The following is a 57,671-nucleotide window of genomic DNA, read 5'->3' as shown; positions in this document are numbered from 1 at the left end:
GTCGGCGGTTCGACCGGCAACGACGCTTATACGCATGGCGGCAAGCACGAGATGTTCGTCGTTCTGAAGGGGACAGTCGAGCTGACGCTGGCAGACGAGCGTTTCGTCATGAACGAGGGCGACAGCATCGAGTATGCAACCTCCACGCCGCATCGCACGGTGAACATCGGCAAGACGCCGGCGCAGGTGCTCTGGATCATCGCGCCCCCGACCAGCGGCGCGGCGGAACTCAATCAATACACGCCCGGACAAGGCTCGCAGCCGGGCGGACCGAATTGATGCGGGTGCACGTAAATGGGAGATAAAACATGAAGAAGATCGGACAGGTGACCGCGCTCGGGCTGCTGATGATCACGACCGCAGCGCTTGCACAGAGCAAGCCCGTGGCGGGCGAGGTGGCCGAAGGCTCGCTGAAGGACAAGACGCTTACCTTCGTCTCGTATGGAGGCATTTATCAGGATGGTCAGATCGCTGCGCTAAAAGAATTCGTCGACAAGTCCGGTGTGACGCTGCTCAGCGACGGGCCGACCGAAATCTCGAAACTGCAGGCGCAGGTCGAATCCGGCAATGTGACCTGGGACGTTGTCGACACCGGCGATTTCCCGCCCTACGTCTATTGCGGCAAGCTGTTCCAGAAGCTGGACTTCTCGAAGATCGATACGTCCAACATTCCGGAGGGCCAGATCAGCGAATGCAGTGTGCCGGCCATGAACTATGGCGTGGTGCTGATGTACAACACCGAAAAGTACAAGGATAATCCGCCCAAGAGCTGGGGGGATTTCTTCGACATCGAGAAGTTCCCAGGGTCGCGCGCCCTGGAGGGCAGCGGCGATCTGTCCGGTGGTATGGTCGAGCAGGCGCTGCTCGCGGCCGGCGGGTCAGTGGAAAACATGACGGTGGCCGATATCGACAAGGCTATCGAGAAGGTGAAGTCGCTCGGTCCGGACACGATCTTCTGGAAGACCGGCGCCGATTCCCAGCAGCTCGCCGAATCCGGCGAAGCCGATATGATCGCAATGTGGACCGGACGTGCCATGACCGCGGTAAAGAACGGCGCGGCGTACACGCCGGCGTGGCAGGACTGGCTGGTCGTGATGGACCAGATGACCATTCCGATGGGCGTCAAGGACCCCGAAGCGGCGCATGCGCTGATCAACGCCTATGTCGGCAAGAGCGCGCAGGAGACGCTTGCAAAAACCACCTCGTATACCCCGATCCACAAGGACGCGAAGCCAGAAGTGGACGAGGTCACCGCAGCGTTCATGACCAACACGCCGGATAAGCTGAAGCTTGGCTATCAGCAGAACATCAAGTTCTGGGTGGAGAACTTCGAGGTGGCGAACGAAAAGTGGAACGCGTTGATGGCAGGCAACTAGGTTCGCCGCCGTGACAGCGGGAGCAACTGACAGCCGGACCGCTGTTCCGGCTGTCGTGGCAGACGACCGGCGGCGCTGGTTTCGGGGACAGGCCTTCTGGCTTGTCGCGCCGGCGCTGTTGCTGCTCGTTGTCTGCCTGGGCCTGCCGCTCGCCATCGTGACCTTGCGCAGCTTTTCCGAGCCCCAATGGGGATTGCAGAACTATGCCTGGTTTTTCGGCGCACCGGTCAACCTGACCGTACTTCAGCGGACCTTCGCGATCTCCGCCTGGGTGACGTTGGTATGTCTCATTGCAGGCTATCCCTATGCCTACCTGATGACTGCGGTCGGACCCAAGATGCGGCTCATCCTCATCCTCTGCGTGCTGGTGCCGTTCTGGGTGAGCGGCGTGGTGCGCACGCTGGCATGGGTCATCCTTTTGCAGGATTCCGGTGTGATCAACTCCGTCATCCGGGCTGCCGGCCTCGGTCCGGTCAAGCTGATCCGCACGCAGACGGGCGTGGTGATCGGCATGGCGCAGGTGCTGTTGCCGTTCATGATCCTGCCGCTCTATTCGGTGATGAAGACGATCGACCTGCGGCTCATGCAGGCGGCGCGAAGCCTCGGCGCGAGCCCGGCGCGCGCCTTTGCCCAGGTCTATCTGCCGCTCTCGCTTCCGGGCGTCTACGCGGGCGCCATCATCGTGTTTATTCTTGCGCTCGGCTTCTACATCACCCCCGCACTGCTCGGCGGTCCGCGTTCGACCATGCTTTCGACCCTGATTCAGAACCAGGTGCTCAGCCTGCTCAACTGGGGGCGCGGCGGTGCGATGGGCGTGGTGTTGTTGATAGCGACCTTCGTCCTGCTCGCGCTCGCAGCACCGCTGACGCGCCAACCACACAAGACGGGCTCGAGACGCTGATGAAACAGCCCAGTCGAATCCTGCTCGGTCTGTTCTGCCTGCTCGTCGCGGTCTGGCTGGTCGCACCGACAATCGTCGTCGTGCCGATGTCTTTCAACGACAAGAAGTCGCTGGCCTTTCCGCCATCCGGCTTTTCCTGGCAGTGGTACCAGAACTTTTTCACCAACCCCGAATGGTCAGCGAGCCTGGTCGGCTCGCTCAAGGTTGCCGTCGTCACGGCGGTGTTCGCCACCGTCATCGGCACGCTGGCGGCATTCGGCCTCGATCGCATGAAAAGCCGCGTCAGCGGCGTGCTTCGCGCACTGCTGATCACGCCAATGGTCGTGCCGGGAGTGGTGCTCGCGGTTGGAATCTACGCGGTCTATCTCGATACGCAGTTGGTCGGCACCATGACCGGCTTCGTGCTGGCCCACACGATGCTCGCCGTCCCTTTCGTCATCATCGCCGTCTCCGCCAGCCTGGAAGTCTTCGACAAACGGCTGGAGACTGCTGCGGCCAGCCTCGGCGCGACCCGCCTGACGGCGTTCAGGACGGTGACGTTTCCGCTGATTGTGCCGGGCATCCTGTCGGGCCTGCTGTTTGCGTTCGTAACCTCATTCGACGAGATCATCGTCGCGCTGTTCATCACCAGCCCTTACCTGAAGACACTGCCGGTCCAGATCTTCTCCAGCATCACCCGGGACGCCGACCCCACCGTTGCGGCGGTGGGCACGCTGCTCTTCATCACGACGTCGCTGGTGATCGGGGCGGGGCTGCTCATCGGTTCGAGACAGGGAAAACGTTGACATGGCCTCACCATCGACCCGCGGCGCAGCCATCGATCTCAAATCCGTCAGCAAACACTATGGCAGCTTCGTCGCTCTCGACAAAGTCTCGCTGCACATCGAGCCGGGGGAATTCATGACGCTGCTCGGGCCCAGCGGTTCGGGCAAGACGACCACGCTCAACGTCATCGCTGGCTTCACCGAGGTCAGTTCGGGTTCGCTTGATGTCGGCGGCAAGAGCGTCATCGGCGTACCGGCGCACAAACGCAACATCGGCGTCGTCTTTCAGCACTACGCGCTGTTTCCGCACATGACGGTGAGCAGGAATGTCGCATATCCGCTGACCTTGCGCGGCATCGCCAATCCCGATCGCGAGGCTCGGGTGCGCAAGGCCCTGGACATGGTGAAGATGGCGGATTTCGGCCACCGCTTCCCCAGCGAGCTCTCCGGCGGGCAGCAGCAGCGCGTCGCGCTGGCCCGCGCCATCGTCTTCGACCCGCCGCTGCTACTGATGGACGAGCCGCTCGGCGCGCTCGACAAGAAGTTGCGTGAATGGCTGCAGCTCGAGATCAAGCGGATCCACCGGGAACTGGGCACCACCTTCGTTTACGTCACGCACGACCAGGAGGAGGCCCTGGTCCTCTCCGACCGCATCGCCGTGTTCAACCAGGGACGCATCGAGCAGATCGGCACCGGTCGTCAACTCTACGACGAGCCCGAGACCTTGTTCGTCGGAAAGTTCGTCGGCGACTCGACGATACTGCGTGGTGCGGCCTCGGCCTCCGGCGACGAGACCGCCATCGATATAGCCGGACGGAAAGTAGCCACCGCCAAGCGCCTTACCGACGGCGCCATACCCGTGATGCTGCTGCGACCGGAGAAGCTGAGCCTCGCCAGACGTGGGAAGGGCGGACAGGATCGAAACACCCTGCCCGGGCGCATCGGCGAGGCCATCTATCTCGGATCGGGCTCCAAATACGAGGTCGTGCTGGCCGACGCCTCCAAGGCGATCGTGCGCTCGACGCTGGACGCCGAAACCTTTGCCATCGGCGACGAGGTCGACCTCGTATTCGCGGCCAGCGACGCGAAGCTGCTGGCGGACGACGAAAACGCCGATTTCACCCTGACCTGAATGCTTCTGGAAATCGCAACAATGGACGTGAAAAAGAACGGCGACGTTTCATTCTGGTATGCCGACATCGGCGGCGTGCCCGGCTATCGCCCGCCGTTGCAGGGCGATATCGTGGCCGACGTTTGCATCGTCGGGGCCGGCTACACCGGCCTTTGGACCGCCTATTACCTGAAGCAGGCGGCCCCGCACCTCGACATTGTCGTCGTCGAAAAGGAGTTCGCCGGGTTCGGCGCTTCGGGACGCAATGGCGGCTGGTTGTCCGGCGGATTCTCATGGTCGCGCGAAAAATATGAGCAGGCATCGTCGCGCGCTGGAGTCGTCGCCATGCAGGCGGCGATGACGGGTACGGTGAACGAGGTCATTTCGGTCGCGGAAACCGAAGGCATCGACGCCGACATCCGCCGTACCGACGAATTGCTGGTCGCAACCAACGAGGCGCAGGAGCAGCGCGCCAAGGCGATGTATGCCGATGCCAGATCCTGGGAGCTGACCGACGAACGCGTGGGGTATATCGATGCTCCGGAGACGCGCCGGCGCATAGCGGTACACAACGCGCGCGGCGCCTTCGTCATCAAGAAAGTTGCACGGGTTCAGCCCGCAAAGCTGGTGCAGGGGCTCGCCAAGGCTGTGGAGCGCCTAGGTGTTCCGATCTACGAACAGACGACCGTGGTGTCGATCGAAAAAGGCAAGGTCGCAACCAACCGAGGCGTGGTGCGCGCCGAAAAGATCGTGCGGGCGACCGAGGGCTTCACCGCGGGAATTGCCGGCCACGAAAGACTCTGGTTGGCGCTCAACAGCGCCATCGTGGTGACCGAGCCGTTATCCGAAAAGCTGTGGAGCGAAATCGGCTGGGATGGCTACGAGGTGCTCGGCGACGCTGCGCACACATACTGCTACGCGCAGCGCACCCGGGAGGGGCGCATTGCCATGGGCGGGCGCGGGGTGCCCTATCGGTTCGGCTCGAAGACCGACGTTCGAGGCGTCACCCAGCAGGCGACGATCGACAAGCTGCACAAGATCCTGACGACGCTTTTGCCGCAGACCAGGGGACTCAAGCTCGACCATGCATGGTGTGGAACGCTGGGCGTGCCGCGCGACTGGTGCACGACGGTGGGCTTTGACAGGCAGGCCGGAATAGGGTGGGCAGGCGGCTATGTGGGCCTCGGCGTGTCCACCTCGAACCTCTCGGGACGCACACTGAGGGATCTGCTGCTGGGCAACGATACCGAGCTGACGCGGCTTCCCTGGGTCAATCGAACCGTGCGCAAATGGGAGCCGGAGCCGCTGCGCTGGCTGGGTGTCCATTCCATGTATCAGCTCTATCGAATTGCCGACGAGCGGGAAGCAAAGGGGCTGCCGCGCACATCGCGGCTGGCGGCCCTGGCCGATCGCATCACCGGGCATTGAACCGCATCACCTCTAGGACTTCAGCATGATCGACTTCCAGACCTTCGGCCACCTTGCGCATATCGACCTCGGTGAGCCCCAGCCGAAACCCACCTCGGTGGAGGGCGATCCGCGGGAAGCGGCCAACACCCTCTGGACTTCGGGTGATGGCAAGATCGAAATCGGTGTCTGGGAATGTTCGCAGGGCCGGTTCACCGCGCGCCGGGACACGAATTCCGAGATTTGCCACATCGTCTCCGGCCGCGTGACGTTGCATGGTCGCGACGGCGCGGCCAAGGATGTCGGACCCGGCGAATTGCTTGTCCTGCCGCTTGGCTGGGAGGGCGAATGGACCATCCACGAGAAAACGCGCAAGCTTTACATCCTGCATTCGGTCTGACCGCAGCGGCGGTTGCCGCTGGACTAAAACCCCTCGACCAGCACGATCTCGCCATCGGCCACCTTCTGGCGGATCGCGGCGGCGCGCTGGTATTCGGGCGAGTGGTAGCAATCGTGCGCCGCAGCCAATGATGGAAACTCGATGATCACGTTGCGGTCGCGGCCCGGCCCCTCGGCCTTTTCATGCGCGCCGCCACGGGCCAGGAATTTCACATCGAAACGGTCGAAAGCCAGTTTGGCGGCGGCGACGTAGTCCTTGTAGCCTTCCGCATCGCGCACATCGACGCGGGCGATCCAATATCCCTTGGGCATGTTTTTTCTCCGAAGCTCCCTGGGCGTTAGGCCGAGCGCATTTCATCGAGGATCGCTTCCGCGACCGCCCGCCTATCGGCGGCGCCGACGATCGGCCGGCCGACGACGAGATGGCTGGAGCCGTTGCGGATCGCCTGCGCCGGCGTCACCACGCGTTTCTGGTCGCCATGGTCGCTGCCCTTGGGCCGTATTCCCGGCGTGACGACGGCCATGTTGGGTCCGACGATCCGGCGCACCGCTTCGGCTTCCTCGGCCGAGCAGACGATACCACCCATGCCGGCATGCAGGGCCTGCTCGGAGCGCCTCAGCACCAGCGTATGCGGGTCATATTCATAGCCGGCGTCGATCACGTCCTGCTCGTCCATCGAGGTCAGCACGGTGACGCCAAGCAGGCAGAGATCGCTGCCCCTGGCAGCCTCGACCGCTGCCTTCATCGTCTTCGGATAGGCGTGCAGCGTCAGCATGGTCATGCCCATCCTGACGATGGCCTCGACGCCCTTGGCCACCGTGTTGTCGATGTCGAGCAGCTTCATGTCGAGGAAGATTCTGGTGCCGCCGCTGGCAAGCTCGCGGGCGAAATCGAGGCCGCCGGCGAAAGCGAGCTGATAGCCGATCTTGTAGAATGAGACGACCCCGTCGAGCTCGCGCACCGCCTTCTCGGCTTCCTTCAGCGTCGGCACGTCGAGGCCGACGATCAGCCTGTCTCGCATAGTGTCTTCGGCGTGGATCAAGTCTCGATCCGCGTGGACAGCATGCGCGAGGTTTCGATCAGCGTGCGGCATAGGTGCTCCATCGATCTGTGCAGTCTCTCGTCCCTGAAATTCCCGTCCTCGTCGAAGGCGCTGCCGCCTTCCGGCACCGAGCACTCCGGTGTCACCACCTCCATCTGGCAGCGCACCAGCACGGCGCGCAGATGGTTGATGCAGCGTACTCCGGCGAAGTGTCCCTTGGAAGACGAACAAAGGCCGGCGGGCTTGCCGGTGAAAGGCCTGAGCAACCGGCCGCCATCCTTGCGCACCCGGCTCACCCAGTCGATGGTATTCTTGAGCAGCGGCGGGATGGAGCCGTTATATTCGGGCGTCGCAATCAGCAGCCCGTCATGGGCGGCGATCTGCCGGGCAAGGTTGATGGCGTTTTCGGGAATGCCTTTTTCGTTTTCCAGGTCCTCGTCCAGGATCGGCAGCGGATAGTCGGCAAGCGAGATGCGGGTCACCTCGGCACCCTGCATGGCAAGTTCCTTCTGCGCCAAATCGGCGGTCCTGCCGCTGTAGGCGCCGGTGCGAATCGAGCCCGCGAAGACGAGAATTTTCGGGATCACCGCCATTGGCTACCTTTGTCAGCGGACAGGTATAGGCCAAGCACGCCTCAAATCCCAAATACTGATCAATGCGCCCCGCGCCGGTAAATCCAAAGCTGCGTCGGCGGGATGTTGCGAATGACGAAATGGAAATGCTCGACCGTGTAGTCGCCGCGGCCGGGCGGGATCGGCGACAGCGGGCCGTAGGTCAGCTGCACGACCGGGCGGCCTGTCGGAATGCGGTCGAGAAGGCTTTCGATATAGGCGATGCGTTGGGCGACCGGGAAATTGAGCAATGGCACGCCGGAGATGACTGAATCGAACTTCAGGCCGCCCTTGTCGCCGAGCGTCGCATCGAGATTGAATGCGTCGCCCTCGATGACGTTGATATCAGGATAGAGCTGGCGCAGATGGCGCACGAAATCGGTGGAATATTCGACCGCATAGAGATTTTCAGGCTTAACGCCCTGGGCGAGGATGGCTCGGGTGATGACGCCGGTACCGGGTCCGACTTCGAGCACCGGCAGGCCCGATTTCGGGTTGACGACAGAGGCCATCTTGCGGGCGGTGATGGAACTGGTCGGCACGATCGAACCGACCGCTTTCGGCTTGTCGATCCAGCCCTTGAAGAACTTCAGTTCGTCGTCGAACTTTTCCGCCAGCGCCTTTCGCAATCCGGGACCATGTGCCATGCAAGTTCTCCTGAACGCTCCTCCCGAGACGCTACTTAGCAGCTACGGGGTCCAAGGCAAGGCGGATGCCGGTATAAGATGTTGATGACGCTTGGGAAGCTTCCGCTAATTGTACTCTATACCCGATTGGCAAGAATAGGCATCAGCGCTCGCCGAAGGTTTCGAAAAAGTCCTTCATGCGGGCGAAAAACCCGCTCGACTGAGGCGAATTATCCTTCGAGGATAGCTGCTCGAACTCCTCCAGCAGTTCGCGCTGGCGGCGGGAGAGGTTTTGCGGCGTCTCGACAGCGGTCTGGATATAGAGGTCGCCGACGTTGTGCTGGCGCAGCACCGGCATGCCCTTGCCCTTGAGGCGGAACTGGCGGCCGTTCTGGGTGCCTTCCGGCACCTTCACTTTCGTCTGGGTGCCGTCCAGCGTCGCCACCTCGAAGGAGCCGCCAAGGGCGGCGGTCGTCATCGAGATCGGCACCTTGCAGTAAAGATCGGCGCCGTCGCGCTGGAAGAATTCGTGCGGCTTGACCGCCAGGAAAATATAGAGATCGCCTGACGGGCCGCCGCGCAGGCCGGCTTCACCCTCATTGGCAAGGCGGATGCGGGTGCCGTCCTCGATGCCGGCCGGGATGTTGACCGACAACGAGCGCTCCTCGGTGACGCGGCCCTGGCCGGCGCATTTCGGGCACGGCTCCTTGATGGTCTGGCCACGCCCCTGGCATTGCGGGCAGGTGCGCTCGATCGAAAAGAATCCTTGCGTGGCGCGCACCTTGCCGTGGCCGTTGCACATCGAGCAGGTGACGGGCTGGGTGCCGGGCTTGGCGCCGCTGCCGGAGCACTCCGTGCAGGAGATCGAGGCCGGAACGTGAATCTGCGCGGTCTTGCCGGTGAATGCCTCCTCCAGCGTGATTTCCATGTTGTAGCGCAGGTCGGCGCCGCGCTCGCGCCCGCCGGACGAGCGACGCTGGCGCCCGCCCATCATGTCGCCGAAAATGTCCTCGAAGATGTCGGCAAAGCCGCCGGCGCCGAAGCCTTGCGCGCCGCCATTCATGCCGCCCTGTTCGAAGGCGGCGTGACCGAAGCGGTCGTAGGCCGCGCGTTTCTGCGGGTCCTTCAGCGTCTCGTAGGCCTCGTTGATTTCCTTGAACTTGTGCTCGCAGGAATGATCGCCGGGATTGCGGTCGGGATGGAACTGCATGGCGAGCTTGCGGAACGCGCTCTTGAGCTCCTTCTCGTCGGCCCCCTTTTGCACGCCCAGCGTTTCGTAGAAATCAGCTTTCATTTTTTCCTGCAGTCCGGATATTCAACGTCTTGAAGCCCTGTTGCGTCGTTTGCCGGCACGCTGTTCCGATTTAGGTGCGAAGGGGCCGGGATGCCAGTGTCGACGCGAGGTTGCCCGCATTTTTTCGGCTAAGGCCGCACTTTTTCGTCCAGAGTTGCAAAAAAGCCCGGCTTTGCGCCGGGCTTTTCCGCTTTATCTGCCGTCAGCCGCTCAGGCCGACTTCTTCTTGTCGTCGTCCTCGTCGATTTCCTCGAAGTCGGCATCGACCACATCGCTGTCCTTGGCGGCGTCCGCCTTGGCGTCAGCCTCCGCGGCTTCCTTCTGCGAAGCCTCGTACATGGCCTGGCCGAGCTTCATCGAAGTTTCGGCGAGCGCCTGCGTCTTGGCCTCGATCTCGGCCGCGTCGTCGCCTTCGGCAGCGGTTTTCAGCGCCGCGATCGCATCGGCGATCGCCGTGCGGTCAGCCTCGGAAACCTTCTCGCCATATTCCTTCAGCGACTTCTCCGAGGAATGCACCAGCGCCTCGGCTTGGTTGCGGGCCTCGACCAGCGCACGCCGCTTCTTGTCGGTCTCGGCATTGGCTTCGGCGTCCTTCACCATCTTCTCGATGTCGGCGTCCGAAAGGCCGCCGGATGCCTGGATGCGGATCTGGTGCTCCTTGCCGGTGCCCTTGTCCTTGGCCGAGACGTTGACGATGCCGTTGGCATCGATGTCGAAAGTGACCTCGATCTGCGGCACGCCACGTGGCGCCGGTGGAATCCCGACCAGGTCGAACTGGCCGAGCGCCTTGTTGTCGGCGGCCATTTCACGTTCGCCCTGGAAGACGCGGATGGTCACGGCCGACTGCGAATCCTCGGCCGTCGAGAACACCTGGCTCTTCTTGGTCGGGATCGTCGTGTTGCGCTCGATCAGGCGCGTGAACACGCCACCCAGCGTCTCGATGCCGAGCGACAGCGGCGTCACGTCGAGCAAGAGCACGTCCTTGACGTCGCCCTGCAGCACGCCCGCCTGGATGGCGGCGCCCAATGCGACGACCTCATCCGGATTGACGCCCTTGTGCGGCTCCTTGCCGAAGAACTGCTTCACGATCTCCTGGATCTTGGGCATGCGGGTCATGCCGCCGACCAGGACGACCTCGTCGATTTCGCCAGCCTTCAGGCTGGCATCCTTGAGCGCCGCCTTGCAGGGCTCGATGGTGCGCTGGACGAGATCCTCGACCAGGCTCTCGAATTTCGCCCGCGTCAGCTTCAGCGTCAGATGCTTGGGGCCGGTGGCATCGGCGGTGATGAAGGGCAGGTTGATCTCGGTCTGCGTGGTGGACGACAGCTCGATCTTAGCCTTTTCGGCCGCTTCCTTGAGGCGCTGAAGGGCGAGCTTGTCGCTCCTCAGGTCGATGCCCTGTTCCTTCTTGAACTCAGCTGCCAGATATTCGACCAGACGCATGTCGAAATCCTCGCCGCCGAGGAATGTGTCGCCATTGGTCGACTTCACCTCGAAGACGCCGTCGCCGATTTCGAGCACCGAAATGTCGAACGTGCCGCCGCCAAGGTCATAGACGGCAATGGTCTTGCCTTCCTTCTTGTCGAGGCCGTAGGCAAGTGCGGCCGCAGTCGGCTCGTTGATGATGCGCAGCACTTCGAGGCCGGCGATCTTGCCGGCGTCCTTGGTGGCCTGGCGCTGCGCGTCGTTGAAATAGGCCGGAACGGTGATGACCGCCTTCTCGACCTTCTCGCCGAGATAGGCTTCCGCCGTTTCCTTCATCTTCTGGAGGATCATCGCCGAGATCTGGCTGGGCGACTGCTTCTTCCCGCCGGCCTCGACCCAGGCGTCGCCATTGTCGCCCTTGACGATCTTGTAGGGGACAAGCTTCTTGTCCTTGTCCGTCACCGGATCGTCATAGCGGCGGCCGATCAGGCGCTTGACCGCGAAGATGGTGTTTTCAGGATTGGTGACCGCCTGGCGCTTGGCCGGCTGGCCGACGAGGCGCTCGCCATCGCTGTTGATGGCGACGATGGAAGGGGTGGTGCGCGCGCCTTCCGCATTCTCGATGACCTTCGACTCCTTGCCGTCCATGATGGCGACGCAGGAGTTTGTAGTTCCCAGATCGATACCGATTACTTTTGCCATTTTTCTAGTCTCTCCGCTAAGCAGGCTCTCAGGACCCGTACAGGCGTTCCGACGAAAGCCCCTGTTCACAAGAAATCCCGTTCCGGCAACCGGCATTCCGGCGCCGAACGGCTTGGCGCGTATATAAGAACAGGCTGCGCGGCGCGCAAGCATTCTGCGCAACGCGTCCAACATCCTTTGCCTCAGCCGCCCGGCGGGGGGCGTCCTCTGGCCGTGGCTCGAAGGGCCCAGGCCGTCCAGCGCTTCCCATGAACCTTTCCGCGCCCGTCCGCGACTGACGCTCAGGTGCCGCGTGGTGCGGCCCCGGAAAGGAAAGCCCCATGACTGGAAACTCAGAGATTCCATGGTCGCCGGGAACAACGGGAGCTCGGCGCGACCACCGCTTTCGGGACGGGGCCGATACGCCAGGCTTTCCGCTGCTTCCGTTGACCCTGCGTAAGAGCCAGCGTATCGTGACTATGAGGAAAGCAGACAATTCGATCAGGGAAAAACGTGCCGGAACGTCGCGCCTTGCCCTGATTTGCGCGGCAACGCCGGATGTTTCTCCCGTCGCCCGCGGGGGGAATTCCATGCCTTGCGAACACGGCTCGTTCGTGCGCTATCGTGCTGGCCGCTTGCGCCGTACGATGCAATTAACCAGTGAATTCCTGGCAACCAGTAGATTCTTGGCAACCGGCGGCTTCCTGACGCTGGCGCTCGCCACCAGCCTGTGGCTGGGTGCCGCCGCCCAGGCGCAGGAAACGCAGATCATCTATCCAGGCTCCATGGCGGTGACCGGATTTTCCGGCACCATCATTCCAAATTTCGAAGAGGGCCTGCCGCCCGGCGTCGATCCGGTCGACGAAACCTTTATCGACACGACGCGCGCAACCTTGCGCGTTTTCGACGTTTCAAGGCTCGGCGGGCCGGCCTCCGGCCAGCTCGTCTTCACGCCGCCGCCCTTCGAAGTGACGGCCGGGCAGATCGGCCAGGTGTTCGGCATCACCTATGACGACGGCGTCCGCGACGGCGTTCCCTCAGGCATTCCGAACCTCTACGCCGGCGCCACCTCGCTGCACGGCATCCGTATCGTCACATCGGACGAAGATGCGGACGGTCGCCCAGAGCGCCAGCGTCGCGGTGCTGCCGGCGCCACCTTCATGGACGGTCAGTTCGGCACCGAGAACGGCGGCGGGCCGGGCACGATCTGGAAGATCGACGGCATCACCGGACAGGTGAGCAAGTTCGCCGACATCGACACCAACAGCGGTCCCGGCGTCGGCGACGTCTCTTTCGACAATATTCGCCGCCAGTTCTTCGCCAGTGACCTCGACACCGGTCTCATCCACCGCATCGACGCCAATGGCGCGCCGGTCGACACGTTCGACCACGGCGTTGCCGGGCGCCCGGCGCATGGGCTCGCCCCGCTTGCCGACGATGGCTCGGTGATGGACATAGAGGGCGAGGTCTTCGACAGCGAAGATCCCGACAGCTGGGGCTACACGCAGGACGAGCGCCGGGTCTGGTCCGTCGCCTATCATGGTGGCCGCCTCTATTATTCGGTCGGTGAAAAGGCCGAGATCTGGTCGGTTGGCGTTGCCAGCGACGGCAGCTTTGCCGACGACCCGCGCTGGGAGCTGACGGTCAAGGCCGGCAAGGACCATGCCGTCACCGACATCGCTTTCGATATCAGCGGCTTCATGTACCTGGCCCAGCGCGGCTCGGTGGAAAACCGCTACGACTACAGTCAGTTCGCCGATTCCGGCAAGGGCGAGGTCATCCGCTACTGGCGCGAAAACCCGGACGATCAGGCGACGGAATCGGTCTGGGTGGAAATGCCGCAGGAATATGCCGTCGGCTTCCCCCAGGACAACCGGCAGTCGGCCGGCGGCCTCGACCTGCAGTATGGCTATGACGCCGAGGGCAATCTCGACGCGAGTGTCTGCACCGACACGCTGGTCAAGTCAGGCGACAAATTGCGTGACAATCCAGCACTCGCCGAACAGCTCGCCGGTGGCGGGCCGCTGGCCGTCCACGGTGTGCAGATCACGCCGACGGCGCTGGTCAAGCCGGCCAACGTGCCGCCCTTCGGCTCGTGGTTCGTCGACTTCGACGGCTATTTCGAAGACCTCGAGGTTGAAGGCCATGTCGGCGACGTCGAGGTCTGGCACCCCTGCGAAGGCCGTGCCGGCTACTATGAGCAGATACCGGGCGGCGGTTACCTGCCACCTTTCTATCCGCCCTACTTTCCGCCCCCCGGTGGCGTGCCTCCTTGCCTCGATATCGAGGATGTCAGGTATTTCTGCACGCCTTCCGGCCTTGAGGCCGAACTCTATCTCCACGACCCTGCCGGCTTCGGCGGCGATTCGATCAAGACTCTGTCCAGGACACCGGGCGTCGCGGTGACTTCACCCCTGTCGCACGCTCCAGGCGCGCCCCACACGATCGGCATCACCGGTCATTATCCTGGCGAGACGGTCGACGTCGGGCTCTGCTTCTACAGGCAGTCCGACCGCGACAAGGGCGGCTACTTCCCTTGCTGCAAGATGACCGTGCCGCTCAGAACCCCAACCGTCAGCTGCGAACGTTGAGGAGCGGGAAGATGAGCATTTCAGCACATTCCCCGCTCGCCCCGAGCAATCAATCAACCAGCAACCAAACAACCGGCAGCCAATCAATCGGCGATCGGCCAACCGTCAACGTTCAGGCAAGGGTCCGGATTCAGGCAACGGTCCGGGAGACGATCCTGAAACCCCTGTCACTCGCCAGGCGCGGCGCGCGCTGGCTGATGGCGGCCGGTATCGCGGTCGCCATGCTGAACCCGGTGCCAGGCTTCGCCCAGGATATTGTTCCGGCTCAGGCCAGCCAGACCGACCTCGACAAGCCCGCCGATTCCGGTTCGCTCGAAACCGCCAATCCGGATTTCAGGTTCGACCTCGACGACCCCCGTATCATCAATCCGCGGCCGGGCCGGGTCGCGCCTTTCTTCACCAAGAAAGGCAGACAACGAGGCTGCGACTATATCGTATATTCCCTGAGCTTCGGCCTGCGCGGCAGCCCGCAAGCTTTTGCCAACCCGGGCCTCGCGGCGGCGCTGGAAAAGGCTAGGATCGACTTCAAGGACCAGCTTCCGCATGGCCTGCGGATCGTCGGCGTGCATGTGTCCGGCGACGGCACGGATGCATCTGGCGGACCGCTGCCCGGGGCCTCGATCAGTACGTCGGCAAATCCGAACGATACGGCCGATGTTTCCGATTTCCGGATTTCCGCCAGTGATCTCGACGGCGTCGGCGCTCCCAACGAGCGCGTCATCACCTTCCAGATCACGGCCAAGATCGACCATGCGGCATTTCCCTCGCCGGCGATCGTCGACAATCAGGGTTTGATCAAGGTGACGGTCGGACCCGGCACCGGGACCATCATCCCGTCGCAGGATCCGGGTAAGCCGGACGACGGCAATTTCCTCACCGGCGAAAAGACCTCGATCAAGATCGACGTCACCAAATGCGACCCGCCGCCCCCACCTCCCGGCAAGGAATGCTTCAAGGTGGAACGCGGCACGGTCGACTGCGTGCCCGGCGGCGGCGCTTTCATCTACCACATGCCGGTCGGCGCCGAGATGGCCGGCAAGTGGGTGCAGCTTTCGACGACGACACCCGGCATCACCATCATCCCCGACACGCAGTTGGTGCCGGAGGGCGGCGGCGTGCTCGACTGGAAGATCGTCGGTGCCTCACCCGGAGACGTCATCCGCCTCGTCGTCACCGGCATCGAAACCTATGCCGGCCCGGAAGAGGGCTGGGGCTTGTGCTGCACGCAGACGATCGAAATCGTCATTCCGCGCGACCAGAGGTGCCCGCCCAAGGACAGGGAGCCAGACCTCAAGGTTGAAAAACGCGCCGACGTGATGCGTTGCACGATGGGCGGCGGCTGCAACTTCACCATCAGGGTCACCAATGTCGGCGACGGGCCGTATCACGGCAAGATCGTTCTTGACGAAGTGACCTTGCCGGCCGGCTCCACCCTCGATTCAGGCCCGAATGCGCCCTGGGCCTGTGCGCCGGCGGCCACCCCGATGACGTGCACCCATCCGGTGACCACGCTCAACCCGGGTGCCTCCGTCGACCTCGAGCTCGGCTTCAAGCCGGCTGGAGGTTGGCAAGGCCGCGTCTTGCGCAACTGCGCCGCCTATAATTATGGAGCCAGTGGCAAGCCGCTGTTCGGCAGCCAGCAAAACGACCGCGGCTGCGCCTCGATCCCGATCTGCCGTCGTGGCGACCGCGACTGTCGGCCGCCGGTGGAAAGGAAGGTCGATCTGATCCTGAAGAAACGTGCCCGCACCGAGGCGTGCACGACCGATGGTGTCTGCACCTTCGTGATCGACATCATCAACAACGGCAGCGTCTCCCATGACGGGCCGCTGACGGTCATCGACACCTATCCGGGCGGCGCGCCGGCGTCCTCGACCTTTGGTCCGACCCCGCCCTGGACATGCGGACCGAACGGCCCCGGCCAGTTCCGCTGCGACAATGCCGGTATCGTGCTGTTGCCGGGCGCCTCGACGCCGATCTTCGTCAAGGCGGTGATGCCGGCCGGCTACCGGCCGGACACGGTCGAGAACTGCGCCGAGGTGAAGGCCATCCCCGGTGAGGGCGACCTCACCAACAATCGGGCCTGCGCCAAGCAACGCATCCGTCATCCCAATGGCGGCAAGCCGGCCGTGCGCATCACCAAAGTGTGCAGCGGTTCGCTGGCCGGTGCTGCGGCCGTTACCTGCCGCATCACCGTCATCAGCACGGGCACCACTGCTCCCACCGGTCCGGTGCGGGTCAACGATACCGCCACGCTGGTGGTTGGCGGCGCGCCTGTCCAGATCCAGACCGTCACCCCTGACGGCGCGGAATGGGCTTGCGGACCGGTTCCGGCCAATACGCTGTCGTGCCAGATTCCCGGCGCCGTCATGACTCCCGGAACCAGCCGCCACTTCGACGTGACGGTTGCCGCCAATGGCGCGTTCGAGAACTGCGCACGCGGCTCTTACGGCCCGGCGCCTGGAGACGATATCGTCTATCCGATCGGCCGGGCCTGCGCCAAGGGCGGCGGCACCTCGACCATCCGTGTCGAGAAGACCGGCGATGCAGAGTGCCGGGTCGGTCAACCCTGCGCGTTCGAGGTCACCATCGCGAACGATGGGACGAGCGCCTTTTCCGGTCCGGTTCGCATCGGGGATGCGATCGGCCTGGACGGCCTCGGACGGCTGGAAGGCGTTGCGATCACCTCGATCGAGCCCCCCTTCGGTTGCGCGCCGGAGCCGGCGACCCTGCCTCTATCCTGCATCGCCAACCTGACGCTCGCCGCAGGGGAAAGCCACGTTCACCGTGTGACCGTGATCATCCCCTACGGCCGCTTGGCCAATCTGCAGGACACCGTCAGTGGCCAGAACTGCGTCGGCGTGCTGTCTCCCGACACGCCGGTGCGAGGCGCGGGCGACGTGCTCTCCCGCGACCTGACCGACGTGCAGGGCGATCGCGGCAAGGCCTATGCCTGCCATCCCTTCACCATCAAGCGTGAGGTGAAGAAGGAGTGCTCGCGGGGCTTTGTCATGAACGATGCCGGCAGCTGCGTCTGCCCGCCAGGCACAATTTTCCGCAACGGCCAGTGCTCGTCCGGTGGCGGCACGGTCATCATACCGAAACCGAAGGACCCGCAGCGCTGCGTGCTGCTCAAGGGCCAGATCCGTACACAGGACGGCGATTGCATCTGCCCGAGAGGAACGGAACTGAGGGGCGACGCCTGCCGGCCGATCCGGAAAAAGCCGCCCGTAGTGGAGCAGTGCAAGCTGCTGCGCGGTCAGATCCGCACCAAGAACGGCGACTGCATCTGCCCAAGGGGGACGGAACTGAAGGGCAGGGCCTGCGTGCCGATCGCCAAAAAGCCGACTGTGGAACAGTGCACCATTCGCGGTCAAGTCCACAACAAGCGCGGCGCCTGTGTCTGCCCGCGCGGGACCGAGGTGATCAGAGGCGCATGCCGCCGGCCGCCGGTGGAGTGCGCGCCCGGCTCACGGCTGATCAACGGCCAGTGCCAGCCGATCATCAAACGGCGCTGCCCGGCCGGGACAGTCGGGCAGTACCCGAACTGCACCCCGATCCGCAGGACGCCGACGCTGCAGATCAACCCGAACCTGTTGCTGAACCCGGACATCTTGCAGAGGCCTATGCCGAGGCGCAGGCCTCAAGTTCCCCAGTAGGAGGATCCGGCGCGAAACAGCCGTGATCTTTTGCACCCAACGCCCAGACCCCGCCGGAGCAATCCGGCGGGGTCTTTCATTGGCCGGAACGTGTTTCAGCGGCTGCGTGAACCTTACAGCGGCGAGCGGCGACAAACTCCTGAAGGAACATTTCAGGAGAGAGAAAATGTCTTCAGCCAAGCATGTTTTCCGCAACACGGCGGCGACCGTGGCCCTGCTCGCGGCTGCGTTCGCCACCACGCCGGCCTTCGCCAAGCAGGCGAACATCAAGTCAATGTCGTTCCACACCGAAAGCGCCAACACGACGATCCATGTCGGCTCGAGCGACAAGCAAAAATGGGACACGCTGAAAAGCGGCAATGTCCAGTTCTGGGGCCACATGAAGCTCAACACGCGGTGGCCAGGCTATGTTCAGGACGTCGGCGTGGCGCTCGGCGTTTGCGGGCCAGGCCAGTGCGGCGCGTTTCCGCCGATCTGGAGCGCGTCGCCTGTCAGCCGCGACTACGATCACCAGCAGAATTTCTCCTTCGATCCCTCCATCATACCGCAGTCTTCGGACACCGGCATCGCCGTCGTGCCCTATGGCGACCAGATCATTGGCAAGTGCAACCAGCACCTCCAGGCCGATGGACCGACGAAGTCTTATTCGTTCACGCATACTTTCCATGCGAGCTTCTCGGCCCTTACCGACACAGCGCTCGATATGGACAATGCTGTCAGCGAGGCACAGGGCGGCAGCTGGCCCCATCCGCTTTACGACTCGCACTATGCCGAACACGGTTCGTTCGACGTCCAGGTCGTCTGCGACCCGGTGATCAAGCCGAAGGTTCAGGACATCGCCAACGATTTCGGCGAGTTCGACGTGAAAAACGTCAAGCTGTTCCTGACCACCTACCAGTCGAACCAGCCCGGCTCGACGCTCGGCACCGTTTGCCCTTCGTTGAAGGTCACGAGCCGGGCGCAAGCCAATCAGGCCGGACCGGTTTCGATGCGCATCTGGCGGCAGAAGAACGCTGGGCCGATCGCGTCCGAGGTGCAGCAGGCGTGGGCGTCATACGACGCGACCAAGAATGGCTATTTCGCCACCTACGAGAAATGGGAGGATGTCGGCACCACCGCCTACTTCCAGTACAAGACCGAGATCATCGGCAACGGTCCGTTCGAGCCCTTTGACGGCTGGAAGGACATCACCGTCCACTGCACCGGTGCAGGCGGGGGCGGCTTCACCGATGCACCTCAGGACAACCCCGACATCCCGCCGGCGCATCCGGACTGGCAGGGCGAAGTCACCGTCTCGGACAGCGCTGGGTTCAAAAAACTCTGCCCGCGCAAGGGCCGGGTGGCGTTCGAGGTCGAGCGCGATGCGCCCGGTGCGTTTCACTACCGCATCAGCTGCTCGAACGGTGCATTCTTCACGGGAACCACGGCCGCCTTCAACAATGGCGGGGTGTTCAAGGCGAGTGCGGCACACGAGCTCAGCATCATCAGGACGCGCTCGATCCAGTGCACGCTGCAGGAGATCAAGCAGAATGGTTCGATCGCCACCGTTGACAACGACGGCGAGGATTTCACCTGCATCAAGCGCAATTTCGACCCGAAAGCCGACGATCTGGCGGTCGATACGCGGCCCAATCCCGGTAAACCGCAACTTTCACCGGTCGTCATCGATGCCGGCCGCATATGCCTGCCGAGCCAGAGGCTGATCCACGGCAAATGCGTCGACAGGCCGCTGGTGGCTGCCTGCCGCAGCACCGAAAAACGCGTCAACGGCAGGTGCATCGGCGTCAGCATCCACTGCCTGCCCGGTTACCATCAAGTGGGCCTGAAATGCGTGCGCAATGCGGTCATCGCCGACAGGTGCAAGCGCAACGAACAGCGCATCAACGGGAGATGTGTGCGCAGGCCTCCCATCATTATCGACTGCAAGCGCGGCTACTATCTGGTCGGCAAGGCATGCGTCAAGAATCCGGTGATCATCACCGCCTGCCGGGCAACGGAAAAACTGGTGCGTGGACATTGCGTGCCCAAGCCACCCGTGAAGAAGCTCAACTTGCAGAAAATGAAGCAAGGCAAGGTCTTTCCACCGCGACTGGCCAGGCCGCGACTTCCGGTGAACTGAAATCCGACGCTTGTATCAAGAGAGAGAGGCGGCCCGAGCCGCCTCTTTCCTTTTGCGCAGACGAGACACTGACGCCGGATTCCTGTCGACAAGCAGCGCTGGGGCGATTAGGGCGGGAGCGGGCTCAAGAACGGGAAGCGGACATGGCTCACAAGACCCTGATCGCGCCATCGGTGCTGGCGTCGGATTTCTCGAAGCTCGGCGACGAGGTCGAGGCGGCGGCGGCCGCCGGCGCCGACTGGATCCATCTCGATGTCATGGACGGGCATTTCGTGCCCAACATCACCTTCGGCCCGCCGGTGATCAAGGCGATCCGCAACCGCACCGAGGCCTTCTTCGACTGCCATCTGATGATCGCGCCGGCCGATCCCTATCTGGCGGCCTTCGCTGATGCCGGCTGCGACGGCATGACGGTGCATGCCGAGGCCGGGCCGCATCTCGACCGTTCGCTGCAGACGATCAGAAATCTCGGCAAGAAGGCCGGCGTGTCGCTCAATCCGGCAACGCCGGAAACGGCAATCGAATATGTGCTCGACCGGCTCGATCTGATCCTGATCATGACCGTCAATCCGGGCTTCGGCGGCCAGGCCTTCATTCCGGGGGTCGTCGACAAGGTGAAGCGTGTGAAGGAGTTGATCGGCAGCCGGCCGATCCGGATCGAGATCGACGGCGGCATCTCGCCGGAGACTGCACCATTGGTCACCGCGGCCGGCGCCAGCGTGCTTGTCGCCGGTGCGGCCATCTTCAAGGGCGGCAGCGTCGAAGCCTATCGGGCGAACATCGAGGCGATCAGGACAGCGGCCGACCTGGCGGCCGGCTGACGCTGCGGCTGCTGGCGCGCCGTCACCAGCACACGCTGCCCCTCCGGTCACGAATTCGTTGGCCAACGCTGGTGCGCTTGTGCTCATGAGATGTGGCCCCATATTGTCTGTCTGCCTTTCCGGGCCTCTCCCGCAGGCTCCTCTTCGACGGTCGGGATCGATGAACCGCAGCCCTTTCTTCGCTGACCTGCTGAACACAATCGCCGATCGCGGCCGGATGATGCTGAATCTCGTTCGCGGTGACGAGCCGGTTTCAGTCGACAGCCTGGCGCGTCTGTGCGCCCGTCTGCTTTCCAGCCAGGGCGAGGCATCGGGTGTCGCCTATGCAAGGGAAATACTCGATCGCTGGCGCACCCTCGACGCCGACGGAAGGCTGGCGTTCCTGCATGTGCTGCGCGATCGTTTCGGCACCGATCACGCCAGGCTTGCCACAGCGGTGGATGCCTATCGCGCCGCGCCCGACGATCGCACGGCGCTTGCCCTGCACGACGCCGCCGAGCCGGCCAGGCAGGAGCTCTTGCGCCGCCTGAACCTGGCACCCGGCGGCATCGAGACCCTGGTGCGCATGCGTGAGGATCTGCTTAGCCGGCTGACGACATCGTCCGATCTCGCCATCGTCGATGCCGACTTCACTCATTTACTTTCGTCGTGGTTCAACCGCGGCTTCCTGGTGCTGCGGCGGATCGACTGGTCGACACCGGCCAACATACTGGAAAAGATCATCCGCTACGAGGCGGTGCACGCCATCCACACCTGGGACGATCTGCGCCGCCGGATCGAGCCTGACGACCGGCTTTGCTATGCGTTCTTTCATCCGCAGCTCGGCGATCTTCGTCGAGGTCGCGCTCACCCGGGCGATGCCGACGACGATCGCCGAGCTGCTTGCCGACGAGCGGCCGCCGGTGCAACCACGGCAGGCCACGACGGCGGTGTTCTATTCCATCTCAAACTGCCAGGAGGGCTTGCGCGGCATCTCGTTCGGCAATTTTCTGATTAAGCAGGTGGTCGAAGATTTGCGCCGCGACCTTCCCGGCCTGACCGATTTCGTCACGCCCTCCCCGGTGCCGGGCTTTGCCCGCTGGCTGGCCGAGCAGGCCGAAACGATCCCCTCTGCCGCTCACGTGCTGGACCTCGTCGCCAACGAGGGCTGGCATGCGGACGCCGCCGTGCGCGACCGCGCGGGCCAGGCCCTGCTTCCCCTGGCAGCGCAGTATTTCCTAGAGGCCCGCACCGCGTCCGGCAAGGTGATCGACCCCGTCGCCCGGTTCCATCTCGGCAACGGCGCGCGGCTGGAGCGCATCGACCTTCTCGGCGACCTGTCGCCCCGCGCCTTGCGCCAGGCGCATGGCCTGATGGTCAATTATCGCTACAAGCTCGACGATATCGAGAAGAACCACGAGCTGTTCTCCGCCAGGAACGATGTGGCGGCCGCGCCCACCGTGCGCCGCCTGCTGCCGAAAGCGGCGAAACCGGCCGCGCCGCGGCTTCCGGCGCAACCTCAGGGGGACGAGGACAAGAGGGACATATAAGCAGCCACCCGCTTCAGGCTGTGGGCCGAACGGCGGGTACCTCAGGCGCCCTTTGCGACACCGGCTCGAAAACCCTCTTGCCGGCTATCCAAACGCCCTTGACGTCCAACTCGTCCGACAGCGCGACGATATCCGCCGCCGTGCCGTTGGCGAAGCGCCCGAGCCGGTGTGATTGGCCGATCGCTTGCGCCGGATAAAGCGAAGCCATGCGCAGCGCCTCCGACAGGTCCAGCCCGACAATGCGGTGGACGAAGCGCACGGCGGAGATCATGTCGAGATCGGCGCCCGCCAGCGTGCCGTCGGCCAGCCGCAGGCTGCCGTCCTTGCGGTGGATGGTGCGGCCGTTTAGCGTGAACGAGGTCATATCGGTGCCGATCGTCGCCATGGCGTCGGTGACCAGGACAATTCTTCCCGGCCCCTGCTTGGCGCGCAAAGCGATCGCCATGGTGGCGGGATCTACATGGATGCCGTCGGCGATAATGCCGGCAAACAATCTGCCTGTATCGATGGCCGCACCCGCCAACCCCGGCTCGCGATTGCCGATCTGGCTCATGGCGTTGAACAGATGGGTGACCACCGTCGCACCCGCATCGGCGAACGCGCGCGCCTTGGCATAGCCGGTGTCGGAATGACCGAGGCTGACGATAACACCGGCCCCAGCGAGCGCCGAAACGCGCGCGGGGTCGACGGATTCGGGCGCTATGGTCGTCAGCAGCACCGGCAAAGTCTTCCGTGTCGCAATCAGCATCGCCTGGTCGGCATCCAGCATCGGCCGGATCAGCGTCGGGTCATGCGCGCCTTTGCGGGCGATCGACAGATGCGGGCCTTCGAGATGCAAGCCCAAAAAGCCAGGCACTTTCCGCTGTGTGGCCTCGGCCCCCGCCGCAACCGCCGCTGCGGTGATCTCGGGCGTGTCGGTGATCAGCGTCGGCAGCAGTGCCGTCGTGCCGAAAGGCGCGTGCGCCCGGCAGATGGTCTCGATCGAGGCGACATCGGGATGGTCGTTGAGCATGACGCCGCCGCCGCCATTGACCTGCAGGTCGACGAAGCCCGGCGCCAGCATACCACCGCCAGTCTCGATACGCGCAGCACCGGACGGAACGGCATCGGCGGCAACGATGGCCTCGACGAGACCGTTATGCACGACAAGGGCGGCATCGTCGTGCCAGTCGTCGCCGTCGAATATCCGGGCGCCAGTCAGGGCAAAACGGTCGCTCATGTGGTTTCCGTCACCTTGCGAAGATTAGGCGGCGCGTCGGGGTCGAGGCCGCGATGGCGGGCAAAGGCTTCGACGAAGCCATAGAAGGACGCGATCAGCGCCAGCGGGTCGGTCAGCGGATGGCCGGTGGCGACATGCGGCAGGCGCGCAGCACTTTTCGCCTTGTTCGAGGTCACAAAAACGGTCGCGCCCTTGGCCGCCAGGCTGTCGGCGGCCTCGGCGACCGACGGCTCGGAAGCATCGCGGGCGGCCAGCGCCAGCACCGGGAAGCCCGGCCCGACCAGCGCCAGCGGGCCATGCATGACTTCGGCTGCACTATAGGCCTCCGCATGCATGGCGCAGGTTTCCTTGAATTTCAGCGCCGCCTCATTGGCGATGGCCGCGGACGGGCCGCGGCCGAGGATGAACAGCGACTTCGGCGTCTCGAGTGCTTCGGCCAACGCCATCCAGTCGCAAGCGATTGCCTTGCGGAAGTGATCCGGCAAGCGGGCAAGCGCTGCCAGAAGCTTATCGTCGCCGGTGCAATGCGCCATCAAGGCGAGGCCGGCGACCGCCGAATTGACGAAGGTTTTTGTCGCCGCGACGCTGCGCTCCGGCCCGGCCAGAATGTCGATAGAATAGTCTGAGGCCCGCGCCAGCGGCGAATCGGCGGTGTTGGTGATGGCGACGGTCAGCGAACCGCCGGCCCTCGCCGCTTGTGCCATCGCGACGATGTCCGGGCTCTTGCCCGACTGCGAGATTGCCAGGCAAGCGGAACCACCGAGCCTGAGCTTGGCGCCATAGATCGAGGCGATCGACGGGCCGACCGATGCGACGGCAAGGCCGGCGGTCAGCTCGACGGCATATTTCATGAAGGTGGCGGCATGATCGGACGAGCCGCGCGCCACGGTGATGACAAAATGCGGATCGCGTTCGCGGATGCCGCGTCCGGCCTCGGTCAGCACCGCTGCCGAGCCATCGAGCAGGCGAGCGGTGGCTTCCGGGATCTCCTCGATCTCGCGCCGCATATGGGTGATCCCCATTTGGGTGGTCGTCGCGCTCATGGCCTGCCCTCTTCGCCCGGCCCACTCAGCCGGAGTTCGGCGACGAAATCATAGGCGTCGCCCCTGTAGATGGAGCGGGTGAATTCGATCACCTTGCCGCTCGCCAGATAGGAAATACGCTCGATGTGCAGCCCGGCAATGCCGGGCGGCACTTCGAGCAGGCGCGCGTCGTCGTCGCCGAGATTGGCTGCGGAGATGCGCTGCACCGCCCGCACCGGCCGGAGGCCCGTCGTTTCCAGCGCCGCGTAGAGCGAGGAGCCAATTCCTGCCGGGTCGGGCAGCACGCTTGCCGACAGTGCCGCCCGTTCGATCGCCAGCGGCGTGTCGTTGGCAATGCGCAGGCGCGCCACGCGCGCCACCAGTTCGTTCGACGGCAGGCCGAGCACCATCATCTCGTCGGGCGAGGGCGCATAGAGGCCGCGGTCGAGCCAGGTCGAACGGACAGCCATGCCGCGTCGGGCCATATCCTCGGTGAAGGATGTGAGCCGCGACAACGACTGCTCGACACGCTCCATGCGCGGCGCGACGAAGGTGCCGGAGCCGTGGCGCTGGACGAGGATACCGCCCTTGACCAGATCCTGCACCGCTTTGCGCACGGTGACGCGCGAAATGTCGGCCTTGATGGCGATGTCGCGCTCGGAAGGCAGTGCATCGCCCGGTCCGATCAGGCCGCGATTCACCGCGTCCTCGATGCTTTTCCTGAGCTGCAGATAGAGCGGCGCGCCGCTTTGCGACGATTGTTTCAGCGTGGCGAAGATCTGATCGGCGGCTTCGTTCATCGCGGCACCTCCGCCGCTCCAGCGAAGACACGAACCGCCATCTGCACCGCGCCGCCCAGCGCATCGTCGAGCGGCGGCTTCAGCAGCGCCCGGTAGCGCGCAGAGAGGCGCGACGCATAGAGCGGCGCCAGCCCGCCAAGCAGGCAGAGCGGATCGTCGCCGCCTAGATCGAGCACGCCGAGTGCCGCCTCGACGTCGGCGACCGCCTTGTCGAGGATCCAGTTGGCAACGATGTCGCCCTTGGCGGCATGGTCGAAGACCTTGGGCGCGAAGCCGCCGAAATCGCCGGGCTTGGCATTGGTGGTGAACTCGACCAAATCCTCGGGATTGTTGCGGAAGATGGCGAGCATGGCCTGCGTCAGCGGCGAGCCCTCGCGGATGCCGTCATAGGCGAGCAGTGTCTGTTCGAGCAGGTCGCGGCCGATGCGGGCGCCGCTGCCCTGGTCGCCGACCTGGAACCCCCAGCCGCCGATGGCGCGCGACTTACCTTGTCTGCGCGCCATATAGGCGGTGCCGGTACCGAGGATGGCCATGGCGCCGTCGCCGGAGCCGACCGCGCCTTCCAGCGCGATCTCGGCGTCGGTCTCGACACGGCTCACGCTGAACGGCAGGATTGCTTCGAGCTGCTGCCTATAGGTGCCGACATTGGCGCCGGCAAGGCCGAGTATGGCCGGGGTCTGCGGGATCAGTTCAGGGTTCTGCCCGGCGGCGACAAAGGCCTGCCGCGCCGCATCGACGATGTTGGCCCTGGCGCCGGTGAGATCGGTGCGGATGTTGGCGGCGCCGCTCTTGGCGCGGCCGACGACGGTGCCGTCCGCTGTCGCAAGGGCCGCCCTGCAAGTGGTGCCGCCGCCATCGATGCCAAGCACGAAATTCACACGATTTCTCCTCCGGGCGGATAATACCAATAAAATACCAATAGCCAAGAGTTAATTTCAGTTTCAAAAAGATTAAGGCGCATTTTATTGAAAAACCTGCGCATTTTGCCGACCTGGCGCTTCCGGGGCAACGAATTCGTTAATGCGTGTAGACAAGTGGTATTTTTTTGGTATTGTTTTCTCGATCGGAGGAAAGCGGATGGCCGAAACGCGCACCGAAGCGCTTCACCAGAATGCCGAGGGGCTGGACATCCAGGCTCCGGACGCAATCCTTTCCTTTTTGGCCAATGCGCAGATCGAGGCCGCCCAGGCCGTGCGCGGCGCCATTCCCGCCGTCGCCAAAGCAGCCGTCATCATCGCCAGCCGGCTCAAAAGCGGCGGCAAGCTCGCCTATGCGGCGGCTGGCAGTTCGGGCTTGATGGCGCTGGCCGATGCGCTGGAACTGCCGGGCACCTTCGGCATCCAGCGCGAGCGTATCGCCATCCTGATCGCCGGCGGCGATGAAGCCTTCAGAACACTGGCCGGCGGGCCGGAGGACGACATCGACGAAGCCTCGGCGGCGGTTGCCGCTGCCGGCATCGGCGAGGGCGACTGCCTGATCGCGGTCTCTGCCAGTGGCTCGACACCCTATGCGGTCAGGGCGATCGAGGACGCCAGGCGCCGGGGCGCAGCAACCATCGCCATCGCCAACAACAAGGATGCGCCGCTGCTTCGGCTGGCCGACATCGCCATATTGCTCGAAACGCCGCCGGAGCTGATTGCCGGCTCGACGCGCATGGGCGCCGGCACGGCCCAGAAGATCGCGCTCAACATGCTGTCGACGCTGGCCGCCATCCATCTCGGCCATGTTCATGACGGCTACATGGTCAACCTCATGGCCGACAACATCAAGCTGCGCGACCGCGCGGCCCGCATCGTCGCCGCCATCAGCGGACGCGACAAGCACGATGCGGCCCGCCTGCTCGAGAAGAGCGGCGGTGCTGTCAAGACCGCCATTCTGCTCGCTGCTGGTGCCGCCAATGCCGATGCGGCCGAGAAGATACTGGAAGGGACCGGCCAGAAGCTGCGACCGGCCCTTTCCGCGATCGAGGGGAGCATGGGGCAGAAAGCCTCTGTTCTCAAAACCGAACCTGAAAAAGGTCAACAGGGAGACTGAGCATGACAACGAAACTACTGACGGCACTTCTTCTCGGCACCAGCATTCTCGGCTCCGCCGGAATGGCCTATGCCCAGGATGTAACGCTCAACATCGAAAGCTGGCGCGGCGATGACCTTGCCATCTGGAAGGACAAGCTGATCCCGGCTTTTGAGGCCAAGAATCCGGGCATCAAGGTGGTGTTCGCGCCGTCGGCGCCGACCGAATATGACGCCGCCCTCGGCGCCAAGCTCGCGGCCGGCTCGGCAGGCGACCTGATCACCTGCCGCCCGTTCGACAAATCGCTGGAGCTCTTCAAGAAGGGCAACCTCGCCGACATCTCGACGCTACCCGGCATGGAGAACTTTTCCGACGTCGCCAAGGCCGCCTGGCAGACCGACGACGGCAAGGCGAGCTTCTGCGTGCCGATGGCCTCCGTCATCCACGGCTTCATCTACAACAAGGACGCCTTCGACCAGCTCGGCATCAAGGTGCCGACGACCAATGAGGAGTTTTACGCCGCGCTCGACAAGATCAAGGCCGACGGCACCTACATCCCGATGGCGATGGGCACCAAGGACCTCTGGGAAGCCGCGACCATGGGCTACCAGAACATCGGCCCGAACTACTGGAAGGGCGAGGAAGGCCGCGCAGCCCTGATCAAGGGCGAGCAGAAGCTGACCGATCCCGACTGGGTCGCGCCCTATGCCGAACTGGCCAAGTGGAAGGACTATCTCGGCGACGGCTTCGAGGCGCAGACCTATCCGGACAGCCAGAACCTGTTCACCCTCGGCCGCGCCGCCATCTACCCGGCCGGCTCGTGGGAGATCGGCCTGTTCAACACGCAGGCGCAGTTCAAGATGGGCGCGTTCCCGCCGCCGGTGCAGAAGGCCGGCGACACCTGCTACATCTCCGACCACACCGACATCGGCATGGGCCTGAACGCGGCCTCGAAGAACGCGGATGCGGCCAAGACCTTCCTGTCCTGGGTCGCCTCGCCTGATTTCGCCACCATCTACGCCAACGCGCTGCCGGGCTTCTTCAGCCTGAACTCCACCCCGGTGAAGATGGAAGACCCGCTGGCCCAGGAATTCGTCTCCTGGCGCGACAAGTGCAAGTCGACGATCCGCTCGACCTACCAGATCCTGTCGCGCGGCACGCCGAACCTCGAGAACGAGACGTGGGTTGAATCGGCCAACGTCATCAACGGCACCGATACGCCGGAAGCTGCCGCCAAGAAGCTGCAGGACGGCCTCGACAGCTGGTACAAGCCGGCGAAGTAAGAGCCTCAGACGGAGCGCTGCGATCTCCCCCCTCGCGGGGGAGATGTCGCCGAAGGCGACAGAGGGGGTTGGTGGAGGCAGGCTGCGGCTTGATCGTGGCTGGAAAGCGCGGTCGAAAACCACGATGGCGCTCTGCCTCGGCCGACCCACTCGCCTCGCTTCGCGAGGTAGCCTCCCCTCGAGGGGGAGGGAGGCGCCGCGCCTTTTGGCGGCAATTGCAAAGACCTGATCGGCGGAGACCGAACGCATGGCCGCAGCACCGAAACGACCGTTCCGCTGGCATATCGGCGTCTTCCTGGCGCCGGCGGTGCTGGTCTATACCGCGATCATGATCCTGCCGCTGGCCGGCACGCTGCAGCTCTCGCTGTTTCGCAACATCAACCAGTCCCAGGTCTTCGTCGGACTGGAAAATTTCCGCATGCTGTTCGGCGATCCTAACTGGTCGGTCAATTTCTGGAACGCGCTGCGGAACAATGTCTGGTTCTTCATCATCCACATGCTGGTGCAGAACCCGATCGGCGTCCTTTTGGCCGCACTTTTGTCCAGCCCGAGGCTGAGGTTCTCCGCCTTCTACCGCACGGCGATCTTCGTGCCGACGATCCTGTCCTTCGTCATCGTCGGCTTCGCCTGGAAGCTGATCCTGTCGCCGCTATGGGGCGTGGCGCCGAACCTGATGGATCTTGTTGGCCTCAAAAGCCTGTTCACGCCGTGGCTGGGCAAGGAGCAATATGCGCTGACCACGCTCAGCCTGATCTCGGTGTGGCAGTTCGTCGGCATTCCGATGATGCTGATCTATGCGGCGCTGCTGTCCATCCCCGACGAGGTGATCGAGGCGGCCGAATGTGACGGCATCACCGGCATGTCGCAGTTCTGGAAGATCAAGCTGCCGCTGATCCTGCCGTCGATCGGCATCATCTCGATCCTCACCTTCGTCGGCAATTTCAATGCTTTCGACCTGATCTACACCGCGCAAGGGGCGCTGGCTGGTCCGAACTATTCGACCGACATCCTCGGTACCTTCCTCTACCGTGCCTTCTTCGGTTTCCAGTTGCAGGTCGGCGATCCCAACATGGGCGCGGCGATCGCCACGATGATGTTCCTGATCATCCTTGGCGGCGTCTGCGTCTACCTCTTCCTCGTCCAGACGCGCCTGCGTCGCTACCAGTTCTGAGGGGCTGAGATGAGCACGGCAACCCGTTCACTGCCCCGCACCATCGGCGCCCATGCGATCCTGTTGACCTACACGGCGATCGCGCTGTTTCCGGTAGTCATCGTCATCGTCAACTCGTTCAAGTCGCGCGCCGCCATTTTCGGCGCGCCGCTGACGCCGCCGACACCAAAGACCTTCGATCTGATCGGCTACACCACGGTGATCGGCCAGGGCGATTTCATCCACTATTTCCAGAACAGCCTCGTCGTCACCGTCGCCTCGCTGTTCTTCGTGCTTTTGTTCGGCGCCATGGCCGCTTTCGCGCTGTCGGAATACCGCTTCCGCGGCAATTCGCTGATGGGGCTCTATTTGGCGCTCGGCATCATGATCCCGATCCGCCTTGCCACCGTCGCCATCCTGCAGCTGATGGTGGCGAGCGGGCTGGTCAACACGCTGACGGCGCTGATCCTCGTCTACACGGCACAAGGCCTGCCGCTCGCCGTCTTCATCCTGTCGGAATTCATGAAGCAGGTGTCCGACGATCTGAAGAATGCCGGACGCATCGATGGCCTGTCCGAGTACACGATCTTCTTCCGGCTGGTGCTGCCGCTGGTCAGGCCATCGATGGCGACGGTCGCCGTCTTCACCATGATCCCGATCTGGAACGATCTGTGGTTCCCGCTGATCCTGGCGCCATCGGAAGAGACCAAGACGGTGACGCTCGGCGCGCAGCTCTTCCTCGGCCAGTTCGTCACCAACTGGAACGCCATCCTGGCGGCACTTTCGCTGGCGATCATGCCGGTGCTGATCCTCTACGTCATCTTCTCGCGGCAGCTGATCCGCGGCATCACCTCGGGAGCGGTCAAGTGAGTTCGCAAAAACCTCTTCGCGTCGTCGTCGCCGGGCTTGGCAATATGGGCCGCAGCCATGCGCTGGCCTATCACACCAATCCGGGCTTCGAGATAGTGGCGCTGGTCAACCGTTCGGACGTGCCGTTGCCGGACAGGCTTTCGGGCTATGGCATCAGGCGTTCCTTCGAAGAGGCGTTGCGTGACGAGAGGCCCGATGTCGCCTGCATCGCCACCTATTCCGACAGCCATGCCGACTATGCGGTGAAAGCGTTCGAGTCCGGCTGCGATGTCTTCGTCGAAAAGCCGCTGGCGACGACGGTGGCGGATGCGGAGCGTGTCGTCGCCGCCGCCAAGGCCAACGGCAGAAAATTGGTGATCGGCTACATCCTTCGCCATCACCCGTCCTGGATCAGGCTGATCGCCGAGGCGCGCAAGCTCGGTGGCCCTTACGTGTTCCGCATGAACCTCAACCAGCAATCCTCAGGCCATAGCTGGGAAACGCATAAGCAGTTGATGCAGACGACGTCGCCGATCGTCGATTGCGGCGTGCACTATCTCGACGTGATGCTGCAGATCACCGATGCCAGGCCGGTCGAGGTGCGCGGCATGGGGCTGAGGCTGACCGAGGAGATCGCGCCATTGATGTACAACTACGGGCACCTGCAGGTGCTGTTCGACGACGGTTCGGTCGGCTGGTACGAGGCCGGCTGGGGCCCGATGATCTCGGAGACCGCCTTCTTCGTGAAGGACGTGATCTCGCCCCAGGGCTGCGTCTCGATCGTCATGAAAGAGGGCGTCAGGTCCGACGACATCGACACCCACACCAAGACCTCGACCATCCGCCTGCACAGCGCGGCAACCGGGGTGGACGGCAAGTTCGCCAAAGCGGATGAGGTGCTGTCGATGGAAGGTGAGCCCGGCCATCAGGATCTGTGCGACCTCGAACAGGCGTTCGTGCTGAAGGCAATCCGCGAGGATATTGATCTCACCCGCCACATGGACGACGCGGTGAAGTCGCTGGCCGTCTGCCTTGCCGCAGACGACAGCGTACGCAGCGGCGTCGCCGTCAAACTCTAGAACAGGGACGAAGCCGTGGGTTCGCTGAACATCGAGAATGTGAAGAAGGCCTTCGGGCCGGTCGAGGTGCTGAAGGGCATCAACCTCGAAGTGACCGATGGCGAATTCGTCGTCTTCGTTGGCCCCTCCGGCTGCGGCAAGTCGACCTTGCTCAGGGTCATTGCAGGGTTGGAGGATTCGACCTCGGGCCGCGTGGTGATCGACGGCGCGGATGTCTCTGCAACGCCGCCGGCCAAACGCGGCATCGCCATGGTGTTCCAGACCTACGCGCTCTACCCGCATCTGACGGTGAAGAACAACATGGGCCTTGGCCTCAGGCAGGCGGGCACGCCGGCGGCCGAGATCGACCGCCGCATCGGCATCGCCTCGTCGATGCTGTCGTTGGAACCCTATCTCTCGAGGCGCCCGGCCGAACTCTCCGGCGGCCAGCGCCAGCGTGTCGCCATCGGCCGCGCCGTGGTGCGCGAACCCAAGCTTTTCCTCTTCGACGAGCCGCTGTCGAATCTAGACGCCGCACTGCGTGTCAACACCAGGCTGGAGATCGCGCAGCTGCATCGCCGGCTGAAGGCGACGATGATCTATGTCACCCACGACCAGGTCGAGGCGATGACGCTGGCCGACAAGATCGTCGTGCTAAACGCGGGAAAGATCGAGCAGATCGGCGGCCCGATGGAGCTTTACAATTCGCCGGCTAATGAGTTTGTCGCAGGCTTCATCGGCTCGCCGAAGATGAACTTCGTCGATGGCGGAAGGCTTGGCGAGACGGCCAAGACCATCGGCGTCCGCCCCGAGCACCTGACCGTCGATGCAAAATCCGGCGCCTGGAAGGGCACCGTCGTCCATGCCGAGCATCTCGGCGCCGACACCAACGTTTATCTCGACTGCGAGAAGGCCGGGCTGATCACCGTGCGCATCTTCGGCGTCTACAACGCCGAACCGGGCGCCACGCTCTACGCGACACCGGATCCGGCGAAGACCTATCGGTTCGGGGCGGATGGGAAGGTGCTGAAGTAGGCTGGCGCCGACTCCCCTTCTCCCCCTGTGGGAGAAGGTGGCCGAGCGAAGCTCGGTCGGATAAGGGGTGTTGGAAGGATCGCTGCCTTGAAGATGTGTAAGCGCCTAGAATCCTTCGATGTTTTCACGCCTCATTTCTTCCAGCACTCCTCATCCGTCTCGGCGCTGCGCGCCGGGAGAAGGAAAGCGCTCAGACATCCGCCCTAAACGTCTGCTTCTGCGTACCCATGCCTTCGATACCCAGCTCAACCACGTCTCCCGCCTTCAGGAACACCGGCGGCTTCATGCCCAGCCCAACGCCGGGCGGTGTGCCGGTCGAAATAATGTCGCCCGGATGCAGCGACATGAACTGGCTGAGATAGGAAACGAGGTAGGCGACGCCATAGACCATGGTCTTGGTCGAGCCGTTCTGCATCGTCTTGCCGTTGACCTTCAGCCACATCGGAATGTTCTGCGGGTCCTTCACCTCGTCCTTGGTCACCAGCCAGGGGCCGATCGGCCCGAACGTGTCGCAGGACTTGCCTTTGGTCCATTGGCCCTGGCGCTCGGCCTGGAATGCGCGCTCGGAAACGTCATGCGCGACGCAGTAGCCGGCGACATAATCCAGCGCCTCGGCCTCGGTGACGTATTTCGCGGTCTTGCCGATGACCACGCCAAGCTCGACTTCCCAATCGGTCTTGACCGAGCCGCGCGGAATCAGCACGTCGTCATCAGGCCCGACGATGGCCGAGCTCGCCTTCATGAAGATGATCGGCTCCGGCGGCACGGTGGCGCCGGTCTCGGCGGCATGGTCGGAATAGTTCAGGCCGATGCAGATAAACTTGCCGGTGCCGGCGACGCAGGCGCCGATGCGGGGCTTGCCGGCAACCGCCGGCAGCGACTTCGGATCGAGCTTCGACAGAGCCTGCAATGATTCAGGGTCGAGCGCCTTGCCGGCAATGTCGGTGACATGGGCGGAGAGGTCGCGGATCGTCCCATCCGCATCGAGCAGGCCGGGGCGTTCGCTCCCCGCCTCGCCATAGCGCAGCAGTTTCATAGAATTTTTCTCCCAGTTGCGACCAGAGGCCTCTTAGATCGACCAGCCACCGTCGATATTATAGGCCTGCCCCGACGTATAGGTGGCGCCAGCCAGATAGACGGCGAGATCGGCGATTTCCTCCGGCGTGCCAAGCCGGCCCATGGGCTGGCGAGCGATGAAGGCGGCGCGGGCCGCCTCGTAGTCGCCCTGCGCATGCATGCGGTCCTCCAGCGACGGGCTCTCGACCGTGCCCGGGCAGATAGCGTTGCAGCGTATGCCCTTGCCGACATAGTCGGCGGCGATCGACTTGGTCAGGCCGATGACGGCCGCCTTGGTCAGCCCATAGACGAAGCGGTTCGGCACGCCCTTGGTCGAGCCGGCCAGCGACGACATGTTGATGATCGAGCCGTCGCCGCGCTCCAGCATGCCGGGCAGCACGGCGCGGATAGTGCGGATCATCGAGCGGACATTGAGATCGTAGGCGAAGTCGAGATCGCCGTCCTTCATCTCGAGGATCGAGCCCGAATGGACGAAGCCGGCGCAGTTGAACAGCACGTCGACGGGACCGATCTCGGCGAAGGCCGACGTTACGGCCTCGTCGTTCAGCACGTCGAGCTTGCGCGTCTTGATCCCAGACGTTTTGCCGAGTTCGGCGAGCATTACCTCGTTGATATCAGTGGCATTGACGATGGCGCCCGCCTTGGCGAAAGCCAGCGCGCTTGCCCGGCCTATGCCTTGCGCCGCCGCCGTGACGACAACGACCTTGCCTGCCAGATCCGCCATTCTTTCCTCCTCTGTGGCCGCCCGGTTTTACCGGCACGCGACCAAGGCGCAATGTGCCAGACAGGCACTCTTGTGCCGCCTGCGTCGCCGTTCGCTTTGGGGCAAATGTTTTTTCTCGGTAAAGAGCATCTTTCCTGCCGTCAAGCCCGGACGTCCTCTGCGGGCGCCCGACTGAAGCTCAGTCGCCGTAAGGCACCCAGACATTCTTGACCTCCACGGCACGGCGCAGGAAGGCATCGCCGGCGGCATCGGCCGACGCCCAGTCGAGGCTGCGGCCATTGCCGGTCCAGATGCGCTTGAGGTTGCCGATCGACTCGGCCTCGGCCTTGGCGCAGGTCTCGGCATCGGCGAACACCCAGAGCCCGTCGACATCGTCATGCTTGGCCAAGACGCCGGTCAGTTCGGCGGTGCGGCCGGTGACGATATTGATGGCGCCGGCCGGAACGTCGGAATATTCGATGACCTGGTAGAGGTCGGTAGCAAGCAGCGGATATTTTTCGGAAGGCACCGCGACCACTGTGTTGCCCATGGCGAGCGCCGGCGCCACCAGCGAGATCAGGCCGAGCAAGGGGGCATTGTCGGATGCGACGATGCCGACGACGCCGACCGGCTCGTGCAGCGCCAGCGTAACGGCGCGGGCCGGCGGCTGGTGGACGCGGCCTTCGAACTTGTCGGCCAGCCCGGCATAGAGGAACAGCCGCTCGATCGACAACTCGACCTCCTCGCGCGCGGCCTTGGTGGTGGCGCCGGTAAGCTGGGTGAGTCGCGCGGCGAACTCGTCAGCACGGCCGGAGAGGTTCTCGGCCAGATAGTAAAGCACCTGGCTGCGGTTGTAGGCGGTCGCCGTCGGCCAGCCCCTGCAGCCACGGGCAGCGGCAACGGCGTCGCGGATATCCTTGCGGTTGCCGAGACCGACCTCGCCAGCGAGCTTGCCCTTGGCGGTGGCGACGGCAATCGAATAATTGCCGTCCGGCCGCACCTGTTTGCCGCCGATGAACAGCTTTGCCGTGCGGTCGATGCCGTCGCCTTCCGATCGCTCGACAGGCTGGGCGGAAGCCGTTGCCGGCTTGATGGCGGGGCCAAGCGACAGTTTCACTGACAAATATTCGAACATGCCCTCGCATCCGCCTTCGCGGCCGAAGCCGCTTTCGCGGTAGCCGCCGAAGCCGCAGGCGGCATCGAACATGTTGGTGCCGTTGACCCAGACGACGCCGGCCTTCAACTGCGGTGCGACATGCAAAGCGAGGTTGACGTTCTCGCTCCACACCGAGGCGGCCAAGCCGTAGCGCGTGTTGTTGGCGAGCTCGATCGCCTCCTCGGTGTTGCGGAAGGTCATGGTCGCCAGCACCGGCCCGAACACCTCCTCCTGCGCCAGGATGTTAGCCGGCGAAACGCCTGTGGCAAGCGTCGGCAGATGGTAATAGCCGGAAGACGGCAGCGCCACGTCCGGCTGCCAGCAGACGGCGCCCTGCTTGGCGCCTTCGGCGACCAAACCCTTGACGCGATCGAGCTGGGTCGAATCGACCAGCGGTCCGATATCGGTGTTCTTGTCGAGCGGGCTGCCGACGCGCAGCCGGCTCATCCTCACCTTGACCTTGGCGATGAAGGCTTCGGCGATGCCTTCCTGGACCAGCAGGCGCGAGCCGGCACAGCAGACCTGGCCCTGATTGAACCAGATACCATCGACCAGTCCTTCGACGGCGCTGTCGAGATCGGCGTCCTCGAAGACGACGAAGGCCGACTTGCCGCCAAGCTCCAGCGACAGTTTCTTGCCCGAGCCGGCGGTGGCCTTGCGGATGATCTTGCCGACCTCGGACGACCCGGTGAAGGCAATCTTCTGAATGCCGGGATGATTGACGATGGCCGCGCCCGCTTCCGGGCCGCCATGGACGATGTTGACGACGCCCTTCGGTACGCCTGCCCGTTCGCAGATCTCGGCGAACAGTATGGCGGTCAGCGGGGTGAACTCGGCCGGCTTCAACACCACCGTGCAGCCGGCGGCGAGTGCCGGCGCGATTTTCCAGGCCAGCATCAGCAGCGGGAAGTTCCACGGGATGATCTGGCCGACGACGCCGACACCCTTGTGATCAGGGAAATCCCTGTCCAGCGCCTGCGCCCAGCCGGCATGGTGAATGAAATGGCGGATGGCCAGCGGCACGTCGATGTCGCGGCTTTCGCGGATCGGCTTGCCGTTGTCGATCGATTCCAGCACCGCGAACAGGCGCTGATGACGCTGCATGGCGCGGCCGATGGCGTACAGCACTTTGGCTCGGCTGTAGCCGGAACTGGCGCTCCATTTCGGCAGCGCCTTGGCGGCCGCCGAAACCGCCGCGTCGATATCGGCGGCACCGGCGTCCGAGACCTTGGCCAGCAATTTGCCGGATGAAGGATCGCTGGTGTCGAAGGTCTTGCCGCCGCCGGCTGCCTTCCACTCGCCGCCGATGAACAGGGCTTTCGAGAAGTCGCGCGCGGCCAGCCACGCATCGGCCTCGTTGCGCGCTTCCGGCGCCGGGCCGTATTCCATGGCGTGATAGCGTTCGAGAATGTTCATGGCGCGCTCCCGAAAATCACGCCATCGCGTGGCGGTGATTGGCCGAATAATGGCCAGTCAGATGGTGTTCGAGCTGGCGCTCGATGTCAGTCAAAAGACTCGACGCACCGAAGCGGAACAGCTCCGGCTCCAGCCATGGCCGTCCGAGCTCCTCCTTCATCAGCACCAGCCAGTCGAGCGAGGCCTTGGCCGTGGAAATGCCGCCGGCCGGCTTGAAGCCGATGAGGTAGCCGGTCTCCTCGAAATAGGCGCGGATGGCGCGCACCATGGCGAGGCCGACGGGCAGCGTCGCGTTGACGCTTTCCTTGCCGGTCGAGGTCTTGATGAAATCGGCGCCCGCCATCATCGCCACCATCGACGCCAGCATGACGTTGCGCAGCGTGGCGAGATCGCCGGTGCCGAGGATGACCTTCAGATGCGCCTCGCCGCAGGCGGCGCGCATCGAGACGATCTCGTTATAGAGCTCCTGCCATTTCGCGGCGAAAACCAGCCCGCGCGGAATGACGACGTCGATCTCGTCGGCGCCGTCACTCACCGATGCTTCGATCTCCTGCAGACGCGTCGAAAGCGGGGTGAGGCCGTGCGGGAAAGCGGTGGATACGGCTGCAACGTGGATTCCGGTGCCCCGCAGCGCATCGACGGCGGTGGCTACGAAGGGGTGATAAACGCAGACCGCTGCCGGGCGGATCTTTTCGCCTGAAATGCCAAGACCTTCGACGATGTCGCGGCGGAACGGATTGATCGCCTTGGCGCAGAGCCGGCGCACGCGCTCGTCGGTATCGTTCGAGTTCAGCGTCGTCAGGTCCATGCAGGTGACGGCGCGCAGCAGCCAGGCGGCCTGGTTGTCGGCCTTGATCGAGCGCCGCTTGGTCAGGCTGGCGACGCGGCGTTCCAGCGCCGAACGGTTGACGCTGCGCACGGATTCCATGAAGCCGAGATCGAGCCTCATGCCGGGATTGCGGGCAATGCCGTGCGCTTGCGGCGCCGGGGTGTTGGCGGCGGTGCGCGCCGGCAGCGGCGTGACCTTGGAAGGCCCGGCACCGAGATCGGCTTCGCGGATCGTGCTGCTCATCTCCTGCCCTTTCGTTCAACGACTTGCGTTGAAGATAGCCCGTGAAGCAGCGCTTCACGAGTCCTTCAGACGGTCATAGCGGAAAAAGCCGGCGAAAACAGCTGATTTTGACCGCATGGTCAAAATCAGAGTCTGAGTGCAGCAAACGCTGGACTGCTGGCGTCTCAGCCGACGAAGGCGCGCTCGACGACGAAGCTTGCCGGATGAGACAGCGAGCCTTCCTGGAAGCCGAGGCTTTCGGCAAGTTCCTTGACGTCCTTGAGCATATGCATCGAGCCGCAGATCATGATGCGGTCGGTTTCCGGATTGAGCTTTTCGATGCCGAGGTCGGCATAGAATTTTCCAGAGCCGATCAGCGCGGTGATGCGGCCCATGCGCTCGGACGTCTCGCGCGTCGTCGAATTGTAGAGGGTGACGCGACCGCCGGTCAGCTCACCGATCAGCGGGTCGTTCTCCAGCGCTGCCACCAATTCTTGGCCGTAGGTGAGTTCGGCCTTGTCGCGGCAGGTGTGGGTCAGGATCACCTGCTCGAACTTCTCATAGGTGTCGGGATCGCGCAGCAGACTGGCGAAGGGTGCGATGCCGGTGCCGGTCGAGATCATGAACAGGCGCTTCGCCGGGGTCAGCGCGTCGAGTACCAGCGTGCCGGTCGACTTCTGCCGCATGATGATGGTGTCGCCGACCTGGATCTTCTGCAGTTCCGAGGTCAGCGGGCCGTCCGGCACCTTGATCGAGAAGAATTCCAGTTCGTCGTCCCAGGACGGGCTGGCGATCGAATAGGCGCGGAATACCGGCTTCTCGGCATTGGGCAGGCCGATCATGACGAACTCGCCGGAGCGGAAGCGCAGCGACTGCGGCCGGGTGATGCGGAACGAAAACAGCCGGTCGGTATAGTGCTTCACCGAGACGACGGTTTCGGCATAGACATTGGCCGGTATGGGGAATTGCAACGGCCGGGCGCCGGCGGTGTTGAGCGCGGATGTGGTGTTCATCAAACCTAACCTTCTGGCCCAACCCCGAGGTGCTGACGCCAAACCCTCTCCTGCGCGCCCGAACCAATCAGGTTCCAGCGTGCCGCTTGCATAGTCCGAGACGCTAAGCTCTTGTGTCCGGAATTTATTAGTATACAAATGATATTTGCGTCAAGATACCTGCGTCAAGATGCCCTTGTAAAACGCCTTTCCAAACTGGGACACATCCGTAGTCCGGGAATTTCGAGTTTCGACAATGAAAGAGAAATTATCGGCGCAGACGCTGGATTCCCTGGGCAGCGTCGTCGCCGGCATCGATGTCGGCGGAACCTTTACCGACCTGCTTCTGATTGACGGCCGTGATGGTGGCCGGGTGCATATCGCCAAGACCCCGACCACGGTCGACAACCAGGCCTTCGGCGTCGTCTCGGCGCTCAGTGCCACCGGCTTTCCCATCCACGGCATCGACCTCATCGTCCACGGCACGACCACCACCACCAACGCCGTGCTGGAACGCCGGCTGGCGAAAACCGGCATGATCACCACGCGCGGCTTTCGCGACGTGATCGAGCTCGGCCGGCGGACACGGCCGCAGCCCTATGGCATGACGGGCACCTTCGTCCCGATCATTCCGCGCAACTTGCGGCTCGAAGTGTCGGAGCGCGTCGAAGCCTCGGGTGCGGTGCGCATCCCGCTCGACGAGGCGGAGATGCGGGCGGCGATTTCGCAATTGATCGAGGCCGGTTGCGAATCCCTCGTCATCCATTTCCTGCATTCCTACGCCAATCCGGCGCATGAGCGGCGCGCCGCCGAGATCGCCGCTGAACTTTGGCCGAACGGCTACATTACGTCGGGCCATGCGCTGCTGTCGGAGGCGCGCGAATTCGAACGCGGGGTCACCGCTTCGGTCAACGCGTCGGTGCAGCCAATCCTCGAGCGCTACGTCGAACGGCTGCGCAGGGAATTGGGATCTCAGGGCTATGCCCGCGACTTCCTGATCATGAACGGCAATGGCGGGATGATCTCGGCCCGCTTTGTCACACGTGAATCGGCCAAGACCGTGATGTCCGGCCCGGCCTCCGGCGTCATTGCGGCAGCCTATACCGGCAAACGCGCCGGCTTCGAAAACCTGGTCACCTACGACATGGGCGGTACCTCGACCGACGTGGCGCTGATCCGCAATGCCGAGCCGGCGGTGTCGAACGAGATCGAGATCGAATATGCCATGCCGATCCATGTGCCGATGGTGGCGGTGCACACGGTCGGCGCCGGCGGCGGCTCGATCGCCCGCGTCGATGCCGCAGGCCTGATCCAGATCGGCCCGGAAAGCGCCGGCGCCAATCCGGGCCCAATCTGTTACGGGCGCGGCGGCAGCGAGCCGACCATCACCGACGCCAATCTGGTGCTCGGCCGACTGGCGCCGAAGAAGCTGCTCGCAGTCGAGAACCCGGTCACCATCGAGCATGTCGCCGGCATATTCGAAGACAGGATTGGCCGCCCCACCGGCCTGTCCGGCGTCGAGGCGGCGGGAGCGGTGCTGCGGCTGGGCAACATGAAGATGGCCGGCGCCATCCGCATGGTTTCGGTGTCGCGCGGCCACGACCCGCGCGATTTCGCGCTGTTCGCCTTCGGCGGCGCCGGGCCGCTCCATGCGACCGCTCTGGCGCGCGAGCTCGGCCTGCCGAAGGTGCTGGTGCCGGCGCGGCCGGGCATCACCAACGCGCTCGGCTGTGTCGTCGCCGATCTGCGCCATGATTTCGTCAACACGGTTAACCAGCCGGTGGCCAGTCTAGACGAAACCCAGCTTCACGCGATATTGGAACGGCACCGAAACGAAGGCGAGGAACTGATCGGCAAGGAAGCGGTAAAGCCGGAGACGATCCGCGTCACGCATTCAGCCGACATGCAGTTCGTCGGCCAGACGCACATCATCAACGTGCCGCTGCCGTCGTCATCGGTGACACGCGAGGTACTGCAACAGCTTTTCGAGAAGGCGTATTTCGCCCGCTTCAAGGTCGAGCTGCCGGAGATCCGCGCCAATCTGGTCAACCTCAACACCTCGGTGACCGGTGTCAGGCCGGCGATCGATCTGTCGCAGCTGATCGACCCGGCGGGGCGCGCCACAACGCTCGATGAGGCGCGGCGCGAGGTCCGGCCGGTCTGGTATGGCGGGCGCTGGCACGACACGCCGGTCTATAGCAGGGAAAAGCTGCCGCTCGACGCCGTCATTGAAGGCCCGGCGATCCTCGAGCAGATGGACGCCACCACCGTGCTCGAACCCGGCGACCGGGCGCGTTCGGATGCCGACGGCAACATCATCATCGACATCGGTGAGGCCTGAGATGGCAAAGCTCGACACCATTACGCTTTCGGTCCTTCAGGCAGCGCTGCAGCAGGTCTGCGACGAGATGGACCTGACCTTCTCGCGCGCGGCTTTCTCGCCTGTTATCGCCGAGGCCAATGACCGCTCCGACGGCATCTATTCGGCGGTCGATGGTTCGCTGATCGCGCAAGGCAGCCAGGGCCTGCCGGTGTTCGTCGGCGTCATGCAATATTCGACGCGGACGGTGATCGAGATGATCGCCGATGGCCGCTGCCTGCCGCCCGAGCCGGGCGATATCTACATCGTCAACGACCCCTATCTCGGCGGCACCCATCTGATGGACGTGCGCTTCGCCATGCCGGTCTATCGGAGCGGAAAGATATTCTGCTGGCTGTCGAACACCGGCCACTGGCCCGACATTGGCGGCTCGGTGCCTGGCGGCTTTTCCGCCTCGGCAACGGCGGTCGAGCAGGAAGGCTTGCGCCTGCCGCCGGTGAAACTGTTCAAGAAGGGCGTGCTCGATCCCGAGATCTACGCCATCATCTGCTCCAATATCCGTGTCGCCGACCAGCGCATCGGTGACATCCGCGCGCAGGCGGCGGCATTGCTGATCGGCCAGGATCGGCTCAACGGAATCCTGGACCGTTACGGAGACGAAACGGTGGTCGAGGCGATCGCCGAATTGCGCCGCCGCGCCGCCGAACAGATGCGGGCCAACATATCAGCCATTCCCGACGGCATCTATCGCTCGCAGGCTTTCGTCGATTCCGACGGGGTGGTGAACGAGCCGCTGACCATCGCGCTTGCGGTCGAGAAACGGGGCGACACGCTCAGCTTCGATTTCGCCGGCTCGTCGAAGCCTTGTGCGGGGCCGATGAACAGCGTGCTGGCGACGACGTTGTCCTCGGTCTACTTGGCCATGCGCCACATTTTCCCGGACGTGCCGATCAGCGCTGGCGCGTTCGAGCCGCTGAATGTCAAGCGGCCGGAAGGCACCTTCCTCGACGCCAAATATCCGAGCCCGGTATCGGGCTGCGCGGCCGAGGTTTCGCAGCGCATCGCCGAGGCTGTGTTCGCGGCGATGGTGCAGGCCCTGCCTGACAAGGTGACGGCGGCCCCGGCCGGCTCCAGCGGCAATTTCGCGCTCGGCGGCAACGACCCGGAGCGTGGCCGCGACTATGTCATGTACCAGATCTCCGGCGGCGGCTATGGCGGCAATACCGATCATGATGGCCTCACCAATGGCTGCTCGACCATAGGCATTTCCAAGTCGCCGCCGGTCGAGATCATGGAACAGGCCTTCCCGGTGCTCTACCGCCACTATGCCCTGCGCGAAGGCTCGGGCGGCGCCGGCAAGCATCGCGGCGGCTTCGGCCTCGCCTATGAGGTCGAAATCCTGCGCGGCGACGCCCGCGCCTCCTTCGTCATGGATCATGGCCGTTTCGGCCCACAGGGCGCGTTGGGCGGCAAGGACGGCGCGGTCAATACGGTAACCGTGTTCCGCGACGGCGAGGCCCATGTGCCGCCGCATCTTTCCAAGGAACAGGACATCGCACTGAAGGCCGGCGATCGCGTGCGCGTCGGCACGCCGGGTGGCGGCGGCTATGGCGATCCGAAGGAACGCGACCGGGAATTGGTCGCTCAAGATGTCAGGCTTGGATATTATACGGCCGAGCAAGCCAAGGACATGTTCGGTGCCCCCATTAAGTAAACGAGACAAATTCAAATGCCGTGTCTGTGGCCTCGATCAGTCTCCCGATATGCCGTGGGGCGAGGACGGCCGAGAACCCAGTCACGACATATGTTTCTGCTGCGGAGTAGAGTTCGGTTACGAAGACGACGGCCTCGAAAACTGTTTGTCAATTCGCCGGAATTGGGTGGAAGTTCGGCGATGCGAGTGGTTTGCGCCGAAGGACCGGCCGCTCGACTGGGACATGCCGGCCCAGATTAGGGGCATTCCGTTACCCTATCGAGGGCCACAGGATGAGCTGCTGATCCAAGCGTTTCTAGAAGCTGGAGAGCCGCCTCAACAAGGTTTGGCGGCCTTGAGTGCGGTGGAGAAGCCGGATCAGTAATGCGTCTCACCGGCATGGCGGCACAGGGGCCTTCGCCGATGCGCCGTGATCGCCGCAGGGCATGTCGTTTCCGTCTCCGCCGGGGGCAAAAAAGCCCGTAGACTTCCCGGATCAACGGAGATTTGGATCATGCGCCTTTTCGGTCGTTTCGTGCTTGCCGCGTCCGTCGCCCTGGCTGTCGCAACCGGCGCTACCTCTGCCCAGAACAAGAAACTCAAGCTTGGCACCGAAGGCGCCTATCCACCCTTCAACTATGCCAATGCCGACGGCACGCTGGGCGGGTTCGACATCGATCTAGGCAGAGCGCTGTGCGCCGAGATGAAGACCGAATGCGAGTTCGTCGTGCAGGATTTCGACGGCTCGATCCCGGCACTGCAGGCCGGTAAGTTCGACGCCATCATCAACATCACCATCACGCCGGAACGGGCCGAGAAGGTCGACTTCACGCACAAATACTACCAGACGCCGCCGGCCATCGCGGTGCCGAAGGATTCGACTGTCGCCGGCACTTCGCCCGAGGACCTGAAAGGCAAGGCGCTTGGCGTACAAAGCGCCACGATCCATCAGAATTTCGCCGAGCAGAAATATAGCGGCTCGACCATCAAGCCCTATCCGACCGGCGACGACGCCCGCACCGACATGGTCAACGGTCGCCTCGACGCAGTGATGGACGGCTCCATCCTGCTGACCGAATGGCTGAAGAAGCCCGAGGGCGCTTGCTGCAAATTGCTCGGCACCCTGGCTCCCGACCCGGCCATCCATGGCCCTGGCGTCGGCATCGCCCTGCAGAAGGGCAACAAGGAACTGGCCGACAAGCTCGATGCTGCGATCGACGCGCTGCGCGCCAACGGCAAATACAAGGAAATCAACGACAAGTATTTTGCCTTCGACGTCTACGGCAGCTAGTCGACTAGAAGCCTGCCCTCGAGCTTGACCGACGCCACTCAGCCGAAGCGCCGCGTGGGATGCCTGCGGAGTGAATCGCGCAGGCCGGGAAGGCCTTTCCGGATAGGACGAATTCTCTGCGAGACCCCTCGCGCAACCAGACGCAAGCAGTCACTTTCCCGGCCCTCACTTTTCCCGCTTGACTGACCCGCCGTACCGAATACGCTATTGGGGAAATACCGGCTCTGACCGCCGGGCGGCAAAAATGCCTCGTATGCCTCGCCTTCCGCGGCGGCGGCTGCGGGGCATTGTTATTTTGGGGATTTGCTTGGGACGGCGTATCGAAATCGGCATCCTTTACTCGCGGTCGGGCAACTACCGCCTGCTGTCCGAATCCTGCCGTTCGGGTGCGATGACGGCCATCGCCGATGTCAACACCGATCCCGCCATCCCGATCGAATTCGTTCCGGTGGAGCGCGACCCGCAAGGCAACATCGACGGCTATGCGACTGGCTGCGCCGACATTCTCGCCAACAGCGGCGCGCGCCACATCATTGGCTGCATCACGTCGTGGAGCCGCAAGGAGGTCATTCCGATCCTCGAGCGCGCCGGCGGCACGCTCTGGTACGCCTGCCCCTATGAGGGCTTCGAAGCGAACGAGCATATCGTCTACATGCACGCTTGCCCAAACCAGCATCTCGTCCCGCTGCTGGCCTATGTCGTGCCGCGCTTCGGCGCCAACGGCTTCCTGCTCGGCTCGAACTACATCTGGGGCTGGGAGACCAACCGTGTCGCCCGCGATCTGATCGCCGACGCCGGCGGTAAGGTTTTGGGCGAACGCTATCTGCCGCTCGGCGAGGTCGATGTCTCCAGGCTGATCGCCGAGATCCAGGCCACCCGACCGGATTTCATCCTGAACAACCTGATCGGCTCCTCGTCCTATGCCTTCATCGAGGCCTATGCCGAACTCGCTGGGCGCGACCCGCATTTCAGGCCGGAGCGCTGCCCGATCCTGTCCTGCAATCTCACCGAATGCGAGTTGCCGGCGCTTAATGATGCGGGCAATGGCCACCTTTCCGTCGGGCCGTACTTTCACGATATCTCGGCGGATCGCCCGGGCGGTTCGGCGCCCTCCGTCATGCCTGCCTCGTCCTTCGAGGCGGCGGCCTATGCCTCGGTGCGGACGCTTGCCGATGTCCTCGCCCGCAATCCCGGCGCACAATGGACGGACCTTCCCCAGGCATTTGCCGGAACCTCGTTTCGAACGCCGATCGGCGACATCTCCATCGACCCGCAAACCCAGCACGCCACCTTGCCGGTTGAGATCGGGCGCATCGACGGGACCGCGTTCAAGACCGTCACGCTGACCAAGGGTGTCGCGCCGGATCCCTATCTGTCCCGCTATGACCGGACCGAGACGTTCGGTCGCTCACGGCTCAGGGTGGTGTCGTGAGCAAGGTCCCGCGCATCCCGAATCTCGGCGGCGCCAGGGCCTTTGTCCTGCATCGTCCGCATCCGACGGTGCAGGCGATCACGCGGCAATTGTCGGCCATCGGCCTCGAGACGGTCGCCTGCTGGCCGGAGCTGCCGGCCGAGGCGCTGGCGGCGGATTTCGTCTTCTTCGATGCCGATCTCGGCTTCGACGAACAATTCCCCTGGACGCCGGGCGAGGCGCCGATGCCGCTGGTCGCGCTGATCGGTTCCGAAGCGCCAGGCCGCATCGAATGGGCGCTGTCGCACAAGGCCGACGCCCAGTTGCTGAAGCCGGTCGGCAATGCCGGCGTCTACAGCGCCCTGTTGATCGCGCGGCAAAGTTTCGAGGCGCGCAAGCTTCTGGCAAGCGAGATATCGTCGCTTCGCCTGCGCGTCGCGGAGCGCCAGACCATCGTGCGCGCGGTGGAGGCCTTGTCGAAAGGCGCCGGGGACGGCCGCGCCTATGCGCAGCTCCGGTCGCTGGCGATGAGCTGGCAGATCAGCGTCGAGGAGGCCGCGCGCCGGATCGTGGCGATGACGGAAGAAGGCGGCGATGACCAATCCCATCGCGCCTGACCTTCTGGCAACGGGGCGCATGCCGATCAAGCCACGCACCGGTGTCTGGCGGCGGCTGGTAAAACGCCCTCTGGCGCTGCTCGGCCTGGTCATCATCGCCATCGTCGTGGCCGGCGCGATCTTGGCGCCGTGGCTGACGGGCTACGATCCGAACGAGCAGATGTTCGACGGGCTGACGCTTGAAGGCGCGCCCTTGCCGCCGAATGCCAGCTTCTGGCTGGGCACCGACCTGCTCGGCCGCGATCTGCTGACCCGCATCCTTTTCGGCGCGCGCACCTCGCTGATCATTGGCATCGTCGCCAACGGCGTGGCGCTTTTGATCGGCACGCTGGTCGGCGTCACCGCCGGCTATTTCCGCGGCTGGATCGGCGGTACGCTGATGCGTTTCACCGATCTGATGATGGCCTTTCCGGCGCTGCTGCTCGCCATCTGCCTGGCGGCGGTGCTCCAGCCGAGCCTGTGGATCGTCGCCATGGTGATCGCACTGGTCAACTGGGTGCAGACCGCACGGGTCATCTACACCGAGACCAGCTCACTCGCCGAGCGCGAGTTCATCGACGCCGAGCGTACCATCGGGGCAAGCGCGCCACGCATCCTGTCTCGCCATATCCTGCCGCATCTGCTGCCGACGATCATCGTCTGGGGCACGCTCGGCATCTCGACCACCGTGCTGCTCGAAGCAACGCTCAGCTATCTCGGCATCGGCGTGCAGCCGCCGACCGCCTCCTGGGGCAACATTATTTTCGAGAACCAGACCTATTTCCAGGCGGCGCCCTGGCTGGTCTTCTTTCCGGGTGCGGCGATCTTGGCGCTGGCGCTGGCCTTCAATCTCATCGGCGATGCGCTGCGCGACATCCTCGATCCGACGCAAAGGGGCCGGGCATGATCGCCTATCTCGGCCGCCGGGTCATCCAGTCCGTGCTCATCCTGCTCGGCGTCTCGCTGATCACCTTTGCGCTGCTCTACTTGCTGCCGGCCGACCCCGTCCGCCAGATCGCTGGCCGCAGCGCCACGCCCGAGACGGTCGAGAACATCCGCCGGCAGCTCGGCCTCGATCAGCCCTTCGCCATCCAGTACTGGCACTATCTGACCAGCCTGCTCAGCGGCGATCTCGGACGCTCCTACATCCAGCGTTCCGAAGTCACGGAGCTCATCGTCTCGCGGCTGCCGGCAAGCCTGCTTTTGATGGTCGGCGCCATCCTTTGCGAATTGACGATCGGCCTGACGATGGGCCTGCTTGCCGCCGTCAGGCGCGGCACCGCCACCGACCAGACGCTGATGGTCGCATCCTTCGTCGGCGTCTCGGCGCCGCAATTCGTCGTCGGCCTGCTGCTCCTCTATGTATTCGCCGTGCGGCTCGGCTGGTTTCCGATCGGCGGCTACGGCACCTGGCGCCATTTGGTGCTGCCCTCGCTGACCATGGGGATACTCGGCGCCGGCTGGTACGCGCGCATGATGCGCTCGTCGATGATCGACGTGCTGCGCCAGGACTATATGCGGACCGCCCGCGCCAAGGGCCTTGCGCGCGGCGCCATCATCTTCCGCCACGCACTGCCCAACGCCATCCTGCCGGTCGTCGCCATGATCGGCATCGACATCGGCATCTTCATGGGCGGCATCGTGGTGGTCGAAAGCGTGTTCGGCTGGCCCGGCATCGGCCAGCTTGCCTGGCAGGCAATCCAGCGCGTCGACATTCCGATCATCATGGGCGTCACCCTGGTTTCGGCCTTCGCCATCGTACTCGGCAATCTCCTGGCCGACACCGTCGCACCGTTCATCGACCCGCGCATCAAGCTCAGATGAAAACCAAAAAAGACCGGCAACAACCAGAGAAAGGGAACATGAGATGAAGAAATTCTTGACCTCCACCGTGGCCGTGTCGGCGCTTGCGCTGATGCTCGGCATGACAAGCGTACGCGCCGAAGACGCCGTCGATCCGAACGCCAAGCAGGGCGGCGCGATCACCATCACCTACAAGGACGACGTCGCCACGCTCGATCCGGCCATCGGCTACGACTGGCAGAACTGGTCGATGATCAAGAGCCTGTTCGACGGACTGATGGACTACGAGCCGGGCACCACCAATCTGCGGCCCGACCTCGCCGAGAGCTACGAGATCGCCCCTGACGGCAAGGCCTTCACATTCAAGCTGCGCCACGGGGTGAAGTTCCACAATGGCCGCGAGATGACCGCCGACGACGTGAAATATTCGCTCGACCGCGTCACCAATCCGAAGACGCAGAGCCCCGGCGCCGGCTTCTTCGGCTCGATCAAGGGCTATGACGACGTCGCTGCCGGCAAGGCGGAAGGCCTGGCGGGTGTCACCGTCGTCGATCCCTACACCATCAAGTTCGAACTGACCCGGCCCGACGCCACCTTCCTGCATGTCATGGCCATCAACTTCGCGCATGTCGTGCCAAAGGAGGAGGTCGAGAAATACGGCGCGGACTTCGGCAAGCATCCGGTCGGCACCGGGGCTTTCAAGCTCGCCGAATGGACGCTCGGCCAGCGCGTCGTCTTCGAGCGCAACCCGGACTACTGGCACAAGGGCTTGCCGCATCTCGACAAGGTCAGCTTCGAGATCGGCCAGGAGCCGATCGTGGCGCTGCTGCGGCTGCAGAAGGGCGAGATCGACATTCCCGGCGACGGCATTCCGCCGGCCAAGTTCCAGGAGGTGATGGCCGATCCCGAGCAGAAGGCCCGCGTCGTCGAGGGCGGCCAGTTGCACACCGGCTACATAACCATGAACACCACCATGGCGCCCTTCGACAATGTGAAGGTGCGGCAAGCGGTCAACATGGCGATCAACAAGGACCGTGTCGTCCAGCTGATCAACAACCGTGCGGTGCCGGCCAACCAGCCGTTGCCGCCGTCGATGCCCGGCTACGACAAGGAATTCAAGGGCTATCCGTATGACGTGGCCAAGGCTAAGGCTTTGCTTGCCGAGGCCGGTCATCCCGATGGTTTCGACACGCAGCTGTTCGCCATGAACACCGATCCCAACCCGCGCATCGCGCAGGCGATCCAGCAGGATCTGGCGGCGGTCGGCATCAAGGCCAGCATCCAGTCGCTCGCGCAAGCCAACGTCATCGCAGCCGGCGGCGACAAGGCGGGCGCGCCGATGATCTGGTCCGGCGGCATGGCCTGGATCGCCGATTTCCCCGATCCGTCGAACTTCTACGGGCCGATCCTCGGTTGCGCCGGCGCGGTTCCGGGCGGCTGGAACTGGTCGTGGTACTGCAACAAGGATCTCGATGCCAAGGCGGCGGAGGCCGACTCGGTCGTCGATCCGGCCAAATCAGGCGAACGTGCCAAGATGTGGAGCGCGATCTACGGCAAGATCATGGAAGACGCGCCCTGGGCACCGGTCTTCAACGAGCAGCGCTTCACCATGAAATCGGCCCGGATGGGCGGCGCCGACAATCTCTACGTCGACCCCGTCCATATCCCGATCAACTACGACAATGTGTATGTGACCGATGTGCAATAATTGCGACTACACCATCCACGGTCGCCATCACCATTTCGGCTGGGACAATTCCTTTGTCCCGGCCGAGCGGGTGGCGCCCGGTTCGACGATCGAGTTCCAATGCCTCGATTCGTCCGGCGGCCAACTGCAGGCCGACAGCACCGTTGCCGATATCGCCAAGCTCGACTTCGACAGGATCAACCCGGTGACCGGGCCGATCTTCGTCGAGGGCGCCGAGCCGGGCGACGCGCTGAAGGTGACGATCGAGATGTTCAAGCCGTCCGGCTTCGGCTGGACGGCGAACATACCCGGGTTCGGCCTGCTTGCCGACGACTTCCCGGAACCGGCGCTGAACATCTGGACATACGACGCCACCTCCCTCGAGCCGGCGCTGTTCGGCAGGCAGGCCCGCGTGCCGCTGAAACCCTTTGCCGGCACCATCGGCAATGCGCCGGCTGAAATGGGCCTCCACTCGGTGGTGCCGCCAAGGCGCGTCGGCGGCAATCTCGACATCCGCGATCTCTCGGCCGGCACCACGCTCTATCTGCCGGTGGAGGTGGCGGGTGCGCTGTTTTCGGTCGGCGACACGCATGCCGCGCAGGGCGACGGCGAGGTGTGCGGCACGGCGATCGAAAGCCCGATGGACGTCGTGCTGACGCTCGACCTGGTCAAAGGTGCGCGGCTGAAGACGCCGCGCTTCACTACGCCTGGCCCGGTGACGCGCCATCTCGACGCCAAGGGCTATGAGGTGACGACCGGCATCGGACCGGACCTGATGACAGGCGCCAGGGAAGCTGTCTCCCAGATGGTCGACCTGCTTGCCGGCCGCTACGCAATGGACCCGATCGAGGCCTACATGCTGGTTTCGGTCTGCGGCGATCTCCGGGTCAGCGAGATCGTCGACATGCCGAACTGGGTGGTGTCGTTCTACTTCCCGCGCTGCGTCTTCGAATGAGCAAAGGCGTAACCAGCAAGCGGACCGGGGTTTTTGCCCCGGCCGTTTCGACCACGGCCGGACCGGTGCTGGAAATCTCCGGCCTGACCGTCAGCGTACGTGGCGAAGACGGCGAGCGGCCGGTGGTATCGGACCTATCGTTCTCGCTTGCGCGCGGCGAGACGCTTTGCATTGCCGGTGAATCCGGGTCCGGCAAATCGATGACCGCGCTGGCGATCATGCAGTTGCTGCCGCAGCCGGCCGCCCGGATAGATTCCGGCACGATCCGGCTTCGCGCCAGAGATCGGGGCGATATGGATCGGAGCGACATCGATTTGGCCCTGCTCGATGAACGCCGGATGCGCCACATTCGCGGCGACCGCATCGCGATGATCTTCCAGGAGCCGATGACATCGCTCAATCCGGTGCTGTCGATCGGCCGGCAGCTGATCGAGTCTATCGAAGCCCATACCGGCCTCTCCCGCGCCGAGGCGCGCCGGCGCGCTATCGAGGCGCTGAAGGCCGTCCGCATCCCGGAAGCCGAAAGCCGGCTGAAACAGTATCCGCACGAGCTGTCGGGCGGCATGCGCCAGCGCGTGATGATCGCCATGGCGCTGGCGCTGAAACCGGATGTACTGATCGCCGACGAGCCGACGACGGCGCTAGATGTCACCGTGCAAGGCGAGGTGCTGGAACTGCTGCGCGATCTGCAGCGCGAGCACGGCACCAGCGTCATCCTGATCACCCACGACATGGGCGTGGTCGCCGAAATGGCCGATCGCGTCATCATCATGCGGCACGGCCGCATGATCGAGGAGGGAACAGCCGCCGACATTTTTGCCCGCCCGCAAGCCGACTACACCCGCGAGCTGCTCGCCGCCGTGCCGCGCATCGGAACCGGCGTTGGCCGCCGGAAATCCGTCGAATCGGAAATGCGCGGGAGTGTCGCTGTCGTCAACGATCTGCATGTCCGCTTCGACCTGCACGGCGGCTTCTTCGGCAGGGTGAACCGCCGTGTCCATGCCGTCGAAGGCGTCAGCTTTTCGATCGCGCCGCACGAGACGCTGGCGCTGGTCGGCGAATCCGGCTGCGGCAAGTCGACCACCGCCAAGGCGCTGGCCGGGCTTGTGCCCTACCACGGCGATATCGTGATCGGCGGGCGCAATCTGGCGGGCCTTGGCCGTGACGAGCGCAAGGCGGTTCGCCGCGACGTGCAGATGATCTTCCAGGATCCCTATGCCTCGCTCGACCCGCGCATGCGCGTTGGCGACCTCGTCGCCGAGCCGCTGTTGATCCATGGCATCGCCTCGAAGGAAGAGCGCGGCCAGCTTGTGGCGGCGCTGTTCGAACGCGTCGGCCTGTCGGCCGACCAGATGGAGCTTTACCCTCACGAATTCTCGGGCGGCCAGCGCCAGCGCATCTGCATCGCCCGCGCTCTGGCGCTCAGGCCCAAACTCATCATCGCCGACGAAAGCGTTTCGGCGCTCGACGTGTCGGTGCAGGCCCGCGTGCTCGACCTGTTGAAGGAGTTGCAGCGCGAGTTCGGCGTCGCCTATCTGTTCATCTCGCACGACATGGCCGTGGTCGAGAACATTTCCGATCGTGTCGCCGTCATGTATCTCGGCCAGATCGTCGAAATGGGCACCCGCGACCAGGTCTTTTCGAACCCGCGCCACCCCTACACGAGGCGCTTGATCGAGGCCGTGCCGGTGCCCGATCCGGCAAGACGCCGGCCGCGCTTCGCGCGTCTCGATCAGGAGATCCCGAGCCCGACGCGAAAAATCGGCGAAGACCCGCCGAAACTGGCCCTGAAGGATCTTGGCAACGGTCATCTCGTTGCTGTTTCCTGACGCCCGCGAGGGCCGTCACCTCAAACCTGATCCGCGATCAGTCGATATTGGTCAGGCCGACGATACCTGGCGAAGTCGAAATTCACCTTGCGGCATATGGCAATGAGGTCGAGATCGGCGCGATGGACGATCACCTCGTCGTCGAGCGACATCGCCTGCGCAGCGATTTCGCCGGTCGGTGCGATGATGCAGGAGCCGCCGATCAAGGCCTGGCCGTCCTCGACGCCGGCCTTGGCCGCCGCCGCGACCCAGACCGTGTTCTGATAGGCGCCGGCCTGCATCGGCAGATGATTGTGGAACATGCGCAGATGCGCCAGCGCCGGCGCTTCGTCGAGCAGCAGCGGCGTGTTGTAGCCGATAAGGACAATCTCCGCGCCGTTGAGACAGAGCATGCGGTAGGTCTCCGGCCAGCGCCGGTCGTTGCAGATGGCCATGCCGAAGCGCACGCCGCGATAGGCGAAAACCGGAAAACCGAGATTGCCGGGCTCGAAATAACGGCGTTCCAGATGCACGGTCGTGCCCGGTTCCGGCTCGCTCGATCCAGGCACATGGATTTTGCGATAGCGCCCGACAAGCTTGCCGTCCTGCCCGACCAGATCCATCGTGTTGAAGCGGCGCGTTACCCCGTCTTCGCGCGTCAGCTCGGCATATCCGAGCGCGAAGCCCATCTTGAGGCGCGCCGCGGCGTCGTAAAGGCGTTGCGTCTGTGGGCCAGGCATAGCCGGCTCGAAGAACGCCTCGATCTCGGCCTCGTCGTCGATCCGCCAGCGCGGAAAGAAGGTCGTGAGCGCCAGTTCGGGAAACACCGCGATTTCAGCGCCGGCGGCGGCCGCTCTTTCCAGAAGGGCGACGAGCCGATCCACCGTTTCGGCCCGTTGCGCGCTTTTCTGTATCGGGCCGGTCTGGCAGACCGCGATGGTCAGGTCTCGAGCCATCGTCGTCTCCTCAGGCTGCCGCTGTGACCATGATCTCGACGCGATAGCCGTCGCCGGCGAGCCGGGCCTCGACCGTTGCCCGCACCGGCATGGCGCTTTTGTCGATCCATTGATCCCAGGCGGTGTTCATCTTGTCGAAGTCGGCAACGTCGCGCAGCCATACCGTGGCGCTTAGGATCCTGGTCTTGTCGCTGCCGGCCTTCGCCAGATAGGTATCGATCTTGGCGAGCACGTCACGCGTCTGCTGCGTCGTGTCGCCCGACAGATCGTCGGCCGTCATGCCGGCCAGATAGACAATTCCATTGTGACTGAGCACGCGGCAGAAGCGGGGTCCATTCTCGAAGCGTTCGATCGTCATGCGGTCATCCTTACTCACTGTGCTTTTTCCTCCGGCGCGGATGTCGTCCTGATCCGGCCAGGCGCAAGATCGCCCGGCTCGATGTCTTGACGCAACAGATCATCCGACAAACGTCCGGTGCGGATCAGGTCGCGGCATGCCCTGGCCAGGGCCGGCGATGTTTTGATGCCGTAGCCGCCCTGGCCTGCCAGCCAGAAAAAACCTTCGGCCTTGGCGTCGAAGCCCACCACGGGCGAGGCGTCGCTGACAAAGCTGCGCAGGCCCGCCCATTGATGTTCTATCCTGCGCACATCGATCGTCGTCGCGCGCTGCAGGCGATCGACCCCGACGGCGACGTCGAAATCGTCGGGATAGGCGTCCATCGGCTCGCTCGGGGTCGCATCAGCCGGCGAGACGAAAATCCGGCCGGCGTCCGGCTTGAAGTAGAATTCCTCGCCGACATCGTTGGCGAGCGGCCAGCCGGCAATGGAGACGCCATCTGGTGCTGCGACATGGAACGCGGTGCGACGCTTTGGCACGAGCCCGATCGGAGCAACGCCGGCCAAAGCGGCGATCCTGTCCGCCCAGGCGCCGGCCGCGTTGACGAGGACACGCGCGGTGAACAGTCCCTGGCTGGTCTGCAAGATCCAGCGATCCTTGTGCCGCTCGATCGCATCGACGCCTGCATCAGTGACGATCCGCCCGCCACGCTTGCGCGCATTGCGCAGGAAACCCTGATGAAACTCGTTGACGTCGATCTCGCGAGAGTCCGGTTCGACGATCGCACCAGCGACATAATCCGATCGCAGCGCAGGCACGCGCGCCAACGCCTCCTCGGGGCTGATCCGATGGATCGACGGAACAAGTTGGCGGGCCTTTTCGAGTTCCTCTTCAAGCCGGCTAAGCTGATCCTGGCGCGCGATAGTCAGCATGCCACGCGGAAGCATCAAGGGATGTTCGCAAAAACCCTCTGGCGGCGCTTCGAGAAAAGACCGGCTGGCGATCGCCAGCCGTCGGATGATGGCGTTGCCGTAATTCTCCGTAAAGCTCGCGGCCGACCGGCCGGTGGAGTGGTAGCCGCAATGGCTTTCGCGCTCAAGCAGGATGACCGAGGAGACGGCCGCCAGTTCATAGGCCGCGCTCGCTCCGGCAATGCCGCCGCCGATGATCGCGATATCGGCTTCTTGTATCGAGGCGCCGTCGGGAGACGTCATCGTCAGTAACCGCGAACGGGATCGACAACGTTTTCGAGCGGTTCACCCCGCAGAAAGCGGCTGAGATTGTCGGCAAACATGCGCAGGGCCTCCTTCTCCCAGCCGTCATAAACCGACGAACAATGCGGTGTGACGATCACGTTCTCATAGCTCCAGATCGGGTGATCCTTTGGCAGTGGCTCGGTTGAAAAGACGTCGAGCGCAGCGCCTTTGATGCGGCCGCCGTCAAGAGCCGACAGCAGTGCTGTCTCATCGACGACACCACCACGCGAAACGTCGATGAGCACCGCCGTCGGCTTCATCTCGGCAAACGCCGCAGTACCGATCAACCCTCGCGTCGCCTCCAGCAACGGCACGCAACAGGCGATGAAGTCGGCCCGGACCCAAAGCCCGGGCAAGTCCTCGATGCCGTGAACTTCGTCGACATGGTCGGTTGGCCTGGGATGCGCACGCACACCGAGCGTCGTGAGCCCCAGGGCCTTGGCGCGCCGGGCCAATGCCTGCCCGGTCCTGCCGAGGCCGAGCAGCAGCAAGGTTTTGCCCTGGATCGGCTCGACCGTGCCAGCGACCCATGTCCGTTCACGCTGATATCTGGCGAAATTTCGAAGACCCAGCGAGAACGACAGCATCGCTCCCAGCGCGTATTCGGCCATCACATCGGCCGCGACTCCGGCGGCGTTCGTCACCGTCACCTTTTCGGGGTTCCAGTGACCCAGATGATCCGTCCCCGACCCGCCGACCGACACCCATTTCACCGTCGGGCTTTCCAGGAGAGCGGAGCGCGGGAAGCGCGCTGTACCGTCGAAGCGCACCGAGTAGACGATCTCGGCTTTTGTCTCGTCTATCAAGGCGGCCAGACCGGCGTAGCTGTCACAAGGGTAAACCGACAGCCCCGGATGCCTGTCCCGCAACACCTTCATCGCCACGGCTGGCGCGTTGGTGTGGAGGATTACGCTAGGGCCGGCTGCCATCGTCACGATCGAGGGCCAAGGCGCGGCGCGATTTCCGCCGAGATGCGCCGATGCACGCCGTCCAGACTTTCTGCGAAGGCATCGAAGACGTTCATTGTGTGTCCTGTGCCGCTGGTTCTGGATCGTCGCCGGCCGGCAAAATAGTACCAGCTCGGCAAGACTTTGGGGTCAGACAGCACACGTCAGGCATTCTCGCGACGCTCAGACCCACCGCCGGACGCGTCGCTTGTAGTCGAGATACGCATCGCCGAACCGCCGTTCCAGGTAGGCCTCTTCGCGTGCGACGACGCCGTAGCGGACCGTGATGGCAAGCGGCAGCGTAAGGATCAGGACCCATGGGCTTTGTGTCGCGACGCCGATGCCGCCATACATGAGAAAAAAGCCGAGATAGATGGGATTGCGGGTCCAGCGGTAAATGCCGGTGGTCACGAGCACGCGGGCGGGCTGGTTCGTGGGCAAAGGCGTCGCGGCCCGGGAGAAGTTGCGGACTCCCGCGGCAAAAGACACAAGACCGATGAGGATCAGGGACCCGGCGACGATCCAGGGCACCCCGTCGGCCTCCGGAATTGCGAACGGCAAAGGCAGCAGGCGATCCAAGACGAGACCGACCAGAATAGCGGCAGGAAAGAAAACGATCGGTCGCCCGACGACGCCTGCCGTTCCGGTGTCGGTCACTTGTTGCCCAGCCGGGTCCATTTCCATGTCTGCTCCCGCAGATGCTGGAGGCTACGAAGCCGAGAGTTGCCCAGAAACGACAACCAAGGTGTCATTCTAGAAGTTGACAACAGAGGTGTCAATCGCAGAAATTGGCACAGACAGAAGGAACGGAAGCGATGGCGACGGCACGACACAGGACTGAGGTGGTCCGGACGGGGGCGGGGCCCATCGTTGACAGCAAGGCCGAGGCGATTACCGAGCTGATGCTCGAAGTGGCCCAGTGCTTCTTCAGAATACGGGCTCTCGGCCAGAAGACAGGGCTCATCACCAGTTGGGGCGGCGGTGCGTTCGGCTTCATGCGGAGCCTCGCGCTGCTTGGTCCGCTCACCGTGCCGCAGATCGCCCAGATGCGACCCACCAGCCGTCAGCGCATGCAGAGGCTGGCGGATGAGCTTGCTACCGAGGGGTTAGTCGAATTCGTCGACAATCCGAAGCACCGGCGCTCGAAGCTTGTGCAGCTGACGCGTAAAGGCGGAGCGCGCTACGGCGAATTGAACGCCCAGCTCATGGCGATCGCCTCGACCATGGGCGTCGCTCTCGACGAAGCGGATATCCGCAAGACCGCCGGGATCGTGCGGCAGCTGAGCGACGATGTGAAAGCGCGGTCGGAGCAGCCGTCATAGTACGCTGCGGCATTCCGGATGTTGTTAGCTTAACTCGGACAGTGGTCCGTCAGTCCGGTTTTTGTAGCGATTTGTCGTTACGGCATTGCACCAGCGGGAGGATTTCGC

49 protein-coding genes and 1 pseudogene (2 of these 50 running past the window's edge) are annotated in these 57,671 nt (G+C 63.9%); 29 read left to right on the top strand and 21 right to left on the bottom strand.

What is annotated here, in order from left to right:
• The 7 genes in view from IQ26_RS08595 to IQ26_RS08565 are tightly spaced (at most 29 nt apart) and all read left to right on the top strand, a layout consistent with a single transcriptional unit that may run on beyond the window.
• Positions 1 to 279 carry the end of a helix-turn-helix domain-containing protein gene (locus IQ26_RS08595; protein WP_145715836.1) on the top strand. The gene continues 390 nt to the left of window position 1, outside the view, so 279 of the gene's 669 nt are visible here — the last part of the coding sequence; the start codon falls outside the window, past its left edge; it ends in the stop codon at positions 277 to 279.
• Between the two features lie 29 nt (positions 280 to 308).
• Complete coding sequence (locus tag IQ26_RS08590; protein ID WP_145715834.1) at positions 309 to 1,376, top strand: extracellular solute-binding protein; 1,068 nt, start codon at positions 309 to 311, stop codon at positions 1,374 to 1,376.
• 10 nt (positions 1,377 to 1,386) lie between these two features.
• Positions 1,387 to 2,277, top strand: coding sequence for an ABC transporter permease (locus tag IQ26_RS08585; RefSeq protein WP_407660315.1), 891 nt, complete (start codon positions 1,387 to 1,389; stop codon positions 2,275 to 2,277).
• Positions 2,277 to 3,062: an ABC transporter permease gene (locus tag IQ26_RS08580; RefSeq protein WP_162457895.1), complete on the top strand. Its 786-nt coding sequence runs from the start codon at positions 2,277 to 2,279 to the stop codon at positions 3,060 to 3,062. The genes IQ26_RS08585 and IQ26_RS08580 overlap by 1 nt, the downstream gene beginning before the upstream one ends.
• Before the next feature lies 1 nt (position 3,063).
• The gene (locus IQ26_RS08575; protein ID WP_145715832.1) at positions 3,064 to 4,173 is read left to right on the top strand and encodes an ABC transporter ATP-binding protein; all 1,110 of its coding nucleotides are present in this window, start codon (positions 3,064 to 3,066) and stop codon (positions 4,171 to 4,173) included.
• Between the two features lie 21 nt (positions 4,174 to 4,194).
• Complete coding sequence (locus IQ26_RS08570) at positions 4,195 to 5,580, top strand: NAD(P)/FAD-dependent oxidoreductase (protein WP_145715830.1); 1,386 nt, start codon at positions 4,195 to 4,197, stop codon at positions 5,578 to 5,580.
• Positions 5,581 to 5,605: 25 nt separating this feature from the next.
• Positions 5,606 to 5,959, top strand: a complete 354-nt coding sequence (locus IQ26_RS08565; protein WP_145715828.1) for a cupin domain-containing protein — start codon at positions 5,606 to 5,608, stop codon at positions 5,957 to 5,959.
• 23 nt (positions 5,960 to 5,982) lie between these two features.
• Here IQ26_RS08565 and IQ26_RS08560 read toward each other — a convergent pair whose 3' ends face one another.
• The 6 genes from IQ26_RS08560 to dnaK all read right to left on the bottom strand — a co-directional run bounded on the left by IQ26_RS08560 (position 5,983) and on the right by dnaK (position 11,659).
• The gene (locus IQ26_RS08560) at positions 5,983 to 6,270 is read right to left on the bottom strand and encodes a DUF1330 domain-containing protein (protein ID WP_126036476.1); all 288 of its coding nucleotides are present in this window, start codon (positions 6,268 to 6,270) and stop codon (positions 5,983 to 5,985) included.
• Positions 6,271 to 6,296: 26 nt separating this feature from the next.
• Positions 6,297 to 6,980 (bottom strand): orotidine-5'-phosphate decarboxylase, encoded by a 684-nt coding sequence (gene pyrF / locus IQ26_RS08555; protein ID WP_145715877.1) that lies wholly within the window; start codon positions 6,978 to 6,980, stop codon positions 6,297 to 6,299.
• A 17-nt stretch (positions 6,981 to 6,997) separates the two neighbouring features.
• Positions 6,998 to 7,594, bottom strand: a complete 597-nt coding sequence (locus tag IQ26_RS08550; RefSeq protein WP_145715826.1) for an NADPH-dependent FMN reductase — start codon at positions 7,592 to 7,594, stop codon at positions 6,998 to 7,000.
• 59 nt (positions 7,595 to 7,653) lie between these two features.
• Positions 7,654 to 8,259, bottom strand: coding sequence for a phospholipid N-methyltransferase PmtA (gene pmtA, locus IQ26_RS08545; RefSeq protein ID WP_145715824.1), 606 nt, complete (start codon positions 8,257 to 8,259; stop codon positions 7,654 to 7,656).
• Between the two features lie 142 nt (positions 8,260 to 8,401).
• Positions 8,402 to 9,532 carry a molecular chaperone DnaJ gene (gene dnaJ, locus IQ26_RS08540; protein WP_135933963.1) on the bottom strand — a complete coding sequence of 377 codons (1,131 nt, stop codon included), beginning with the start codon at positions 9,530 to 9,532 and terminating at the stop codon, positions 8,402 to 8,404.
• 210 nt (positions 9,533 to 9,742) lie between these two features.
• Positions 9,743 to 11,659: a molecular chaperone DnaK gene (dnaK, locus tag IQ26_RS08535; protein WP_145715822.1), complete on the bottom strand. Its 1,917-nt coding sequence runs from the start codon at positions 11,657 to 11,659 to the stop codon at positions 9,743 to 9,745.
• 569 nt (positions 11,660 to 12,228) lie between these two features.
• On the opposite strand from dnaK, the gene IQ26_RS08530 reads away from it, so the two are divergent.
• From IQ26_RS08530 to IQ26_RS08510, 5 genes and pseudogenes are all read left to right on the top strand, one after another.
• Positions 12,229 to 14,229: a hypothetical protein gene (locus tag IQ26_RS08530; RefSeq protein ID WP_407660316.1), complete on the top strand. Its 2,001-nt coding sequence runs from the start codon at positions 12,229 to 12,231 to the stop codon at positions 14,227 to 14,229.
• Between the two features lie 11 nt (positions 14,230 to 14,240).
• Entirely contained in the window at positions 14,241 to 17,888 is a 3,648-nt protein-coding gene (locus tag IQ26_RS08525) for a DUF7929 domain-containing protein (RefSeq protein ID WP_456086338.1), read from the top strand.
• 166 nt (positions 17,889 to 18,054) lie between these two features.
• Positions 18,055 to 20,007 (top strand): EB domain-containing protein, encoded by a 1,953-nt coding sequence (locus IQ26_RS08520; RefSeq protein ID WP_145715819.1) that lies wholly within the window; start codon positions 18,055 to 18,057, stop codon positions 20,005 to 20,007.
• Positions 20,008 to 20,150: 143 nt separating this feature from the next.
• Positions 20,151 to 20,828, top strand: a complete 678-nt coding sequence (rpe, locus tag IQ26_RS08515; protein WP_145715817.1) for a ribulose-phosphate 3-epimerase — start codon at positions 20,151 to 20,153, stop codon at positions 20,826 to 20,828.
• Between the two features lie 160 nt (positions 20,829 to 20,988).
• Positions 20,989 to 22,357 (top strand): annotated as a pseudogene (locus tag IQ26_RS08510) (malonyl-CoA decarboxylase).
• Between the two features lie 13 nt (positions 22,358 to 22,370).
• Here IQ26_RS08510 and nagA read toward each other — a convergent pair.
• From nagA to IQ26_RS08490, 4 genes are read right to left on the bottom strand one after another with little or no spacing between them, the layout of a single operon-like run.
• On the bottom strand, positions 22,371 to 23,576 hold the full coding sequence (gene nagA, locus IQ26_RS08505; RefSeq protein WP_145715815.1) for an N-acetylglucosamine-6-phosphate deacetylase: 1,206 nt from the start codon (positions 23,574 to 23,576) through the stop codon (positions 22,371 to 22,373).
• The gene (locus IQ26_RS08500; protein ID WP_407660319.1) at positions 23,573 to 24,583 is read right to left on the bottom strand and encodes an SIS domain-containing protein; all 1,011 of its coding nucleotides are present in this window, start codon (positions 24,581 to 24,583) and stop codon (positions 23,573 to 23,575) included. The genes nagA and IQ26_RS08500 overlap by 4 nt, the downstream gene beginning before the upstream one ends.
• A gap of 32 nt (positions 24,584 to 24,615) precedes the next feature.
• A complete protein-coding gene (locus tag IQ26_RS08495; RefSeq protein WP_145715811.1) occupies positions 24,616 to 25,398 on the bottom strand; it encodes a GntR family transcriptional regulator in 783 nt (260 codons plus the stop codon).
• On the bottom strand, positions 25,395 to 26,276 hold the full coding sequence (locus IQ26_RS08490; protein WP_145715809.1) for a glucosamine kinase nucleotide-binding domain-containing protein: 882 nt from the start codon (positions 26,274 to 26,276) through the stop codon (positions 25,395 to 25,397). The genes IQ26_RS08495 and IQ26_RS08490 overlap by 4 nt, the downstream gene beginning before the upstream one ends.
• Before the next feature lie 199 nt (positions 26,277 to 26,475).
• On the opposite strand from IQ26_RS08490, the gene IQ26_RS08485 reads away from it, so the two are divergent.
• The 6 genes from IQ26_RS08485 to IQ26_RS08460 all read left to right on the top strand — a co-directional run bounded on the left by IQ26_RS08485 (position 26,476) and on the right by IQ26_RS08460 (position 32,786).
• Positions 26,476 to 27,432 carry an N-acetylmuramic acid 6-phosphate etherase gene (locus IQ26_RS08485; RefSeq protein WP_145715807.1) on the top strand — a complete coding sequence of 319 codons (957 nt, stop codon included), beginning with the start codon at positions 26,476 to 26,478 and terminating at the stop codon, positions 27,430 to 27,432.
• Positions 27,433 to 27,434: 2 nt separating this feature from the next.
• Complete coding sequence (locus IQ26_RS08480; RefSeq protein ID WP_145715806.1) at positions 27,435 to 28,694, top strand: ABC transporter substrate-binding protein; 1,260 nt, start codon at positions 27,435 to 27,437, stop codon at positions 28,692 to 28,694.
• A 247-nt stretch (positions 28,695 to 28,941) separates the two neighbouring features.
• Positions 28,942 to 29,865: a carbohydrate ABC transporter permease gene (locus IQ26_RS08475; RefSeq protein WP_145715804.1), complete on the top strand. Its 924-nt coding sequence runs from the start codon at positions 28,942 to 28,944 to the stop codon at positions 29,863 to 29,865.
• Between the two features lie 9 nt (positions 29,866 to 29,874).
• A complete protein-coding gene (locus IQ26_RS08470; protein WP_145715801.1) occupies positions 29,875 to 30,714 on the top strand; it encodes a carbohydrate ABC transporter permease in 840 nt (279 codons plus the stop codon).
• The gene (locus tag IQ26_RS08465) at positions 30,711 to 31,772 is read left to right on the top strand and encodes a Gfo/Idh/MocA family protein (protein WP_145715800.1); all 1,062 of its coding nucleotides are present in this window, start codon (positions 30,711 to 30,713) and stop codon (positions 31,770 to 31,772) included. Before IQ26_RS08470 ends, IQ26_RS08465 begins: the two co-directional genes overlap by 4 nt.
• A gap of 15 nt (positions 31,773 to 31,787) precedes the next feature.
• Complete coding sequence (locus tag IQ26_RS08460; RefSeq protein ID WP_145715799.1) at positions 31,788 to 32,786, top strand: ABC transporter ATP-binding protein; 999 nt, start codon at positions 31,788 to 31,790, stop codon at positions 32,784 to 32,786.
• 190 nt (positions 32,787 to 32,976) lie between these two features.
• Here IQ26_RS08460 and IQ26_RS08455 read toward each other — a convergent pair whose 3' ends face one another.
• The 5 genes from IQ26_RS08455 to IQ26_RS08435 all read right to left on the bottom strand — a co-directional run bounded on the left by IQ26_RS08455 (position 32,977) and on the right by IQ26_RS08435 (position 39,202).
• A complete protein-coding gene (locus IQ26_RS08455) occupies positions 32,977 to 33,822 on the bottom strand; it encodes a fumarylacetoacetate hydrolase family protein (RefSeq protein WP_145715798.1) in 846 nt (281 codons plus the stop codon).
• A gap of 33 nt (positions 33,823 to 33,855) precedes the next feature.
• Positions 33,856 to 34,587 carry an SDR family oxidoreductase gene (locus IQ26_RS08450; protein WP_145715796.1) on the bottom strand — a complete coding sequence of 244 codons (732 nt, stop codon included), beginning with the start codon at positions 34,585 to 34,587 and terminating at the stop codon, positions 33,856 to 33,858.
• Positions 34,588 to 34,765: 178 nt separating this feature from the next.
• Entirely contained in the window at positions 34,766 to 37,138 is a 2,373-nt protein-coding gene (locus IQ26_RS08445) for an aldehyde dehydrogenase family protein (protein WP_145715794.1), read from the bottom strand.
• Positions 37,139 to 37,154: 16 nt separating this feature from the next.
• Positions 37,155 to 38,210, bottom strand: a complete 1,056-nt coding sequence (gene deoC / locus IQ26_RS08440; protein ID WP_145715792.1) for a deoxyribose-phosphate aldolase — start codon at positions 38,208 to 38,210, stop codon at positions 37,155 to 37,157.
• A 164-nt stretch (positions 38,211 to 38,374) separates the two neighbouring features.
• Positions 38,375 to 39,202, bottom strand: coding sequence for a ferredoxin--NADP reductase (locus IQ26_RS08435; RefSeq protein ID WP_145715791.1), 828 nt, complete (start codon positions 39,200 to 39,202; stop codon positions 38,375 to 38,377).
• Positions 39,203 to 39,437: 235 nt separating this feature from the next.
• Between IQ26_RS08435 and IQ26_RS08430 the strand changes: the two genes are divergently transcribed.
• From IQ26_RS08430 to IQ26_RS08385, 10 genes are all read left to right on the top strand, one after another.
• The gene (locus tag IQ26_RS08430; RefSeq protein ID WP_145715788.1) at positions 39,438 to 41,522 is read left to right on the top strand and encodes a hydantoinase/oxoprolinase family protein; all 2,085 of its coding nucleotides are present in this window, start codon (positions 39,438 to 39,440) and stop codon (positions 41,520 to 41,522) included.
• Between the two features lies 1 nt (position 41,523).
• Positions 41,524 to 43,215, top strand: coding sequence for a hydantoinase B/oxoprolinase family protein (locus tag IQ26_RS08425; RefSeq protein ID WP_145715786.1), 1,692 nt, complete (start codon positions 41,524 to 41,526; stop codon positions 43,213 to 43,215).
• Between the two features lie 493 nt (positions 43,216 to 43,708).
• Complete coding sequence (locus IQ26_RS08420; protein WP_145715784.1) at positions 43,709 to 44,485, top strand: ABC transporter substrate-binding protein; 777 nt, start codon at positions 43,709 to 43,711, stop codon at positions 44,483 to 44,485.
• Positions 44,486 to 44,792: 307 nt separating this feature from the next.
• Positions 44,793 to 45,917: a transporter substrate-binding protein gene (locus IQ26_RS08415; RefSeq protein ID WP_145715782.1), complete on the top strand. Its 1,125-nt coding sequence runs from the start codon at positions 44,793 to 44,795 to the stop codon at positions 45,915 to 45,917.
• Entirely contained in the window at positions 45,914 to 46,513 is a 600-nt protein-coding gene (locus tag IQ26_RS08410) for an ANTAR domain-containing response regulator (RefSeq protein ID WP_145715779.1), read from the top strand. The genes IQ26_RS08415 and IQ26_RS08410 overlap by 4 nt, the downstream gene beginning before the upstream one ends.
• Positions 46,491 to 47,399, top strand: a complete 909-nt coding sequence (locus IQ26_RS08405; RefSeq protein ID WP_145715777.1) for an ABC transporter permease — start codon at positions 46,491 to 46,493, stop codon at positions 47,397 to 47,399. Before IQ26_RS08410 ends, IQ26_RS08405 begins: the two co-directional genes overlap by 23 nt.
• Positions 47,396 to 48,316 (top strand): ABC transporter permease, encoded by a 921-nt coding sequence (locus tag IQ26_RS08400; protein ID WP_145715775.1) that lies wholly within the window; start codon positions 47,396 to 47,398, stop codon positions 48,314 to 48,316. Before IQ26_RS08405 ends, IQ26_RS08400 begins: the two co-directional genes overlap by 4 nt.
• A gap of 91 nt (positions 48,317 to 48,407) precedes the next feature.
• On the top strand, positions 48,408 to 50,003 hold the full coding sequence (locus IQ26_RS08395; protein ID WP_456086339.1) for an ABC transporter substrate-binding protein: 1,596 nt from the start codon (positions 48,408 to 48,410) through the stop codon (positions 50,001 to 50,003).
• Positions 49,993 to 50,937 (top strand): acetamidase/formamidase family protein, encoded by a 945-nt coding sequence (locus IQ26_RS08390; RefSeq protein ID WP_145715771.1) that lies wholly within the window; start codon positions 49,993 to 49,995, stop codon positions 50,935 to 50,937. The genes IQ26_RS08395 and IQ26_RS08390 overlap by 11 nt, the downstream gene beginning before the upstream one ends.
• Entirely contained in the window at positions 50,934 to 52,766 is a 1,833-nt protein-coding gene (locus IQ26_RS08385) for an ABC transporter ATP-binding protein (RefSeq protein ID WP_208760120.1), read from the top strand. The genes IQ26_RS08390 and IQ26_RS08385 overlap by 4 nt, the downstream gene beginning before the upstream one ends.
• 20 nt (positions 52,767 to 52,786) lie before the next feature.
• On the opposite strand, the gene IQ26_RS08380 is transcribed toward IQ26_RS08385, so the two are convergent.
• The 5 genes from IQ26_RS08380 to IQ26_RS08360 form a co-directional block, all read right to left on the bottom strand.
• Positions 52,787 to 53,701 (bottom strand): nitrilase-related carbon-nitrogen hydrolase, encoded by a 915-nt coding sequence (locus tag IQ26_RS08380; protein WP_145715769.1) that lies wholly within the window; start codon positions 53,699 to 53,701, stop codon positions 52,787 to 52,789.
• A 10-nt stretch (positions 53,702 to 53,711) separates the two neighbouring features.
• Positions 53,712 to 54,059 (bottom strand): RidA family protein, encoded by a 348-nt coding sequence (locus tag IQ26_RS08375; protein ID WP_145715767.1) that lies wholly within the window; start codon positions 54,057 to 54,059, stop codon positions 53,712 to 53,714.
• Between the two features lie 14 nt (positions 54,060 to 54,073).
• Positions 54,074 to 55,252 carry an NAD(P)/FAD-dependent oxidoreductase gene (locus IQ26_RS08370; RefSeq protein ID WP_145715765.1) on the bottom strand — a complete coding sequence of 393 codons (1,179 nt, stop codon included), beginning with the start codon at positions 55,250 to 55,252 and terminating at the stop codon, positions 54,074 to 54,076.
• 2 nt (positions 55,253 to 55,254) lie between these two features.
• Positions 55,255 to 56,223: a D-2-hydroxyacid dehydrogenase gene (locus tag IQ26_RS08365; protein ID WP_145715763.1), complete on the bottom strand. Its 969-nt coding sequence runs from the start codon at positions 56,221 to 56,223 to the stop codon at positions 55,255 to 55,257.
• A 201-nt stretch (positions 56,224 to 56,424) separates the two neighbouring features.
• Positions 56,425 to 56,925 (bottom strand): methyltransferase family protein, encoded by a 501-nt coding sequence (locus IQ26_RS08360; protein WP_145715762.1) that lies wholly within the window; start codon positions 56,923 to 56,925, stop codon positions 56,425 to 56,427.
• Between the two features lie 131 nt (positions 56,926 to 57,056).
• On the opposite strand from IQ26_RS08360, the gene IQ26_RS08355 reads away from it, so the two are divergent.
• Entirely contained in the window at positions 57,057 to 57,563 is a 507-nt protein-coding gene (locus IQ26_RS08355) for a MarR family winged helix-turn-helix transcriptional regulator (protein WP_145715759.1), read from the top strand.
• Between the two features lie 49 nt (positions 57,564 to 57,612).
• On the opposite strand, the gene IQ26_RS08350 is transcribed toward IQ26_RS08355, so the two are convergent.
• Positions 57,613 to 57,671 carry the 3' end of a DUF4087 domain-containing protein gene (locus IQ26_RS08350; protein WP_145715757.1) on the bottom strand. It continues 307 nt past the right edge of the window, so 59 of the gene's 366 nt are visible here — the last part of the coding sequence; the start codon falls outside the window, past its right edge; the stop codon is at positions 57,613 to 57,615.

The organism is Mesorhizobium tianshanense (assembly GCF_007830515.1).
GTDB lineage: Bacteria > Pseudomonadota > Alphaproteobacteria > Rhizobiales > Rhizobiaceae > Mesorhizobium > Mesorhizobium tianshanense.
The sequence above is the reverse complement of the archived record's forward strand: the minus strand, read 5'-3'. Positions and strand labels throughout refer to the sequence as shown.

Bases quoted from the DNA above. Each gene is read 5' to 3' on its own strand.
- pmtA (WP_145715824.1), bottom strand. From the start codon at position 8,259: ATGGCACATGGTCCCGGATTGCGAAAGGCGCTGGCGGAAAAGTTCGAC.
- IQ26_RS08395 (WP_456086339.1), top strand. From the start codon at position 48,408: ATGCTCGGCATGACAAGCGTACGCGCCGAAGACGCCGTCGATCCGAAC.
- IQ26_RS08360 (WP_145715762.1), bottom strand. From the start codon at position 56,925: ATGGAAATGGACCCGGCTGGGCAACAAGTGACCGACACCGGAACGGCA.
- IQ26_RS08520 (WP_145715819.1), top strand. From the start codon at position 18,055: ATGTCTTCAGCCAAGCATGTTTTCCGCAACACGGCGGCGACCGTGGCC.
- IQ26_RS08375 (WP_145715767.1), bottom strand. From the start codon at position 54,059: ATGACGATCGAACGCTTCGAGAATGGACCCCGCTTCTGCCGCGTGCTC.
- IQ26_RS08365 (WP_145715763.1), bottom strand. From the start codon at position 56,223: ATGGCAGCCGGCCCTAGCGTAATCCTCCACACCAACGCGCCAGCCGTG.
- IQ26_RS08435 (WP_145715791.1), bottom strand. From the start codon at position 39,202: ATGAACACCACATCCGCGCTCAACACCGCCGGCGCCCGGCCGTTGCAA.
- pyrF (WP_145715877.1), bottom strand. From the start codon at position 6,980: ATGCGAGACAGGCTGATCGTCGGCCTCGACGTGCCGACGCTGAAGGAA.
- IQ26_RS08575 (WP_145715832.1), top strand. From the start codon at position 3,064: ATGGCCTCACCATCGACCCGCGGCGCAGCCATCGATCTCAAATCCGTC.
- IQ26_RS08530 (WP_407660316.1), top strand. From the start codon at position 12,229: ATGCCTTGCGAACACGGCTCGTTCGTGCGCTATCGTGCTGGCCGCTTG.
- IQ26_RS08495 (WP_145715811.1), bottom strand. From the start codon at position 25,398: ATGAACGAAGCCGCCGATCAGATCTTCGCCACGCTGAAACAATCGTCG.
- IQ26_RS08380 (WP_145715769.1), bottom strand. From the start codon at position 53,701: ATGGCTCGAGACCTGACCATCGCGGTCTGCCAGACCGGCCCGATACAG.
- IQ26_RS08405 (WP_145715777.1), top strand. From the start codon at position 46,491: ATGACCAATCCCATCGCGCCTGACCTTCTGGCAACGGGGCGCATGCCG.
- IQ26_RS08580 (WP_162457895.1), top strand. From the start codon at position 2,277: ATGAAACAGCCCAGTCGAATCCTGCTCGGTCTGTTCTGCCTGCTCGTC.
- IQ26_RS08370 (WP_145715765.1), bottom strand. From the start codon at position 55,252: ATGACGTCTCCCGACGGCGCCTCGATACAAGAAGCCGATATCGCGATC.
- IQ26_RS08400 (WP_145715775.1), top strand. From the start codon at position 47,396: ATGATCGCCTATCTCGGCCGCCGGGTCATCCAGTCCGTGCTCATCCTG.
- IQ26_RS08430 (WP_145715788.1), top strand. From the start codon at position 39,438: ATGAAAGAGAAATTATCGGCGCAGACGCTGGATTCCCTGGGCAGCGTC.
- IQ26_RS08565 (WP_145715828.1), top strand. From the start codon at position 5,606: ATGATCGACTTCCAGACCTTCGGCCACCTTGCGCATATCGACCTCGGT.
- IQ26_RS08390 (WP_145715771.1), top strand. From the start codon at position 49,993: ATGTGCAATAATTGCGACTACACCATCCACGGTCGCCATCACCATTTC.
- IQ26_RS08420 (WP_145715784.1), top strand. From the start codon at position 43,709: ATGCGCCTTTTCGGTCGTTTCGTGCTTGCCGCGTCCGTCGCCCTGGCT.
- IQ26_RS08445 (WP_145715794.1), bottom strand. From the start codon at position 37,138: ATGAACATTCTCGAACGCTATCACGCCATGGAATACGGCCCGGCGCCG.
- IQ26_RS08475 (WP_145715804.1), top strand. From the start codon at position 28,942: ATGGCCGCAGCACCGAAACGACCGTTCCGCTGGCATATCGGCGTCTTC.
- IQ26_RS08570 (WP_145715830.1), top strand. From the start codon at position 4,195: ATGGACGTGAAAAAGAACGGCGACGTTTCATTCTGGTATGCCGACATC.
- IQ26_RS08525 (WP_456086338.1), top strand. From the start codon at position 14,241: ATGAGCATTTCAGCACATTCCCCGCTCGCCCCGAGCAATCAATCAACC.
- IQ26_RS08385 (WP_208760120.1), top strand. From the start codon at position 50,934: ATGAGCAAAGGCGTAACCAGCAAGCGGACCGGGGTTTTTGCCCCGGCC.
- IQ26_RS08560 (WP_126036476.1), bottom strand. From the start codon at position 6,270: ATGCCCAAGGGATATTGGATCGCCCGCGTCGATGTGCGCGATGCGGAA.
- rpe (WP_145715817.1), top strand. From the start codon at position 20,151: ATGGCTCACAAGACCCTGATCGCGCCATCGGTGCTGGCGTCGGATTTC.
- IQ26_RS08550 (WP_145715826.1), bottom strand. From the start codon at position 7,594: ATGGCGGTGATCCCGAAAATTCTCGTCTTCGCGGGCTCGATTCGCACC.
- IQ26_RS08455 (WP_145715798.1), bottom strand. From the start codon at position 33,822: ATGAAACTGCTGCGCTATGGCGAGGCGGGGAGCGAACGCCCCGGCCTG.
- IQ26_RS08470 (WP_145715801.1), top strand. From the start codon at position 29,875: ATGAGCACGGCAACCCGTTCACTGCCCCGCACCATCGGCGCCCATGCG.
- IQ26_RS08425 (WP_145715786.1), top strand. From the start codon at position 41,524: ATGGCAAAGCTCGACACCATTACGCTTTCGGTCCTTCAGGCAGCGCTG.
- IQ26_RS08480 (WP_145715806.1), top strand. From the start codon at position 27,435: ATGACAACGAAACTACTGACGGCACTTCTTCTCGGCACCAGCATTCTC.
- deoC (WP_145715792.1), bottom strand. From the start codon at position 38,210: ATGAGCAGCACGATCCGCGAAGCCGATCTCGGTGCCGGGCCTTCCAAG.
- IQ26_RS08500 (WP_407660319.1), bottom strand. From the start codon at position 24,583: ATGCGGCGCGAGATCGAGGAGATCCCGGAAGCCACCGCTCGCCTGCTC.
- dnaJ (WP_135933963.1), bottom strand. From the start codon at position 9,532: ATGAAAGCTGATTTCTACGAAACGCTGGGCGTGCAAAAGGGGGCCGAC.
- IQ26_RS08590 (WP_145715834.1), top strand. From the start codon at position 309: ATGAAGAAGATCGGACAGGTGACCGCGCTCGGGCTGCTGATGATCACG.
- dnaK (WP_145715822.1), bottom strand. From the start codon at position 11,659: ATGGCAAAAGTAATCGGTATCGATCTGGGAACTACAAACTCCTGCGTC.
- IQ26_RS08355 (WP_145715759.1), top strand. From the start codon at position 57,057: ATGGCGACGGCACGACACAGGACTGAGGTGGTCCGGACGGGGGCGGGG.
- IQ26_RS08485 (WP_145715807.1), top strand. From the start codon at position 26,476: ATGGCCGAAACGCGCACCGAAGCGCTTCACCAGAATGCCGAGGGGCTG.
- IQ26_RS08450 (WP_145715796.1), bottom strand. From the start codon at position 34,587: ATGGCGGATCTGGCAGGCAAGGTCGTTGTCGTCACGGCGGCGGCGCAA.
- nagA (WP_145715815.1), bottom strand. From the start codon at position 23,576: ATGAGCGACCGTTTTGCCCTGACTGGCGCCCGGATATTCGACGGCGAC.